Origin of the sequence: Archangium lipolyticum (assembly GCF_024623785.1) — a bacterium.
GTDB classification, from domain to species: domain Bacteria; phylum Myxococcota; class Myxococcia; order Myxococcales; family Myxococcaceae; genus Archangium; species Archangium lipolyticum.
The window spans coordinates 1-56,812 of record NZ_JANKBZ010000008.1; the positions used below are offsets into that span (position 1 = coordinate 1).

The window sequence follows — 56,812 nt, forward strand, 5'->3', positions numbered from 1 at the left end:
GTCTCTGGGCTTCGAGTCCGAGGGTCACCCCTCGTCCCCGCCAGATAGCTACCGAGGGGGTCGACTTCCTCCTCGGGCGGGACTTCCACCCGCTGGTCAAGTGCACCTTCACGGCGCACGCACACTGGGGGCACATCCGGCTCAACTGGGTGAAGCCACTCGCGGACGCGAACGGGCAGCACTCCTTCTGCCTCTCGGGGCTCATGAGACGCTCGTGGGCACCACAAACTGGTGGAGTTCTTCGTCCTAGTGTGCGTCTTCGCGAGCACGAGCAGTTGGGGCTCAAAATGAGCCAGTGCGGTGAGACCGTGGGCGGAGATGCCCGTGAGCCATGCCATGCCCGAGACTCTGAGGTGCACTAGCCAGCAGCCCTCACTCTCTGTTCCAGCTCGTTCCCCTCGACAAGGTCTCCATCCCACTGATTGAAACGATGCTCCGTTGTGATGGCCAACTGTGAATTGGCTCCTGGTAGCATGCTGTGCATGAACGACATGGAAGCTCTTTCCAGTTTGAGGCGGCGCGCAGTGGTCATAAGACTTGCCGGAAAGGGAATCGATAAGGTGATCGATTCGCAGCAGGCGCCAGCGGGACTCTTCCTACCGCCAGTCCAGTACCTTCGTAAGGAGACCATTATCCGGCTCAAATCCGGACGCTCTGATGCGGAGACACTCATGACGCTTTGCCATGAACTCGGGCACTTCTGGTCGTACGCAACAGGCCGCCTGACAGCGTCGTCGTATGAGCGGGCATTGAGAAAAACTGAATTCGTGGGAGTCCACCCTGGAATCAAAGATTTTCGATCACGATGCCGTAAGGCCGCTGAAGCTCAACAACTTACCAGTGCCTAACGATGTGCGCGCAACAGCGCACGCGGATTTAAAACGAGAACTACCGAACCCACTTACCGACGACGAGAGGAAGGACATAGTCGCGGAGGAGGTGCGCGCGTGGTGCTTCGGCTTCGAGGTCGCGAAGGCGCTGCGTCTTGACGAGGATCTAATTGTTGACGAGGCCAATGCAGCCCTTGGCGTTTACTTTGAGAGGTTGGAGTTGCCTTCGGTCGCGTGGAGACCGACAAGTTGCACCGACAGCTTTTCGGACGAGGACAGAAACTACATCGAAAAACTGACAGCCTGAGAGAGTACGCTCGGAGCATTCTCGCCGTCAGACGGTGCCGGCATCATCCCAACGCCCACGGGTCCACCCTTGACTGGCGGCCCCCCCCTTTCCGTAGGACGTCGCCATGCGTCTCCGAGCGTGCTTCGTACTTCTGCTCTTTCTTTCAGCCTGTACGACGACCCCCCCAAGCCCAAGAGAGCCAGCGGCCCGCGACCCGAGGCTCGCCAACCTCCAGCGCGCGGCGAAGCTGCCCTGGACGGATGGGGGGCGTTGCGCCGTCCGCGAAGCTTCTGAGCCCTGGCCCGAGCTGGCGGAGCGGTGCTTTCATGCCCTCGACCATGACCGGATCGAATTTCACGACACCACGGGGCGATGCGCGGTTGCCTCTGCCGGTGCCGCTGCCCTGGGGGTCGGGGTTTGCGTGCTGGCGGCACCGGAGATCGTCGTGGGAGCGATAGTTGTGGCGGGCGTGGTGGTGGTGGGCTTCGCCATCAAAGAGGCCCTGGATGCGTATCCGCTGGATATGGGGCCCCCCGAGGTCAGGCCCGCGCCTGAAACGCGGCCGGCGCCTGAAACAGCGCCTGCCCCGCAGAAACCGTCGCCGGAAAAAAGGCCCAAGCCGGAGCCCAAAGGGCCGGACTTCCCTCCCGTGGGGCCAACCGACATCTCTGAACGAGAGCGCCGTCGCAGGTGCGAGCCGATCCCGGAACCGCACGCGGGCGAGGATGACGCGCATAACAGGTGCGCCGACCAATTTCCGCCCAACCGTTATCCCGGAATGGATGTGTTCGTGGGCGGCGTGAGCTTCGATGCACTGCAAGTCGGCGTGCGTGTGCTGTGGGAGATCAAGACCCATCGATTTGATGCATACCCTGACTTCATTCAAGACAAGGAAATCAAGAAGGAAATGAAGCAATTGCGCAAGCAGCGCGACGCTGCGCGAGACTGCGGATACGACTTCGTTGTTGGGGTGAGCACCGAGGAGCATAAGGCCGCGCTGCTGCAAGAGGATCAGTTCCTTAAAATCGTCGTCACAGGATGCAAACGATGACTACACGAAAGAAACTCGGCATTATCGTCTATGCTCCTGCGCTGGTGGGCAACGACAGTCGCACGCTCGCTATTGTCCAGGGAATGGAACGAGCGCTCCCCGATTTACGCATGGAGTGGGAGGTTTCTGAAGATGGGCGCCTCATCGCGTTGCCGCAGCGCGATACATGGCTCATCGAGGGGACCAAGGACGGGGAATTCCCTCTGGTGTGCAACGGCGATGAGAGCTTTCCGGTGACGGTTTATGGGTTACAAACATCCGCCCGCCACGCCCCTGGCGGTCAACCGCTGCTCGATGTCCACGCAAAGCTGCCACTAGACGCAGCCGTTATCGCGGCAGCGGCGGAGATGCTGGAGGGCATAGCGGAGGGTGCTTGTGCATTCTGGGGGCGTGCGACGCCAGACGACGCTGCGGGGGACATCGCGTACCAGACAGCCCCCACGCTGGAAGGGCCGCCGTCCCCACGTCGGGGGCTTCCTGCCCTCAAGCTCCTAGAACAGATCCGCTCGCCCGAGATTCCCTATTACCTCGGGTGGCTGAACTACTGGTCGCCCGCTGCCGCAGAAGCCATCGGCTTCCCGGACCCGGCCCGCGACGCGGAGCTGTTGTCGCGCTCACGGCGCACGGCGTTGGGAGGGTGGGTTGTGCAGCTCACCGATGCGCCGCTCGACCTGGACAACCCCGCTCACCTGGACGCGCTCAAACGGGCCTACGAGCGTTTCCCAGAGATTGGCGGACGCTCCACCCATTGAGGCTCGGCACAGCTCGCGCTGGCCGTGCTCAGGGCCCCTTCGCTTTGCCCTCGGGGAACGTGACGGTCCCAAGGGTGACGGTGCGCGGCCCGGTTGCCTCCCACAGCTTGAGAGTGCAGGGGCAGCCGAGCTGCGCGCGCTCCCCCTCGATGCCCACCACGATGGCACCGGCCCCATTCGCGGGAATGGGCGCCTCTTGCCACCGGGCAAGCTCCACCTCTTCCCCCGCCTTGTCTACCAGCGCCGCCCCTGCGAGCGTCCAGGGCTCGGCACCGGGGTTCTTGAGGGCCAGTCGCGCAGCCACGCTCACCGGGCGGGTCTCGTCGCTGAGCGTGTAACTGAAGCTCTTCGTCACTTCCAACCCAAGCGCGTTTCCCGGCTGCTCCCTCACCGACCCGACGAGCGCCTGCGATGTGATGGTCCCGGCCCGCTCCAGCCACGCGGCCCCCATGAGCCCGCCCGGCTCTTGACGCTCGGCCAGAAGCCGCGCCTTGTCCTCCTGGCACTGGCGCGCTTCGGCCTGCGCCTCGTCCCTCTCTTTCTCGCACACGTCTGGCGGGCGCGGCTTGCGGAACACCTCCACCCGGCGCGTCCCTCTTGACGCATGACCCACAAGCCAAAAGCTCGCGCTCGCCGGTGCCGCGCCATCCGCGAAGCGCACCGTCACCTTTACCTGCGTGCACCGGACCATCGTGATCACCCAGATCGGTCGATCGTGATCACCTGGATCGGTCATCGTGCTCGGAGCGAAGCGACGCTGACCGGGGACCTACTTCTCCGCAGACTCCTCCTTCCTGCGGGAGGGGCCCTTTAGCATGACCCGATGGGAGTTATGTAGCACCCTGTCGCAAATAGCGTCGGCCACCGTCGGGTCGCCCAGATGGTCGTGCCACTTCGTGGTGGGCAGCTGGCTGGTCATGAGGGTGCTGCGGTTGCCGTACCTGTCCTCGAGAATCTCCAGCATGTCCCTGCGCTCCTGCTCCTCGAGCGGCGCCAGCCCCCAGTCGTCGATGACCAGCACGTCTACCTTGGCCAGACGCGCCAGCACTCGCGCGTACGAGCCGTCCGCGTGTGCCAACGTCAGCTCATCGAAGAGCCGGGGCGCCCTGCGGTAGAGCGCCTTGTAGCCCTTGCGGCACGCGGTCTGCGCCAGCGCGCACGCCAGGTACGTCTTGCCGGTGCCCGTGGCTCCCGTAATCACCACGTTCTGGTGTTCGGCCACCCAGCGGCACGAGCCCAGCTGGCGCACCAGGCTCTTGTCCAGCTCTCGCTTGGGCGCGTAGTCGAGGTCCTCCAGGCTCGCGCTGCTCAGCCGCAGCTTCGCCTCGCGCAGGCAGCGCGCCGTGCGCGCGTTCTCCCGGTGCAGCCACTCGGCGTCCACCAGCATCCCCAGCCGCTCGTCGAAGGACAGCTTCGCCAGCTCGGGGTCCTTCTGCTGCCGCTCCCACTCGGAGGCCAGGGCGGAGAGCTTCAGGGAGTGCAGCTTCTGCATCGTCGGTTCGTTCAGCATGTGCTTGTCCTCGGGTGTGCGGCACCTGCTCGGGTACCGCGGTGTTGGAGCGCCTCGTCGTCGCGCGCCGGCGCACGCAGTGCGACGGCGCGCCCCACACGCACGGGGGGGGGCCCGCCCGCGGCCCCCCCCGCCCCCCCCCCCGCCCCTCACGCACGAGGCTGGTGGGTAGCGTGAGGGTCAGTGGTAGTAGTCGCTGCCGCGCACGTTCTCGTGCGTCTGCGTGGCGGGCTCCGGCTGCACTTCGGCCTTTGGCGGGGCGAGCCGGTCCAGTCCGTTCTGGAGCTGCGCACGTGGCTCGCCACGCGCTCGCCGCGCTGGTACAGCTCCACCGTGGTGGCCGTCACCCGCGCCTCCAGCACCTGGTGCACCAGCGCGTACGGCACCGAGTAGAAGTGGTGGTGCACCTGCACGTGGTAGTCGATGTTGACTCTCACCTGCTTCCACTCGCCGTAGGTGAAGGCCTCGGCCGGTAGCGGCCGCAGCGCCGGCTTGTCCAACCGCTCGAAGAGCTCGCGCCGGCTCGCGTCGTACAGCCTCATCTTCCGGTTGTTGATGTCCTCCAGCAGCTCGCCAATCCGCTCGTTGAGCGCCTCCAGCGAGAAGAAGGTGTGGTGGCGCAGCCGCGCCAGCAGCCAGCGCTGCACCACCAGCACCCCCACCTCCACCTTCGCCTTGCGCGGGCGCGCTGGCAGCACCACCGTGCCGCAGTGCCGCGCGAATTCCTCGTACGTGCGCTGCACTCCCGGCTCGTAGCGGCACGCTCGCGTCACCCCGCTCTTGAGCTGGTCGGGCACCAGCGCTCCCGGCACGCCGCCGAGGTACACGAAACAGCGCTGGTGGCTGGCGATGAAGTCCGGCCCTCGCTGCGTGCGCGTGGCCTCCGCGTACGTGTAGTTGCTGGCCCCCAGCACCGCCACGAACAGCTCCACCTCCACGCGCTCACCCGTCGTCGCGTCCACCAGGTGCGGCTTGTTTCCCGAGTAGTCGACGAAGAGCTTCTCTCCCGCCCGGTGCTCCTGCCTCATGGTGAGCCGGTGTCTGGCCAGCCACTGCCGGTAGTACTCGCAGAACTGCATGTAGCGGTACCCGCCCGGATGCTTCTCCAGGTACTCCAGGTGCAACAGCTCCAGCGTGACGCCGGGCTTCTTTCTCTCCGTGTGGATGTACACCGGGTCGGGCAGGGGCCGCTGGGCCGCGGGCTTCGGCGCGGCCCCATACAGCCGCTCCTCCAACTCCTCCTCCCGCATTTGCTCCACCTGCTCCCAGCACAGCTTCGCCGCCGTGGCGCGTGCCAGCACGCTCCCCACCGCCCCCGCGCTGATTCCCAGGCTGCTGGCCACCTCCCGGTGGCTTCTCTTCTGCACCCACTTCTGCCGTAGCACTTCTCTTATGTGACGCATGGACAGTCGCTCCGTGGCCATCGGCCCTCCTCGCGAAGGGCCGTCGACGAATGCCGTCCAGCGTGCTCGCTCGGCTTGCCCGCCCTCCCGCGCCTGGTGCTACCAGCCGACGGGCCCAGTAGGGCGAACCACCTGACCTCCAACGTAGTCTTCGGGCCCATTGGCCCGCTGAGCACGATGGCCGATCCCGGTGATCACGATGCGCCGATCTCGCTGATTACGATGCTCCGATCCTGGTGATCACGATGGGCCGACGCGCGCACAGAAAGGGACCCAACAAGCGGAAGACCAGCTCCATAGCGGACCGCTCCCTGCTGCGAAGAGCCACCTCTCCCTCGTTCCAAGTAGGCAGAGGTGGCTTTTTCATATTCTGAGAGAGGAAAGTTGCGGCAATTTTGCTTGTTCCTTCATCGCCCGAGTTGTTATTTCGCCCTTCGCGTGAATTGCGCGGTAGGCCGGACTGACTGATTTCACCTGGGGTGGCGCATGAATCGAAGGACCAGCAGGGTCGGAAGCCTTCTGGGAGCGGTGGCGTTGCTGGCGGCGGCGGGGTGCGAGGGCTCGGTGGACAGCAGCACGGCAGTTGAGCGCGGTACCACGAGCCAGGCCGTCGTATCCGGTCCGGACTTCGTGGTGTCCTCGGTGACGGGGCCCGCCAGCGCCATGCCCGGGCAGCAGCTCACTGCCTCTGTGACGGTGTGCAACCAGGGTACGCAAGGGGGCAGCACCGGCGTGGAGGTGTACCTCTCGACGGACACCACCATCACTCCCATGGGTTCCACCGGGCCTTCGCCGGATTCCTACGTGGGCTCTGTCTCCTCCCAGTACTTCAACCCCGGCCAGTGCCAGACGCTGGCGGTGCAGGGCTCGGCGTACGTGCCCACCGAGGGTGGCTACTACCTGGGCGCGGTGGCGGATCCGCAGAACTCCGTGGTGGAGGTACTGGAGAACAACAACGCCAAGGCGGGCACCCGCATGGGCATCGGCAACAAGCCGGACTTCATCATCTCGGCGGTGACGGGGCCGGCCAGCTTCGTGTCGAGAAGCCCCGGGCAGCAGTTCACCGCCTCGGTGACGGTGTGCAACCAGGGCACTCAGGGTGGCAGCACCGGCGTGGAGGTGTACCTCTCGGCGGACACCACCATCACCCCCAACGGGCCGATGGGGCCTTCGCCGGACTCCTACGTGGGCTCTGTCTATTCGCAGTACCTCAACCCGAGCCAGTGTCAGACGCTGACGCTGCAGGGCTCGCCGTCCGTGCCCACCGAGGGCGCCTACTACCTGGGCGCCGTCGCGGACCCGTACAGCGACGTGGCCGAGCTGCTCGAGGACAACAACACCCGGGCAGGCACCCGCATGGGCATCGGCAGCAAGCCGGACTTCATCGTCTCGGCGGTGACGGGGCCGGCCAGCGCCCTGCCGGGCCAGCAGCTCACCGCCTCGGTGACGGTGTGCAACCAGGGTACCGTGGGGGGCAGCGCGCCGGTGGAGGTCTACCTCTCGGCGGACACCACCATCACTCCCAATGGGCCCACGGGGCCTTCGCCTGACTCCTTCGTGGGCTCCGTTCCCTCTCCGTACCTCAATGCCGGCCAATGCCAGACGCTGGCGGTGCAGGGCCCAGCGTACGTGCCCGCGGACGGCGCCTACTACCTGGGCGCGGTGGCGGATCCTCAGAGCTCCGTGGCCGAGCTGATCGAGGACAACAACACCAAGGCGGGCACCCGCCTGGGCATTGGCAACAAGCCGGACTTCATCGTCTCGGCGGTGACGGGGCCTGCCAGCGCCCCGTCCGGGCAGCAGTTCACTGCCTCTGTGACGGTGTGCAACCAGGGCACTCAGGGTGGCAGCACCAGCGTGGAGGTGTACCTCTCGGCGGACACCACCATCACGCCCAGCGGGCCCACGGGGCCTTCGCCGGACTCCTACGTGGGCTCTGTCTATTCGCAGTACCTCAACCCGAGCCAGTGTCAGACGCTGACGCTGCAGGGCTCGCCGTACGTGCCCACCGAGGGCGGCTTCTATCTGGGGGCGGTGGCGGATCCGCAGAACTCCGTGGCCGAGCTGATCGAGAGCAACAACACCAAGGCGGGCACCCGCATGGGCATTGGCAACAAGCCGGACTTCATCGTCTCGGCGGTGACGGGGCCGGCCAGCTTCGTGTCGAGAAGCCCCGGGCAGCAGTTCACCGCCTCGGTGACGGTGTGCAACCAGGGCACTCAGGGTGGCAGCACCGGCGTGGAGGTGTACCTCTCGGCGGACACCACCATCACCCCCAACGGGCCGATGGGGCCTTCGCCGGACTCCTACGTGGGCTCTGTCTATTCGCAGTACCTCAACCCGAGCCAGTGTCAGATGCTGACGCTGCAGGGCTCGCCGTCCGTGCCCACCGAGGGCGCCTACTACCTGGGCGCCGTCGCGGACCCGTACAGCGACGTGGCCGAGCTGCTCGAGGACAACAACACCCGGGCAGGCACCCGCATGGGCATCGGCAGCAAGCCGGACTTCATCGTCTCGGCGGTGACGGGGCCGGCCAGCGCCCTGCCGGGCCAGCAGCTCACCGCCTCGGTGACGGTGTGCAACCAGGGTACCGTGGGGGGCAGCGCGCCGGTGGAGGTCTACCTCTCGGCGGACACCACCATCACTCCCAATGGGCCGACCGGGCCTTCGCCTGACTCCTTCGTGGGCTCCGTTCCCTCTCCGTACCTCAATGCCGGCCAATGCCAGACACTGGCGGTGCAGGGCCCAGCGTACGTGCCCGCGGACGGCGCCTACTACCTGGGCGCGGTGGCGGATCCTCAGAGCTCCGTGGCCGAGCTGATCGAGGACAACAACACCAAGGCGGGCACCCGCCTGGGCATCGGTAACAAGCCGGACTTCGTGGTGTCAGCGGTGACGGGGCCGGCCAGCGCCCTGCCGGGCCAGCAGCTCACCGCCTCGGTGATGGTGTGCAACCAGGGCACTCAGGCGGGCACCACGTCGGTGGAAGTCTACCTCTCGGCGGATACCACCATCACGCCCAACGGGCCCACGGGGCCTTCGCCGGATGGCTTCCTGGGCAGTGCCGCTCCGCAGTACCTCACCGCGGGGCAGTGCAAGGCGCTGACGGTGCAGGGCTCGGCGTACGTGCCCGCGGACGGCACCTACTACCTGGGCGCGGTGGTGGATGGGCAGAACTCGCTGGCGGAGCTCATCGAGGACAACAACGCCAAGGCGGGCAACCGCATCGGCATTGGCAACAAGCCGGACTTCTTCGTCTCGGCGGTGTCGAGCGCGAGCACCGTGAAGCAGGGCCAGTCGCTCACGGCCTCGGTGACGGTGTGCAACCAGGGCACGCAGGCTGGGAGCACGGTGGTGGAAGTCTACCTGTCGGCGGACACCACCATCACTCCGAACGGCCCCATGGGCCCCTCGCCGGATGCCTTCCTGGGCTACAACTCCACGGCGACGCTGAGCGCGGGCCAGTGCCAGCTGCTGTCGGTGGTGGGCCCGGCGTACGTGCCCAACACGGGGGCGTACTACGTGGGGGCCGTGGTGGATCCGCAGAACGGCATGGTCGAGCTGTTCGAGGACAACAACGCCAGGGCGGGCACGCTCGTCACCGTCACTCCCTGAGACGAGCGCAGCCAGGGGCCGTGGCGCCTGGGTCTTCAGCCGGTAGCCCGGCTTGAAGATCCACGCCACGGCCGCCAGACACACCCTGGAGCTGAGATGGGAGTGATGCCCCTGGCGATCGTCACGGCCCTGCATTAGCAGGAGGGCGATGCTCGTCTCCGCCGTGCTGGCCTTGCGACTCGCCGTTTCCTCCTGCCCGTCCGGCAGCCTCACGCCGCTCCAGGCTCGCGAGGATCTGGAGCTCGCCATTTCCACGGTAGAGACCGCGATGCCGGACCTCTACTGGCGACAGACTCGCCAGGACTGGGAACGCCGCAAGGCCCAGGCGCGCGCCGAGGCCGCCCGCGCCCGTTCGGACGAGGAGCTGATTCGTGCGCTCCGCCCACTGCTCGGAGGCATCGGCGAGGGCCATCTGTCGGTCGCGCGCAGCGACGCGATGAATTGCCGCTACCGCGAGGACGCACGCCTCTTCCCGCTCGACCTGTTGTGGCGGGACGACGGCGTGTTCGTGGTCGCCGGCCATGGCGCCGCGGCCGACATCCCCGCTGGCACTCGCCTGCTCGCCATCAACGGAGAGGAGCAGCGCGCACTGCTCGACGAGATGATGCGGGCGAGCGCCCATGACGGAGACATCCGCACCGGCGTGATGCGCGATCGTGCTGGCCGCGGCTATGCCGTCACGCGCTGGTGGATGCGAGGCAACGAGCCGGCGTTCGACTTGCGGCTGCGGCTCCCGGACGGCAGGGCCGTGCGCCGTCCCCACTGTCCGCCAGGGCCCGGGGGGCGACCTGTTCCGGCTGAATGCCCCACCCGAGGGGCTCATGACCCATTGGCAACCGGTCGCGCCGGTCTTCACGGGGAGGCTGGTGGTGCTGGCCGGCGGCTATACCTTTTCGGGTGGCGCCGAGCTCGCCTCGATGCTGCGCGCGACCGACCGCGGACTCTTCGTCGGCGAGGAAGTGGGGGGTACGCATGGCGGCAACACCAGCGGCTACAAATGGGACCTGGCGCTGCCCCATTCGGGAATGGAGATCGGCATCCCGTTGCTCGCCTTCCGCTTCGTCTGGCCCGAGCCCCTCGCCCATCATGGCGCGATGCCACACTGCTTCGTGCAGCCTGCGGTGGGCGAACGCCGCGTCGAGCAGGACGCGGCCTACCGGCTCGCCGTCGCCGCGCTCGGCAGGGCTTGGACGACGCCCTCGGCAGCCGCCTGCCCGCGGCAGGATTGAGCGGGCAGCTCCGCAGCCAGGGGCGGCACACTCCCAGAGCGGGCTGGGCGGAGCTCCGTGGGAGCCCACCGGTCGTTCATAGGAAGCCGTCGAGCCAGGTCAACTGAGCGTCCAGGGTCTCCGCTATCACGCGCGGCTGGTCCGAGGAGGAGGGCTCCGTGTAGGGATTGCCAATCTCCTTGTGCTTCCACCGGACCCAGCTCTGCTTGTACCAGCCCCAGTCGAGCGCTGAAGAGCAGTCGATAGGTGCGGGGCTGGCCCCGGCGCGAGGGCCCCCACAAACCCCGTGGTGTTGAGGCTCGAGCCGCCCCAGCCAAGAGAGCCAGTCCCCTGCCGCGCTCCTCATGGGAAGGCGGCCTGGGCCGACGTGTATCCCAAGGGGCTGCGCGGCTTCTCCACCCGCCTGGCGTACTGCTCGGGCGGCCCCGTCAGCGGCCCTCCTCGGCTCCTGCTCTCCTGCCCTCTCCCTCTACATGGCCTCTCTCCCGCCTATACGCTCGGGAATGCGGGCGAGCCGATGATTGCCCCGGGGGCGCTGTCCCTGAGCGCGGGTCACCTGGACGTGTACGCTCGTGGCACCGACAATGCCCTGTGGCACAAGTGGTACACCTATGGCTGGTCCAACTGGGAGTGGCTGGGCGGCGAGATGACGTCCTCCCCGTCGGCGGAGAGCTGGGGGCCGGGGCGCATGGACATCTTCTATCGCGGCCCGGACAGCTCGCTCCGACACTCCTGGTGGAACAACGGCTGGTAAGCCAGGAGTCCCTGTGTGGAGTCTCACCGGGCCGGAAGCCGCTGGGGCTTCCGGCCCGTCTGGGCGCTCCACTTCCCTGGGTCTACGGGGTGGGGGACCTACCTCTTCGCTCCGGGGCAGGTCGCGGGCTCGAGGTAGAAGGCTTCCCACGATCCACCGTCGGTGGCATTGCAGACGCCCCCGTTGCCGCCACTTCCGCTCTGGATGGGAGCGCCGGGGGTGACCTCCTTCCAGTTGCGCGCGGTGCCCGTCGACGATTCGAAGCCATAGCGATTGCGGCCGCCGTAGACGCCGCAGGCGTGGCGCGTGAACGGCTCCGCCGTGCCAAGCGTGGCGTTCACGGTGAGCTGGTTCGCGACCACCGCCAGGTACGCGCCGCTCGCGCCTCGGAGCTTGTATTGCGTGCCGCTCGTGACGAGCTCGAAGACCTCGCCACCGGTCTGCGTCGTGCTGAGGGCGGCCACCTTGCCCGTGCCGTCGACGGTGAGCCAATTGTCGGTGCGCTCGCTCTGGATGCGGAAGCAGCCCGCGCTGCTGCCGGCCTCGATGGTGCACGTCGCATTGCAGCCATCGCCCGAGCTGGTGTTGCCGTCGTCGCACTGCTCGCTGCCCTCGACGGTGCCGTTGCCGCACACCGGGCCGGTGCTGCTCCCCGGGCAGGCCACCGGTTCGAGGTAGAAGCCCTCCCAAGCGCCGCCATCGGCCGCGTTGCAGGCGCCGCCATTGCCGCCGTCACCGCTCTGGATCGGCTCGCCCGGCGTGGCTTCCTTCCAGTGGGGCGCGCTTCCCGACGAGGCCTGGAAGCCGACACGCGTGCGCCCGCCATAGCCGCAGGGAAGCTGCGTGAACGACTCCGCGCTGGAGAAGTTTGCGCTCATCGTGAGCTGGTTTGACACCACCGCCAGGAACGCGCTGCCCGAGCCCTTGAGCTTGTACCGGGTGCCGGTCGGAACGAGCTGGAAGATCTGCCCCCCGGCTTGCGTCGTGCTGCCGGCGACGACCTTGCCCGCGGTGTTGACGGTGAGCCACTTGTCCGTGCGCTCGCTTTGAATCTGGTAGCAGCTCCCGCCCGAGGTCTCGACGAAGGTGGCCGTAAATGTGGCCGAGCTGCCAGGCGTGGTGAAGGTATGCGATTGCGCGCCGCCGTCCGACCACGACGAGAACGCCCAGAATTTTCCGTTCGCGTACTGCGGTGAGTCGACGCCCACCGAGCGGATGACGCCGACCACGCCGACCGTGTTATGCGGCGCCGTGAACGGCTGCCCGTCCATCAGCACCTGCAGCCCGAACGGCACGGTGTGCACCGTGATCGGCACCGTGACCGGATAGACGTCGCGATACGTCGTGTGGGTGAGGCCGATCGAGTCGCGCACCGTGAGCCACACGCGATACCAGACGTTGGACGAGCTCTCGCCGACGTTCGGGATCAGCCAGCTCCCGCTCGCGATGCCAGTGGTATCGGGCATGGCTGGGTGCGTGTGGGTATCGTGGTGGAAGACGATGCTCCAGGTCATCGCGCTCGGCGGCAGCGAGCCATCCTCCTGGTCGCTGGCCGAGCCGGAGAACGTCAGGTTGGTGGCCGCGGTGTAGGTCGCGCTCGCGCCCGGTGTCACGATCGTGGCCACCGGCGGCTTGTTGGACGTCACCGTCAGCACCGCCTCGGCGCTGGTGGTCGAGCCAAGCCCGTTGGTCACGACCACGCGGAAGCGCGCGCCACTGTCGGCGAGCTGCGCGGAGTTCAGCACGTAGCTCGGCGACGTCGCACCGGCGATGTTCACGCCGCCCCGCTGCCATTGATAGGTGAGCGGCGGCTCTCCGCTCGCCGAGACCGTGAAGGTCGCCGGATAGCCGACCGACACCAGCGCGTTCGCTGGCTGCTGAGCGATGCTCGGCGGCAGCGACGCCGTGTAGGCGATGCGACCCACCTGGCCCGAACCGCGCGCCAGATAGTAGAGCGCGCCGTCGGGCCCCACGTCGAGATCCACAGGCCCCGCGATGTCCGTCGCGAACAGCGAATTCGCGCCGGAGTTGGGGTCGATGCGCCTGATCCAGTTGTTGGTGTAATCCGCGAAGAAGTACTGGCCGTAGTATGCGCCGGGAAACGCCGAGGTCGGTGGGTTGTAGAAGGCACCGCCTGCAATGCAGTTACCGGCGGCCGTACCGGTGCCATGCGGGTACGCGAAGAACGGCTGCGTGAACTCCGGGCGATTCGTGAAATAACCTTCCGTGAACGGCCAGCCGTAGTTGGCACCGGCCTGGCCGCGGTTGATCTCCTCCCAGCCGCCTTCGCCCACGTCGTTGATGAACAGGGTCCCCGTGCCGGGCTGAACGGCGAAGGTGAAGGGATTGCGCAGACCCAGCGCCCAGGTCGCCTTGGCGAGCCCCGTGGCGGTCGCGTAGAACGGATTGTCGGTGGGGATGGTGCCGTCCGGGTTGAAGCGCAGCAGCTTGCCGAGCGGCGTGTTCAGGCTCTGCGAGTTGGAGGAGACCGCGTTTTCGCCGACCGAGACGTAGAGCTTGCCGTCGAGTCCGAAGTGAACCGCGCCGCCGTTGTGGTTGGCGGCGTCGAGCGTCGGAAAGTCGGCGAGCACCAGCTCGCTCCCGGGCACCGCCACATTGCCGTTGGCGGTGAAGCGGCTCAGGCGATTGTGAATGGTGCCGTCGTCTGCCGTGTAATAAACATACAGGTAATGGTTATGGGGGAAGTTGGGATCGAACGCGATGCCCATCAGCCCGCGCTCGTTGTCATCGTCCACGGTGAGCACCACGAACGGAGTCGGCAGAAGCTGGCCGTTCTCGACGATGCGCAGCGAGCCGTTCTTCTCCGAGACGAACAGGCGCCCGTCGGGCGCGAAGGTCATGGTGGTCGGCCCCTGGAGGCCGTTGACGAAGACGGAGTCGGCGAAATTGGCGTCTTGAATGACCGCGCCCGCGCGCACAACCTCGAGCTCCGGCGTCGACGGCGCCGACGATGTCGAGCAGCCTACGACAAGGGAGCAGACCGCGAACGCTGCGAAAAGTGGCATGGGAGACCATGCCCGTACACTCCTGCGCACCTGTGATTGCATTGCTACCTCTTCCGGTTGAACAGGCTCACGCAGCTCGTTGGCAGCGTGAAGGTGGGTGTGGCAATCCGGTACTATCTTGAAAGCGCGTTCACCGGGAACAACATTCGCTCGAGCGTCACCGAGATCGGCGCGCCGGCGCCATACTTGATCGCGTTGTCGACGAGGTTGGTGAACACCTGCTCGACACCCCGCGCGCTGCGCCTCCGGCTCGAAGCGCGTCACCACGTCCCGAGCGAGCACCGCCAGATCTGTCGGCTCCAGCTCCATCCGGAACCGCCCGGAGGAGATCCGCGACACGTCGAGCAAGTCGTTGACCAGCGCGGCGAGCTTGTCGATCTGCCGCTTCGCGCTTTCGGTGTACGCGCGCACTTGTTGCACGAAAGGTGAGTCGGCCTGTTTGTCGAGAGTGCGCGCGAGCCCTTGGAGGCGGATCGCCATGGGCGTGAGCGGCGTCTTGAGCTCGTGGCTCGCGACCGAGAGAAAGATGTCGCGCGCCTCGACGGCCTCCTTGAGCGCGGTGGCCTGGCGGCGCTGCTCATCCACGTTGGTGTTGGTGCCGAACCAGCGGACGATCTCTCCATGCGTGTCGCGCTCCCTCAAGCAGGTGAGGAGGAGGCAAGCGCGAGGCTTGAGGACGTTCGACTTCGACGTGTTCGTCTGCGTGAGGTGTGGAGGCAGGCGTCGGGTGCTGGCGTACGTGAAGGCAGGGGGTGGAGTGCGAGCGATTCTAGAGCACCTGGGCCTGGACGCGGCGGTGGCGTACTCGAAGGACCGTAAGGCCTTCGGTCAGTCCATCGGCGACTTCCAGGGCCCGCGCTTCATGATGGCGGACATGAAGACGCAGCTGGAGGCGGCGGAGCTGCTGACGCTGCGCGCGGCCTACATGAAGGAGCAGGGCCAGCCGTTCTCCCGCGAGGCCTCCATGGCGAAGCTGTTCGCCAGCGAGATGAGCAACAAGCTGGCGGACAAGGCCGTGCAGCTGCACGGCGGCTACGGCTACATCGACGAGTTCCCCGTCGAGCGGTACTTCCGCGACGCCCGCGTGCAGACCATCTACGAGGGCACCAGCGAGGTGCAGCGGCTGGTGATTGCTCGCGAGACGTTCAAGCTGCTGGGTTGATGCACGAGCCGCGGGGCTGGCTGGCCAGCCCCGCGCTCAGAGCCACGTCCTCAGTTGTAGCAGGCGCACACCCTGCCGGCCTGGCAGAAGCCATACGCGAAGCCGGCTTCCACGCACTGCGGCACGCAGTAGTCGTTGCAGCTGATATCGAGCGGCACCTGCTGCGCGCCCGGAACGGCCTGGGTGGCACCGAACGACACGACGAAGCCCGCGGCGACCGCGAGCAGGACCTGTGCTGCCTTCTTCGTGGAGCGAATCATGGTGACCTCGGTGAAGGGGAAGGGGACTATGCCACCGTTATCGCGGACCGAGGTCCAATTCCGTCGGCCGTGACGCAACGCTGGGTCACGAAGCGCCACGGCCCCCACTTACCGCGGTGCTTCAGCGCGCCGAGGCACTCGCGCGCCGACGGGACCGGGCCTATGGGGACGGCGGCACCTTCTGGACGCTGCCCCAGGTACGTCGCTTCCTCCCCCCTTCTCGAATTCGAGGAAGAGGGACCCCTCGAAGCCGGTGCCCCCCGCGAGCTTCTTGTCAGGCTCGACAACCTCATTGAGCGCTGCCAGGTAGCGCCTCGCCTCTTCTCTCCCTTTCTCGCGCGACTCCTCATTGTCCGGCTTGAGCTCGAACAGCACGAGGGCGCGGGTATCTCGGCTCAGAGCGGCGGGTTACATCCAGTGGAGGCGGCGGGAATCGAACCTGCCGCCGGAGGCTTCCGGCCAGAGCGCTCCAGTTTTCGCGGCTTCGACTCACTCCACGTTCGCTGGTGACGTGAAGGGGCTGGAGGCTCAGTCCCAGCTCGGACCGACTGGATGATGGAAAGGGGGCCCCGGTCGTGGTGCGCCCCATCACCCAGCAGGTTCGGACGAGACCTGGCTCGCGGAATATGCCTTGACGGGCATATGAATACCCGGCTATATGCCTCTCGTGGAATCATCGTTTGCCATCATCGCGGAGCCCAATCGGCGGGCCATCTTGAGCCTGCTGCTCTCGTCTGAGCGCTCCGTTGGCGAGATCGAGCGCGAGCTTCGGCTGTCGCAGCCGGCCGTCTCCAAGCACCTGCGAGTGCTGCGAGAGGCTGGGTTCGTGGAATCACGAATCGAAGCGCAGCGGCGCCTCTATCGACTGAGACCGGAGCCGCTCATGGAGCTCGACGCATGGCTCGTTCCCTTCCGGCGCTTCTGGTCAAAGCACGTTGATGCCCTGGAGCAACACCTGGAAAAGATGGAGATGGAGCCCTCTGTGAAAGGAAAGAAAAGAAATGAGCAGCCGTGAGCAATACGCGCCGGGTGCCGCTTCTGGCGCTGAGGTCCGAAGGGATGGAGAGAAGTGGACGCTCGTTCTCGTCCGCGACCTCTCTCATCCTCCTGCAAAGGTCTGGAAGGCGCTCACGGCCCCCGAGCATCTCCGCGAATGGGCTCCGTTCGACTCTGACCGGAACCTCGGTGCCGTTGGCACCGCGAAGCTCTCGACAGTGGGAGCGCCAAAGCCGCTCGTAACCGAGACCCACGTGAAGCGGGCTGACGCGCCCAAGGTGCTCGAATTCAGCTGGGGGGAACAGGACATCCGGTGGGAGCTGGAGCCGCTGGGAGGTGGCGGCACGCGGCTCACGCTTTGGCACAACATCGACCGTCGATTCATTTCCATGGGCGCTGCGGGCTGGCACATCTGCCTCGATGTGCTGGACCGGCTTCTCGCCGATCAGCCCATTGGACGCATCGTCGGCCCCGACGCCATGAAGTTCGGAGGCTGGCAGCGATTGAACGCCGAGTACGCAAAGCAGTTCGGCGTTGAGACCCCCGGTTGGCCGTCCAACGCCCCGAAGCCTTGAAGGAGGGAGGAAGAACCCCATGGAATCGACCCTGCAGAACCCGGCCCTCTCGCTGAAGGACCTGAACAGGCCCCGCCCCAAAGGAATGGTGATCGGCTTCTGGATCGTCACCGCGCTCTTCTGCCTGCAGATGGGCTTCACCGCCTACGCGCAACTGAGCCTGCCACAGGTGGCGGAGGCGTTCACCCACCTCGGCTTCCCCGCCTACTTCCGGGTGGAGCTCTCGTGGGCCAAGCTCCTCGGCGTGGTGCTGCTGCTTGCACCGGTGCCGGCGCGGCTCAAGGAGTGGGCTTACGCCGGCTTCGCCATCAACCTCGGCTCTGCGCTCATCGCCCACCTCTCGGTGGGCGATGGCCCGGAGGCGTGGGGCTTCGCGGCGGCCACCGGCGTGCTCTGGGGGCTCTCATACTTCTTCTGGCGCCGCTTGCAGGCCACGCCAGCGAGCGCCTGACCACGCGGTGAGGCGGGCGGGACCAACGAAAGAGACGACATGAACCCTTCTGAGCTCATCGACAAGGAAATCGCCGCTCACCCCGACTGGCGGGGACAGACGATGGCGGAAATCCGTCGCATCATCCGCGAGACCGTCCCCGACGTGACGGAGGAATGGAAGTGGATGGGCACGCCCACGTGGAGCCACAACGGCATCCTCTGCATCTGCAATGCCTTCAAGGACATGGTGAAGGTGACCTTCATCAACGGAGCGAAGCTGGAGGACGTGGACGGCGTCTTCAATGCCGAGCTCGGCGGCAACAAGTGGCGCGCCATCAAGATCTTCCAGGGCGACAAGGTGAACGCGAGCGGGCTGAAGAAGCTTCTCCTCGCCGCCGTCGCGTTCAATGCCGCCAAGGGAACGGGTAAGGCCAGACCAGCCACGGCCGGCGGGGCACGAACCGGGAAGACGGCCACGGCAAAGGAGAGGCCGGCCAAGGCAACAGGGAAGACGACGACGGGCGCCAGGACAGCGCCGAAGGCAAAACGCGCGGCCACCCGCGGAGCCAGGTCGAAGCGGTAGTGGACTTCCACTTCACAGTACCTGCAGAGTTCCACTGCCGTTGATGGAACGGTTCAATGGAGCCGTCGATTCGACCGTTGGACGAGGGCGCGCCTTGGGATACGTCTTCGTGGGGGAAGCCCATGACGATTCCACCTCGAGTGCGCGTACCCGCGTCGTCCGTCGAAGCGAGGCGATCGCGGATCAAACTTGTAACTGCCGTGACGATCGGCGTGCTCGCCGTTTGCTTGACCTGGCTCCTTTGGCCGGAGTCGACGGAGTTGGCGGAGTCGACGGAGTTGGCGGAGTCGCTGGACGGCGGAGCACGCCTCGAAGAAGCACGAAGGCCCGCTGCCGAGGTCGCGTCGACGCAGCGCGAGCCGACGTTCGGAGCGAGCCCCGGGCCGGCACGAAACGGAGCTCCGTCACGCGAGGTCGTGCCCAACGTGCCCGAGCCGGCCGCCGCTGAGATCACCGACCGCGCCGGCCGTCGCTTCCAGGTGCGGTGGGGCGAGAGCGGGCTGTGCGGCCTTGGAGACGCCCGGCGCGTTGCACAACGGCATGCGCTGCTCGGGACCTTCATCGCGCTCGACGCAGCCGGCACGACGGTGCGCCATGACCCGCATGTCGACCCGGTCGTGTTGAGGGAGGTGCTGTCTGTTCTCGGCACGGTGCAATCACCCTCTCAATCACCGATACGCCGAGTCTTCGGCCGGGAGCTCGACCGTCTCTCCCCTCCAGAGGTCTACGTCTACAGGGACGTGCAGCAGATGCTGGATGTCTCGTGCGTCAATCGCGCGGCCATCGGGTACTACGACGGCGCGATCCACTTGAGCGGCGACCCCCGGCACGGCATCGAGACCCTCAAGCAGACTGTCGTCCACGAGTACGTCCACCACGTCCTCATCGGGCTCGGGGTCAAGGTGCCCATGTGGTTGCACGAGGGGCTGGCGATGAAACTCGCCGGAGAGAACTGGTGGGTCGATCCTTCTCTCGGGCTCGTGGCATGGCTCCGGGACCAGCACTTGCCCTTCGAGGCGATGACGGGTGCCTTTCCCCACACCGCCGACGAGAAGTTTGCGTTGGCGGCTTACTACCAGAGCCTCGCCATGCTCGAGTTCCTATGGGAACGGCAAGGGGACGACGGTGTCGCCGCGCTCGTGCGGGCGCTCGCGCGAGGCGAGCTGGACGCGAAGGAGGCCTTCTCCTCGACGGGGGTCTCCGGCGACGCGCTCGAGCAGGCCTGGAGGGAGTTCCTGGCTCGCCGCTACCGAGAACGCGACGAGCCGATGCAGCGGCTCCATGAAGCCGCGGCGCGAAACCGGCAGTGAATCGCCTTCCCTGACCGGGGGCGCCCTACGGAGCGCAGCTCGCGTCGGTCTCCTCCCTGATTCACTACGCCGCCACCACCACGGCCTTCGGTTCCAGGTAGGCCTCCAGTCCATAGGGGCCGTTCTCGCGGCCGATGCCGGACTGCTTGAAGCCGCCGAACGGGGCCTTGGGCTCGTGGGTGAGGGTATTGACCAGGACGCGGCCGGCCTCGATCCGCGCGGCCACCCGCGCGCCGCGCTGAGGGTCACCAGAGACCACGTAGCCGTGCAGGCCGTAGAGCGTGTCGTTGGCGATGGCGACCGCCTCGTCCTCGTCGCGGTAGGTGATGAGCGACAACACCGGTCCGAAGATCTCCTCGCGCGCGATGGTCATGTCGTTGCGCACATCGGTGAACACGGTGGGCTTCACGCACCAGCCACGTTTCATGCCCTCGGGCCGGCCTTCGCCGCCGACCAGCAGGCGCGCGCCTTCGTTGATGCCGAGGCGGATGTAGCGTTGCACGCGCTCCCACTGTTTCGCGCTCACCATCGGGCCAATGGCGGTGTCGGCGTCGCGCGGGTCGCCGGACTTCGTCGCGCGCACTTCGCGGGCGATCAACGATTCGAGCTCGGCCCGCCGGGATGCCGGTACCAGGATGCGGGTGCCGGCGATGCAGGCCTGACCGTTGTTCATGAACCCGGCCTGCACCGCCAGTGACACCGCGGTGGCGAAGTCGGCATCGTCCAACACCACCATGGGTGACTTGCCGCCCAACTCCAGCGTCACCCGCTTCAGGGTTTCCGCGCTGGCGCGAAGGATGGTCTTGCCCACCACGGTCGAGCCGGTGAAAGAGATCTTGGCCACGTCCGGCGAGGCGCTGATCTCCGCGCCTACCACCTCACCGCGTCCGGTGACGATGTTGAACACACCGGGCGGCAGGCCAGCCTCGTGCAGCGCCCGGGTGACGATGCGCGTCTGGATCGCGCTCATCTCACTGGGCTTGATCACCGCGGTGCAGCCAGCGGCCAGCGCGGTGGCCAGTTTGCCGCAGATGAAGCCGGCGTCGTTGTTCCAGGGAGTGATCATGCCGGCCACGCCCAGCGGCTGCATCACCACCCGTGCGGCACCAGCCTGGCGCTCGAAATCGTACCGCTCCAGGACCTCGATCATCTCGCCAATCACCTGGTGGGAATAGCTGGCCATCCAGCGAGCGCGCGACACCGGCGCGCCGTACTCGCTGACGAGGGCCTCGAACAGCTCGTCCTCGCACGCGGCCACCGCCGCCCGCATGCGCTCGAGCATCGCGATGCGCTCGGCCCGGGTCGTGCGCGAGAACGCCGGGAAGGCACGTCTGGCCGCGGCGATGGCACGACGTGCGTCCTCGGCATCGGCCAGTCGCACCTGGCCGATCACCTCTTCGGTGGCGGGGTTGAACAGGTTGAACCACTCGTCGCCATGCGGGGTGACGAAGGCGCCGTCGATGTAGATCTGGTCGATGCGTTCCATGAAAGGACTCCGGTGAAGGTCGGGCTGCTTGCCCGTCGAAATCCAGTCTGGGTGTGGCGGACCATCCCGACAAGCGGGTGTATCCTGCAAGGGCCATCCCGAAAATCAGGACAATCCCATGCACCGCACAGGACTGATCGAACTGGAAACCGTGCTGGCCGTTGCCCGTCACGGCAGCTTCCGCGCCGCCGCCAGGCAACTGGGCATGTCCACCTCGGCGGTCAGCAGCGCGGTCGCTGGGCTGGAGGCGCGGCTGCATGCGCGCCTGTTCCACCGTACCACCCGCAGCGTGGCGTTGACCGAGGCCGGCCGACGCTACGTGCAGCGCATCGCTCCGGCGGTGGCCGAGATCCGCGGCGCCAACGAGGAAATCAACAGCCAGCCCGAGGCCCCGTCCGGCACGCTGCGAATCAACACGCCGAGGGACGCGGTGCAGATGATCTTCGAGCCACTGCTGCTCGAATACCTGCGGCGCCATCCGCGGATGAATCTGGACATCGTCAGCGAGTCGCGGATGATCGACATCGTCGCCGACGGATTCGACGCCGGCATCCGCCTGGCCGAAGCGGTGCCGAAGGACATGGTCTCCGTGCCGCTCGGCGCGGACCTGCGCATGGTTGTCGTCGGCTCACCCGCTTATTTCGCGGAACACGGCAAGCCGCGGACGCCGGACGAGCTGACCGGCCACGCGGCCATCCGCCTACGTCTGTCGCATGGAGGTCTGTATCGCTGGGAACTGGAGCACCGCGGCGAGGCACTGGAGATCGACCTACCGCCGCGACTGAGCCTCAACGATCCGCAGGCCGCACGCCTGGCCGCCCGTGCGGGTATCGGCCTGGCGTTCCTGTCCGAGTGGCACATCGCCGATGACCTGGCCAATGGCAGCCTGGTGACCGTGCTGGACGACTGGTGCCCCCCGTTTCCAGGCCTTCGCCTGTATTACCCCAGGCACCGGTACGTACCGGCGGGATTGAAGGCGCTGGTGGAGCTGATCCGCGAGAAGAACATCGGCCGCCGCGCCGCGCGCTGACCCGCCTCATCCCGCGAGCGAGGCGACCACGTGCCGGAGTCGGAGCGTGCGGAATTCCACGGTGGGCCGAGCGCCGTGGCGACAATGTGATTGCCGGGACTTCCGGCCACGGTGACACTGCCGTCACCATGCGCAAACTCCCTCTGCTCCTGCTCCTCGCCTCGGTTCCGCTCTGTTTCACCGCGTGCGGTGATGACGAGCCGCCCTGCGACTCCGCGGCCGACCCCGGCTGCGCCGACGCGGGCGTGCCCATCAGCGCGGCCCCGGAGGTCTGGACCTGGGTCGACGTCGCCGGCACGGCGTGTGGCAACGGCGCGCAGACCGGGATTGGCATCAATCCCACCAACGCGAGCCAGGATCTCTACCTCTACATGCAGGGGGGTGGCGCCTGCTGGAATGAGCAGACGTGCTTCATCCAACCCAGTGCGAGCAACCTGAGCACGGGGTACCAGGCCGCCCAGTTCCAGGCCGACAACACCAGGAATGCCCCCATGTTCAACCGGGGCAAGGCGACGAACCCCTTCCGGAGCATGTCCTTCGTCTTCGTTCCGTATTGCACGGGCGACGTCCACGCGGGCAACGCCGTGCAGACCTACGGGTCCAACCAGGTGCACCACAAGGGCGCCGCCAACGTGGAAGCCTGGCTCCCGCGCCTGGCGGCGACCTTCCCGAACGCGCGGCGCGTGTTCCTCGCGGGAAGCAGCGCGGGCGGATTCGGCGCACAGCTCAATTACGAGCGCGTCGCGGCCAGCTTCCCCAGGGCCGAGGTCCACGTCCTCGCGGACTCGGGGCAGCTGGTGACTCCCGCCGGGACGCTCCAGAGCACCTGGTTCACCAACTGGGGCGTGACCATCCCGGCCGCCTGCACCCAGTGCACGACGGACTTCACGCGGCTCCCCGCGTACCTGGCGGACACGTATCCGGCCTCGCGGTTCGGGCTGCTCGCCTGGGACCGGGACGCCGTGCTCCGCACCTTCTTCGCGTATCCCGCCGATACCTACTCAGCGCTGACGCTCCAGCTGCTCTCGTCGTCCTACGACGGGCGCGCCAACGCGCGGTACTTCCTGAAGCGGGGGACGCAACACACCTTCCTGGGCGGACTCGAGACCCACACCAGCACCACCGGTGTGGCGCTCAATGATTGGGTCACACGGTGGGTCGAGGGGGATGCGGCCTGGAACAACGTGCAGGAACCGTGAGCGCCACTCCTGTCGAGGCCCGCCGCATCTTCTCGTGCGGCCGGGCCTCGAGCTCGAAGAGAGCCCTCTGCGGCTCAGCGAATCTGGACGGCGAAGGTCTCCCACGGGCCGACCGAGGCCTGGTTGGCGATGAGCGAGCCGCTCCCGGAGTTACTGGCGGAGACATACAGCCCGTTGTTCTGGGCGCGTAGGGCGATGTTCCCGTTGCCAGCGTCGACCTCGGTGAAGGTCTCCCACGGACCGACCGCTGTGCGGTTGGCGATGAGCGGGCTGTTCCCAGAATCCTCGGCGCAGACGTACTGCCCGTTGACCTGGGCGAGGAGGGCGATGTTCCCGTTGCCAGCATCGACCACGGTGAAGGTCTCCCACGGACCGGCCGCTGTGCGGTTGGCGACGAGCGGGCTGTTCCCAGAATCCTCGGCGCAGACGTACTGCCCGTTGCCCACGGCCTGGAGGGAAACATTCGTACCGGGGATCAGCTTGCGGGAGCCACCATCTGGCCAGCTGTTTCCGGTGACGGTGGCCACGAAACCGTTCGAGTAATTGATGAACGGATATCTTCCGGACTTCAAGCCACTCACGGTATTGCCACGAATCGTCGCGGACCCGGTGGGAGCTGGATAGAACGGTGGTGAAATGACAACCCCGTCCAGTCCCGGAGAAACGATCGTATTGTTCTCGAAGAGGATGTTGGAGCTCGTCGAGAAGCCAACCCCGTTATACAGGGAGTCGATCACGGTATTCCCACTGACAGTGACGTTCGCGACCGTGCCCACGTTCTGACCATCGCCGCCGTTGCCGATGTGGAGGGCGGGCTGCTGTTGGACGAAGCCATTGCCGCCGCTGCGTACGACGGTGTTCCCCGTCACCGTCCCGGAGAGCAGATCCGACCCGTTCACGCCAAACTTCATCACGCCCAGGCCGACATACCTCGCCGTATCACTGATGTAGTTGTCCTTCACCAGGTGACCGCTGCCACCGTAGATGCCAATCCCCTTCCCTCCCCATGGAGCGATCGAGGTGTTGTTGAGCAGGGTGGCGTTGGACATCGGCGTGTAGTGCTGATTCCCGTTGTAGTCCACCGAGTTGATGGCGATCGCGTCATCGCCCGTGCCTCGGACGAAGTTGTTCCTACCGGTCAGGTTGTTGCCGACGGTTCCCGTGAGGCTGACGTTGTTGAGGTTGAACCCATCGGCCCAGATGCTCGTGAGGCGGCAATTCTGGATGGTTCCGCCGGTACCCGAGGCCCAGAACCCGGACATCGTATGTTGAGTCCAGATACCGTCCGCCAGCCAGTTGGCGCCCGTTGTATCCATGCCACCGCCGCAGCCATCAACGACGGCCCTGCTGGGGGCGTTCGAATCGAGGGCGAAGTTTCGCACCGTGCAGGACGTGAGATTGAAGATGGCGCCCAACGGGTTCGCGTTGGGAAGCGGCATGTTGCGGTAGATCGTGCTGTACCACATCCCCGCGCCCTGGATGGTGATTCCCGTCGCGTTGATCCCTCCCGTTGTCCTGACATAGAAGGTGCCCACGGGAATCCACACGCTCTTCCCCTGGGATTGGGCGGCGTTGATGCAATTCTGGATGGCGCTTGAATTATCCACGCTGCTGTCGTTGGCCACGGCTCCGCAGCTGGTAATGGAGAGGGAGTTGGCCGGCTGGGTGAGCGGCGGGGGAGGCTCTTCCAGATCGACGACGTCGATGTAGTAGAACGATGCCGTATTCGCTGGATCCTTCTGGAGGCTGATCGTGGCTCCTGGAGGGACGGGCGCACCCGTGATGAAGGTGTGCATGTCGTCGAAGAAGACGCGTGGAGCGCCGTCCGCGGGGTTCTGATTGTTGCCTTGATAGTTGTTGTTGCCTTCATAGAGCCAGGTTTGTTTCGAGCTCAGGGTGAGGGCCTGCCGGAACACCCCATTGACGTAAAGATTCAGCGTCGCGGTGATTCCGCCACCGTTCGGTGCATCCGGAATGCACGCGCGGACGTTGATCGCGGTGATGTTCCTGCCCGTATTGTTCACCCACTGGACGTAGTGTCCGTTCCCCGTGAGCCGGACATAGGCATGGCCCGAGGCCTCCAACTCTGGACTCGAGTACTGCGACGTCGGCGGGGACGTCAGGGATGAGACAGAAGCACCGCCCCCCACCCTTCCAGCCTCGGCCTCATAGCTCACGAAGGGCGTGGTCGCTCCAACGGCGGCATGGGCGCTGTTGCCAACGCACAAAAGCGCGCTCGCGATCATCAGGACACAACGAATCCGATTCAGTATTTTCATCGACACCTTCCTTCATTCACCGAATTCCTCGGTAGGAGCCTTGTGCTTATTCAGAAGAGAGCTTGTCCACGCAAGAGAAAACCAGGGCACGAATGATGTATGTATGCCCTCCCTCGAAAGGGGGATTTTCCCAGGAATCGAATCTGGTACCTGAATCAGGATGGGCGGATGAGTGCACTGGCCACGAAGAGCCGGGTGACACTTCCCGCGACCTGAGGTGTTCCATTGGCCGCAATAGCTGCAAGGGACCCTCCAGGGAGTGATTCATCCATGTCTCGGTATCCTGTACGTCACCTCTTCCTCGCCCTGGCGCTCGCCGCCTGGGGCCTCGGTTGCGAAGATGATCCGACCGTGGTCGACGCGGACTACGCCTTGACCCATGTCACGGTCATCGACGCCGCCGGAACCCCTCCGCAGTCCGACATGACGGTGCTCATCAAGGGCAAGCAAATCGTGGCGCTGCGCAAATCCGACGATATCGAGCTACCCGACGGGCTGAAGACCGTGGATCTCCAGGGCAGGTATCTGATGCCGGGATTGGCCGACATGCACGTCCACACCCAGGAGATGGAGCAGGTCTTCCCCCTGCTCCACGTGGTGAATGGAGTCACCACCGTCCGGGACATGGATGGCTCGCCCTTCCTGCTGGAGTGGCGACGCAGAATCGAGGAGGGGCGCATGCTCGGGCCCCGGATGATCCTCGGCAGCACCATCATCGACGGCACTCCGTCGCTCTGGCAGAACTCGCCGGTCGCCCATGTCTCGGTCGGCAACGAGGCCGAGGGCCGGGAGGCGGTTCGCCAGGCCAGGGCCCAGGGCTATGACTTCATCAAGGTCTACTCCCGGTTGTCGCGCGAGGCCTACTTCGGAATCGCCGACGAGGCCCGGCTGCAACAGATGCCCTTCGCCGGACACTGCCCGGATCTGGTCACCAACGCCGAGGCCAGCGAGGCGGGCCAGGCGAGCTTCGAGCACCTGTACGGAGTGATGTACGCGACGTCCTCCAAGGAGGAAGAACTTCGCGAGCAGGTCGGGCAGATCACGCTCAGGCCCGATACCATCACCGGCTACAACACCTGGTTCCAGCAGACCCACGCGGTGGAGTGGGAGGCGGCTCGCACCTACTCCTCCGCCAAGGGCATGCAGCTCTTCGGTCAGCTCGCGAAGAACGGGTCCGCCCAGGTTCCGACGCTGATCCTGCACGACGTCCTCGACCGGATGGACCTCGACATGGACGACGCACGGCTGAAGTACCTGCCGGCTTCGGTGGTGGCCGGCTGGAGGTGGCAGTTGGCGGAAATCTACCTGCGGGGCCGCGGCGAAGAAGAGAGCGCGCAGCGCCGCGACCTGTTCAATCGCAGGCTCGCCCTGGTGGGCGAGATGCACCGCGCCGGTGTGCGGGTGATGGCGGGAACCGACAGCACTACCCCCTGGGTGTTTCCGGGCTTCAGCCTTCACGACGAGTTGGAGCTCCTGGTCCAGGCCGGGCTCACGCCGCTGCAGGCGATTCAGGCCGCCACCCTCGAGCCCGCGCGGTATCTCGGCATGCAGGACTCACTGGGGACGGTGGAACAGGGAAAGGTCGCCGATCTCCTGGTGCTCGATGCCAACCCGCTGGAGGACATCCGCAACACCACGCGCATTCATTCCGTGGTGGTCCGGGGCCGGTACATCTCCGCCGAGGAGCGGCGGGAGCTCCTGAGCGACCTGGAGACGCTCGCCGGGAGCATGTAACGCGGAGCCCCCTCGCGGCGGCGGCCGGAGTGGCAGCACCCCGGACTGCGTGAACGTCCATGCACTTTTCATGGGAGTATGGGCGCATGTCCGGAGAGACTCGGTTGGAGACGCTGCTGAGGTCGATGAAGCCGGTGCTGCGCGAGGGCGAGTTCGTCTTCTGCACCACCGCCGGGCCCCCGCCCGACCTGGCGGCGCTCGAGCCCGTGGGGCTCTTCCACGAGGACGAGGGGCTGACACTCATCCTCCGCCGCGAGCGGGCCGAGGCCGCCGGGCTCGCGTGCTCGGCCGTCTTCCGGATGGTGACTCTCTCGGTGCACTCGAGCCTGGAGGCGGTGGGCTTCCTCGCCGCCATCACTGGCCGTCTGGCCGCCCACGGCATCAGCGTCAACCCCGTGTCCGCCTACTATCATGACCACCTCTTCGTGCCCGCTGCCCGGGCCACCGAATGTCTGTCATTGCTCGCGGAGCTGTCGCGAGGGACCTGAGACAGCGGGCGGTCGGCGATGGTAGTTTGCGGCCCCTCTGACTCCCGGGAGGCACCATGAATCACACCCACGCTCGACTTCTCTGCGGCCTGCTGATGCTCCTGCCGCCCCTGACGGCCTCCGCCGAGACCCCGGCCTGGGTGCTCATCGGCGGCGGCGGTGCGACCCAGGAAGACGCCCAGCAATGGCTCGACCAGAAGAAAGCCAGCGTGGGTCTCGAGCGCATGTTTGGTTTCTCCAGCGGCTTCCCCAAGGTGGTGCGGAGTGACGACTACCCCGGGCTCAAGCCGGGCCTCTTCATCGCCCTGCTCGGCATCTGCTCCGCGCATGACAAGGACGCGCTCCTTCCGTTGATGAAGACCGTGGACGCCGGCATCTATGCGCGCGAAGTGAAGGTGGCCGACGGGCCCATGAGCTGTCCCGCGGAGGCCGCTCCCGAAGCGCAGCTCGTGACGGCTTCGGGGTTGACGATCCGGGCCTACAAGTTCAGGGCGCCGTTCATCGGGTTGGACCTCGAGCATGCCCGGGTCGCACTGGAAGACGCGTCTGGCAAGGTCCTGGATGCGTGGACTCCGCCGAAGGGCGCGCTCGACCTGGGGGAGGAGACGCCGCTCGAGCGGTTCAGCAAGACAGACCTCGCCACCGGCTGCGGCTACGAGTTCAAGCCCGCCGAGGGCAAGCTCCTCATCGAGCAACACTGCATGTATGGCCACCATGCCGCGGGCTTCGCGGAGCGGCAGTCCGCGTCTTATGAAGCCACCCCGAACAACGGCAAGCTCGTGGTCACGCGGGTGAGCAAGAGCAGGAAGAAGCGCCAGACGTGGGAGTAGCCCAGGGAATCGAAAGGCCGTGTTCCAGCGGCTCTACCGCGAAATCCGAGCGCGGCCTGACGAGGCGAGGTACTCGTCCACCTGGGATTCCAGCTCGCGGGCAACGGAGGGGGATACCCGCGAGAGGATCTGCCATTCCAGTTCCAGGTCCCGGACGAGCACCGGAGAGGCATGAGAGAGAGGGTCGCCCTTGGCCATCCTCTTGTAGCTGCCCGTTGATTCATCCTTCTCGGGGGTGATCGGGTGAGGCTCGGTCCGGCCGATGGTGGTGTAGGAGAAACGGTACGCGTTCAGCACGAAGCGACCATCGTCGAGTTGCTTCCCCATGATGAACTGCCGCTCCCGGAGCGCCCCGATATCGAGGCTATCGTCGAACTTCACCCGCCAGGCGGTACGCACATAGAGGGGGTCCGTGCTCTCGATGATGACATACCCCCGCTCCTTGAGGATCTCGCGGGCCACATCCAGGACCTGCTCGGCGGGGAGCCGGTAGGCGACGTAGGTGGCGCTGCGCTCGAGCAGGTGCTGGCGCTCGGAGGCACAGCCAGTCACCCCCAGCAGCAATAGACCGAGAAAGACCACCGGGAGCAGAGCCGGGACTCGTGGTCCCTCCGACAGCGGGGGCGGGGCGTGCATGCATCTCTCCTGACGTGGATGGGACGGGATGCAGCTAGAACGCACTGGCGAGCCCGGCATATCGCCGCCCTTCTCGGCGCCCCAGGTGCCCGTAGCCCTCCTGCCCCGTCGGTGGAGACGGCTGACATTGAGAATGTGAGTTTCATTTCTCAATTCATGGAAAACGCGACTTCACTCCGGGTTCATGACGCGATGTGGCATCATCGGGCGCACCATGAACACGCATTCCCCCTTCAAGCACCTCCTGGCGCTCGGCCGAGTCAAGTTCCTGCTGTACAGCCCCATTCTCTACACGGTGGGCGCCATCATCCCCACCGTGTCGGGTGGCTCCATCGATGCCTCCCGCTTCACTCACGGTGTGCTCTTCACGTGGATCACCCACCTGATGACGCACTACTGCAATGAGTACTACGACCTGGAGCCTGACCGGGCCAACACCTCTCCCTCGCCATGGACAGGCGGCAGCCGGATCCTCGTGAAAGGGCTCATGGAGCCGAGACTCTCCCTGCACATCGCGTATGTGCTGGCCGGGGTGTCCATCGTGCTCGCACTGCTCATGCCGACCCTCAGCGCCCGCCTCCTGTGCCTGGGCGCCATCTTCTTCTCCTGGCAGTACAGTGCACCGCCGCTCAAGCTGGAGGCCCTGGGCCTGGGCGAGTTCACCGTCACCCTGGTCCTCAACACCCTCGTTCCGCTGCTCGGCTATTGCCTCCAGAGCGGCGGACTGCAACCGCACACACTGCTGCTGGTCCTCATCCCGCTCGGCATCATCGAGTACATCCGGATGATGGTCATGAACATGGCGGATTGGGAGAGCGACGCGACGACCTGGAAGAAGACCCTGGTGGTGCGCATCGGAATCGAGCGCGCCGTGAGGCTCCACGGTGTTGGAATGGTCGTGGCGTACCTCTCGCTGATTCCGCTCTACCTGGCGGGTGTCCCAGGCGTCGTCCTCCTCGCCGTGGCCACCACGGCATTCATGGGGTTGCGTTATGCCTGGCAGCTCCAGCGGGGGGCCTGGAAGAAGAAGGAGACGATGTGGATCATTCCCTACGTGGCTTCCACCCATAATGGGTTGGGAGGCTCCGCCGCGCTGATTGGGATGATCCTCCTCAAGCCCGGCTTCTCGTTCTTCGCCCTCGAACTCTTCCCTCTCTACCTCTATCTGGGAGGCTTCATCCTCCTGAGCACGCTGGCCCGCCGGAAGCGGAAGCATGCCAGCGCCGCGCCTCTCGATATGACGACTGGATGAGCATCGGCCCTCTTCAGGTGGGCTCGTACAAGCTTGTCAGGAAGCATTTCCGGCTGCGTCTTTTCTCACTGAAAGGAGCGGTGACCATGGCAACGGTGACGGTGCAGCGCGCGATGAACCCCCAGCACACTGAGAGCTTCGCCGGTTGTTTCGCTTCGCTCCCGCGCCCCCACGCGGTCGCCGCTCCGGTTTTCTCTGCCCGGTTCTGGCGGTATCTCGGTAGTCCACCCGGTTTCTGACCGTCGACGCCTCCCTCCTGAGGTGCTGTCGACCAGAGGCCGGGCTCCCGAAGGGGAACCTGGCCTCTCGTGTTTTCAGGCTTTCAATACCGGGATCGTCCAATTGGCAGGATGGCGGGCTCTGACCCCGCAGATGCAGGTTCGAGACCTGCTCCCGGTTTACACAGCATCACTGTCTATAGGCCGCGCTCCGGGAGCAGCTTGGAATCCAAATCCGAGCGTGCAGGGTTCAACTCCTTGGCGGCCTGTCATGTTCTTGGGCTCGTAGTTCAGCGGGAGAATTCTCGGTTTGCACCCGAGAGACCCGGGTTCGAATCCCGGCGGGTCCACTCCATTGGCTTTCTGGCGACCTCCGCCCGCGGATGCAGGAGCACGAGCCGCGTGGCTTCCCGGGCCCTCACCCGCAGCGGCCGGCCGACCTCCAGGAGCGTGGAGTCCCGCTGGGTCACCACCAGCCCCGCGTGCTCGAAGTCCACCGCGCCCGACAGCACGAACAGGTGGGTACCCGCCTCGACCGTCTGCCACTCCTGCGGCCTCAGCTCGCGGTGCTCTCCGGAGCGCAGCAGGGACAGCCGGCGCGCACGCTCCAGGTGTCCGTAGCCCTCCAGCCCCCGCACCACATCGTCGAAGCGCCGCTCGGCGAGCGTCTTCCACATCCGCTCGCGCAGGCGCTCATTCTCCTCGAGCAGCGGCAGGAGCGCCGAGCGGGCAATGCGGATGAACGTCGAGGCCGTCGCCGTGCGCACCGTCGCCGAGCGGCGCTCGCGGGTGAGCAGGGCCAGCTCCCCGAATACGGCGCCGCTGCCCAGCTCGTCCATGAGCTTGCCTCCCTGGGCCAGCACATGGACCACGCCGCTCTCCAGCAGGTACAGCTCGTCACTGGCACTTCCCGCCTGGAAGACCTCCCTGCCCGCGGGCAGCACGAGGAGCTCCGCGCGCCCGGCCAGGCCGTGCAGGGTGGCCTCGTCGAGCTGGGCGAAGAGCGGCACGTGGCGCAACGTGTGGGCCACCAGTGAGCGGCCCAGACGCGCCCCCAGCCGAGTGCCCAGCACCCGGGCCGCCAGCCTCGCCATGGACTGGCGCAGCCTCCGCTTCAGCAGGGAGCGTGCCATGCTCAGCACCGTCTCCAGGGTGATGGGCGCCACCGTCAACAGCCCGTGCCCTTCGGCATGGGCCGTAGCGGTCTCGAGGAAGTAGAGCGCCTCGGGCCTGTCGCAGGGGGCCCACGCCTCGCGCTCCTCCTCCGACTCGAAGAGCCGCGCGTGGACGGCGTAGAGGCTGTCGGTGAGCTGGTGCCGCGCCTCGGCGGACAGGGAGGACGGCAGGATGACCTCGGTGCTCATGATGCGGGACATGGCGGCCTCGCTGCCAGGGCGTCGCGTGTGGGGTTCGTGCCCTGACACGAAGCACTCTGCCCTGGTGGCCGCCGGGGGGCTGTGACGGCGCCAACTCCCAGCGAGTGAGCGCCATCACAGAGGGCCGCTTGTACGAGGCGAACCCTGGCAGGACCAGGTCTACGAGGCGGCCAACAATCGGAGGCTCACCCGCATCACGCCCTCCCCCAGGTCCCTCCGGGGCTGGGCTGGGTCCTCACCTCACCTCTTCGGCTCGCGCATCATCCCGCGCAGGGAAGGACGCGGAGGATCTTGATCCTGGTCGCGCTGCTGCCCGGTGCGGCGAAGGCCACGCTGCCATCCGGGAAGGCCACGAAGTCCTGATAGCGGTTGCCCTTCACATCCACCTGCAGCGCCGGGCCGTTCGCGGCACCGGTCGCGCGATCCAGCGCCTGGACGTAGAGCTTGCGGCTGGTGTCGCTCCGGAGCAGTTCTCCCGTCCGCGTCGAGGTCTCCCAGGCAGCCAGGAGCTGGTTCTGGCCATAGGCGGCCAGGTAGGGCGCCCGGTTGTTGAGGCCCGCATCGCTCGCCAGGACGATATCCTTGTCGGCGGCACCGTCCACGAAGTGCAGGAGGTGCACGTCCGCGAGCCCGTTGGCGTTGGGGGTCTGCCCCGGGCGGATGTTGCTCGTCGTGAGCCAGTACCCCCCGCCCGTGGCCGTCACCAGGTTGCCCAGGTTCGAGTAGGAGAGGTCGACGGGCTGGATGGTCTTGTAGGTGGGGGCGAACGCGATCCGGTTGTTGTTGTCGGTTTTGCAGATGGAGACGAACTTGCGGGCCGTCGGATCCCAGATGAGCCGCTCATAACCGCTGTGGCTGCAACCCCAATCGAAGCCGCCAGCCTGGAGCTTTCCGTCGGTGCCGACGACCTTCATCCGGTCGCCCTGGTGGATGTTGATGCAGCCGTTCTGCGAGACGCTGATCGCGGCGCCGAAGTAGCCCGCGTAGCGCGTGCCGTCGAACGCGATGCGCCCGTGGTGGGCGTACCACCAGATCATGTAGACGCTGGGGCCCATGGGTCCGGTGGAATAGGGCGGCAGGGTCTCGCTGGAGCTCGTCAGGACGGTGGCCCACGTCTCGGTGCTGCCGTCGAAGCGCACCATGTACATGTCGTAACAGGGCACGGGCGGATTGGGGGGGCTCCCGCAGAGGTTGGTCGGTGCGCCGCAGTTGAGCGTGCCCCCACCCTTCGCATTCCGTGTCAACAACAGCGTGCCCCCAGTGTTGTCGGCGTACAGGTCGGCGAAATCACTCGCCGGCAAGCCGAAGGACGTCTCCACCGGGAGATCGCTCGCATCGAGCTGGGTGATGTGCACCTTGCCGTCATTACCCATCCAGGCCAGGCGCGAGCCTCCGGACGGAATGGGGGAGATGACAAGGGGCTTGAGCGCCACTTCGTCCTCGTTGGCCACGACCGTCGCGCCGACATCGATTCATGACCACATTGGGTTTCGGGTCGCCGGCTCTTTCATTCTCGGATCGCCCGTCACCACACCTTCCACCATGGCTTCTTCGCCGGGGCCGGAGCCGAGGGCTCGTCCGCCAGGCTGGCTTCCTCGTCCCGTCCGGCCCCGGCCTCCCGGTTGGACAGCGCCATCGTTCCCCCACAGGCCGAGCAGAAGGCGGTGAACATCTCGGGCACCGCATCTGGAGGAGTGCCGGGGAAGCGGGTTCGGTACAGCACCGACGGTGGGTCGAAGCACTCGCTGCCGCCGCACTGGTTGCACGGCAGGATGTCCCACTGGGGACGCTCGCGCAGGTATTCGCGGGTGACGTGCAGCGGGAGCGGGAGTCCCGGCACCACCAGGAAGCGGATCTCGTCTCCCTGCTTCACGTTCTTCAGGTGATGGGGCTGGTTGATCAGCGCTCCCACGAAGACCGGCGAGGGGGCGCGATAGCGTGCGTCGAAGACCTCGCGCGAGAGCGGGTTCTCCTCCGGCTCGTAGATGACCGGACGGAGGATGGCCGGCTCCATGCCCGTGACGCGGACCCAGCAGGACTCCGGCGCTCGCTGCGTCCGTCGAGGCTCTCCGTCATGCACGATGACCTGCAGGTCATCCGGGTACTCAGGGTGGAAGTGTCCGACGAGGCCGGGGTCGTTTCGCCAGGGAGCGTGGGGAGCGGACATGATGGAAGGCATGCTACCAGCCCGGTGTTCGACGGGCCTGATCAGTAGGTAGGACGCGTCTCCGAGGCGAGCTGCTGGAGCGCCTTCTCCCAGGTCGCCCCTCGCTCGTCGTCCTGCCAGCTCGTCACGCTGGTGCCGCCGCGGCTCACCAGGCTCACGCGAGCGATGGCCTGCGTGTGCGCGGGGCTGCCGACGAACTGGTACATCGATTCTTCGTCCTTCCAGATGGTGAACGTGCGTTTCGTGTTGCAGCGCGTGGAGCTACCGAACTGGATCGCCACGAGTCCCGGTTGCTCCTCGAGGGTCTGGTTGATGGGGCCCATGAGCTGCTGGAACTCCTCTTGGGCTTCCTGTGTGTTCCTCATGCGCAGGTAGGTGCTGCTCATGATGTAGGTACCGGGCACGAGCTTGCCCTGGGCGTCGACCGCTGGGCCCTGGAGGGGACTGGATTGGAAGTCGGGCTCCAGCGTGTCGCGCGTGCAGCCGTCGTCACTGGGGAGCTCGGAAGGTGCCGGCCGCGGCGGGGGCACCGAGCCGCCACACGCGGCGACGGAGAAGGAGAGCAGAGCTGCTGCGAGGCTGCGCTTCATGATGTGACTCCTTGGAGTGGAAGGAGACTGCGGGAAGTCAGCGAGTGGCGGGCACCGCGGACCGGACGGTGCCGAACAGGAGTGAGGAGAAGTCGCGGCCCAGGCGCTTGGAGTGGAAGTCCTCGGAGCGCGCGAAGATCCGCACCTGGACCTCCTCCGCCGCCGAGGCGGTGGAGGTCAGCGTGGCGACCCAGTGCCGCGCACCGGCCGGGTCCCGTACGCGGAGATAGAGATAGGAGCCGGCCGGCAGGCGCTCCTCGACGCGACCGGTGAAGGCGAACCTCGCCGACGGCTCGAGCGCGTATTGCACCAGGGGATTGCCGGAAGGCGCCTCGGGCCAGACCGTGTGGGCCGCCGCGAGTCCCGTGGTGAGCAGGACCCCGCAGACAATGACCGTTCGTCGCGAGAGCCCAAGCTTCTGTCGTGCGTTCATGGTTTCGCCCCCAGGTGTCCTGCTTCAACACCACGAGCTCGCGAAACTGTTACCTGACAGCTCTCCCTGGTGATTGCCTACCGCATGTCGAAGAGGCAGCGCGTGATGGGGACGATGTTGTCCCCGGGTTCACTGGAAGCGCCAGACGTGGACCTGGGTCTCGCCCAATTCCACCGGACCCACCTTCCCAGGCGAGAACGGGTTGCGGGAGTACTCGACCCAGGCCACCACGGGCAGCCCCCGCGGGTCCACGGCGAGCGCCCACTCGCCCAGCTTCGTCTCGCCCGGCAGAGCCTGAAGGGGCCCGCCGACCGGCTGCCATGCCTGTCCATCCCAGGTGTGAATCTCGAGCCGGTCCTCCCGCGCGAAGAGCAGGAAGACGCGCGACCCGAGCGCCGCGAGCACCGGCTCGCTCCTGGGTCCAGGCTCGAGGATACCCTCCCACTGCTCCCCCGAGGGGCGCCGGACCTGATTCAACACCCGGGCGCTCTTCCCCTCGTGCTGGGTCCACGTGAGGTAGGGGACATCCGCGCCATCGAGCACGAGCGAGGGCGAATAGGAGTCGCCCTTCGAGAGCGTGTCCTCGCTGGCGACTCCTCCGCCCACCGGGAGCCATCGGGCGCCATCCCACTGCCGGACGTGGATGCGGCTGATGAACTCCCGCATGGCCGATTCCTCCCAGGCCACGACGGGCAAGCCCCGCGAGTCCACGGCGAGGCTGGGACGCTCTCCATTGGAGCCATCCCCGCGCACACCATCCGGGTACGCGCTCAACCGCTCCCCCACCCTCTGCCAGGACTGTCCATCCCACTGGCTCACGTGGATGCCAATGGAGGGCTCGCCCGGGCCGATCTCGCCCCACGCCACCACGGGCTCTCCGGAACAATTGAAGGCGAGGGCCGCGCTGCTGACCTCCGTCAGCCGATTGTTGGCCGCCTGGAGTCCGAGCCCCAGAACCGACCAGAATCGACCCTCCCAACGGTGGATCCGCACCGTGCCCGTCGAGTGCCCGGTCGCCTCGAGCAGGGCCATCACCGGACGGCCCCGTGGATCGACAGCGAAGGCGGGGCGGGCAGGAGGGTTGTAGGTCGTCGCGGGCAGGGGGAACACGGAAGCCGCCACCTGCGACCACACATGTCCCTCCGCACGCCGGAAGAAGTAGCCCCACACCGAGCCATTGTTCTCGCCCCACGAGACGATGGGCGCTCCCGATGGATCCACCGCCAGCCCCAGCCGGGTCTGCGGCGTATTGCGCTCGGGGTTGGCCTCCAGCGCTGGGCCCACGGGCACCCAGGAGCGCGGTTGCCCCTGCTCGTTGGTGAACAGGGGCGCGGGCTGTCCCGGCCGTGGCATGCAGTGAGCCACGGGGAGCGGCGGAGTGATGACGGGAGGACTCTCTGGCTGTGGCGGTGGGGTTTCAGCCTGTGAAGAGGGCGGCGTCGCCTCCAACCCCGTGGGAGGTACCTCCGTCCCACCGCATGCCGCCAGAATGAAAAAAGCCGCCCACTTCCCCCGCCCGCCACCGAACTTCATCCCGCCCCCTCAGGTCCTGATGCGCCAAAGGTAGAGCTGAAAACGCCACGAGCAAGGAACGTCTCGGTCCGAGCCGCCCCATTCCGGCTTCGAGCCTCCAAGCGCACCACGAATGGCCATGGGCTCAGCGACGACGGTCGACACCATGCCAGAGTGCTCCGCCACCAGCCCGGGGACCGATGTTCTTTTCCGAGCGGAATTCCCGTGGCCAACTTTGTGTCAGAGGCAGCACAGCCGACCCCTGCAGGCAGTGACTGCCCTACAGGTCCGCAGCCGGGACGCCAGGTCGGCAGGTCAACATGCCGACATCCTCTCGACCCCGCACTCCCCTGGCTCGGTCCACGCTCATCAAGATGGGCGTGCGCATCGCCATCGTCATCGCGATAAGCACCCTCTTCAGCTACCTCCACATGCTCCAAACCCTGCGCTCCGAGGCCCTCGCGCAGTTGGAGCAGCATGTGGCGGAGCGCGGCCAGCGTGAGCAAGCCATCTTCCTGCTGGCCGAGGACAACCATGTCATCCTCAAGAAGGCCCTGGAGGAGAAGCTCCGCGCCTACCAGAACGAGGATGTGAGTGCTCGCTTCGACAGCCTGTTCGCGCTGATGCCCGATGGGGCGATCCGTAACCGTCCCGAGCACTTCGACGGAACGCGGATGCCCTGTGTCTACGTCCCCAAGGGCGTGCCCGTCGACATGGACATGCGCCGCCGGCTGCTGGCCGGGTACGAAGTGCTCCTCCAGTACGGGCCCGCATTTCATACGCGCTTCACGGACACCTTCATCACGCTGCCCGAGGACGCGCTCGTGATGTACTGGCCCGAGCGCCCCAACTGGATCTTCGAGAGCGACCCCACCACCTCGATCATCATCCAGGACTTCTTCCCCGGCAGCCTGCCCGAGAACAACCCGAAGCGGGAGACGACCTGGTCTCCCATCTACAAGGAGCCGGTCTCGCAACAGGCGATGTCCACGGTCACCACCCCCCTGGACATGGATGGCCGCCACGTCGCGTCGATCAGCCATGACGTCCTGATCGAACAGTTGATGGCTCGCACCATCAACGACCACCTGCCGGGCTCCTACAACATCATCTTCCGGGGGGACGGCAAGCTCATCGTCCATCCCACATTGAATGAGGAGAGCATCGCCAGCCAGGCCACCGAGCAACAGCGGGCCCACCTGCGGAGCATCGTCGAGCAGGTGAGGACGCGCCCACCCGGCCAGGCCGTGATGAAGCACCCGGAGCACGGTGAATACCTCGCCGTGACACGGCTGAGAGGCCCTGGCTGGCATTTCGTCACCGTATTGTCCGAAAGCGCGGTGTCCCGTCCCGCCTTCCAGGCAGCACGCATCATCCTGCTGCTCGGCATGGTGTCGCTGCTCCTCGAGCTGGCCATCGTGTCCTGGGTCCTCCAGCAGCAGATCACCCACCCGCTGGTCGCCTTCACCCATGCCACCGATCGCGTGGCGGCCGGGGACTTCAAGGTCGAGCTGGACACCACGCGCGAGGACGAGCTGGGGCAGCTGGCTCGCTCCTTCCGGCTCATGGCAGATCAGGTCCAGCGCCGCGAGGAGGAACTGCGCCAGGCCAACGAGGGGCTGGAGCATCGCGTCGAGGAGCGCACCCGGGAGCTCAAGGAGGTGCATCAGCAACTGGTGCAGACGGCTCGCCGCGCCGGTATGGCGGAGATCGCCACCAATGTGTTGCACAACGTCGGCAACGTGTTGAACAGCGTCTACACCTCGGCCCAGGTCGCCAGGGAGCGGATGACCGAGATGAAGCTCGAGCATGTGAGCCGCGTCGCCAACATGCTCGAGAGGCGCCAGACCGACCTGGAGTCCTTCCTCACCCAGGACGAGCGTGGGCGTCACCTCATGCCCTTCCTCAACAAGCTGGGACAGAGCCTGTTGGACGATCGCCAGGAGATCGTCACCCTGCTCGATGATGTGGGCCGGTACACCGAGCACATCGGTGACATCGTCAAGGTGCAGCAGAACTACGCGCGGACTCCTCGCGTGCATGAGCCGGTCCAGCTGGCGGAGTTGGTGGAGGATGCCTTGCGTATCAACTCGGCCGGGCTCGTCCGCCACCAGGTGAAGGTGGAGCGGCACCTGGCATCCCTTCCGTCGCTGCTCACCGACAAGCACAAGACCCTGATGATCCTGGTCAACCTGATCAGCAATGCCAAGTACGCCATGGACTGCGTGCCCGCGAGCGAGCGGCGACTCATCATCAAGATGGAGCACACCCCCGACAACCACGTCCGGATCGCGATCCACGACAATGGCCAGGGCATCGCGCCGGAGATGTTCACGCGCATCTTCCAGTATGGCTTTACCACCCGTGAGGAGGGACACGGGTTCGGGCTACACTCGAGCGCCCTGGCGGCCCAGGAGCTGGGAGGCTCACTCGCCGTCCACAGCGAGGGTCAGGGTCTCGGGGCCACCTTCACGCTGCAGATGCCCTATCTCCCGGCGTGTTGAGGGTGGAGGGCTGGAGCAGAGGGGGGCCCGCGCATCAAGCGCTGCGCCAGCCCTCCAGGACGGTCAGAACAGCGGCGAACAGCAGAAGACCGCCGACGAGCCGAGCGGCGGCGACACTGGCTGCGGGATTGGACTCGAGCCAACCGCGAGCCCCATCCGCGACCAGCGCGATGGCGCCATACACGGCGGCCTGGTTGAACGCGATGATGGCGCCGAGCACGAGTGCCTGGATCCAGAGGGGCCCATACTCCGGCCGCACGAACTGGGGGAACACGGCGAGCATGAAGAGGTAGGCCTTCGGATTGAGGAGGCAGGTCAGCACGCCGCGGCGGAACGTGACCGCGGGCGGGTGCTTTTCCCCGAGGGGAGCCGCGGAGAAGGCGGCGCCGCTCCTGAACAGGGAGATGCCGATCCACGCCACATACAGGGCGCCGATCCACAGCAACACGTTGAATGCGGAAGGAACGACCTTCAGCAACACGGCGACGCCCGTGGCACCGGCGGCCACGTGACAGACGCCACCGGCGATGATTCCCGCCACGGCCGACAGACCCGCTTTGCGGCCGCCCGTCAGGGAACTGGCGAGGACGAACGCCATGTCGAGGCCAGGAAGGACGATGATCCCGAACACCAGGACGAAGAACAGCCACAGATGAGCGGTCTGCTGCATGAAGAAGAGCTCCCGACAATGAGGTGACCCGTACGAGGAGGTGGCGGGCCAGGTGACGGAAGCACGTTTTAGGGGGAATATAGGGCGGAATCGGCCCTCATTCGAACCAGCCCCCTCCCATGTCCCGTCCCACGACACGCGTGCTCACCGTGCTCGAGCTGCTGCAGACCCATGGCCGGATGAGCGGCGCGGAGCTGGCGAGGCGGATGGAGGTCGATCGCCGGACGGTACGCCGCTACATCGCCATGCTGGAGGAGCTGGGCATCCCCATCACCGCCGAGCGCGGACGCGATGGCGCGTACATGCTCGTGGCCGGCTTCAAGCTGCCGCCGATGATGTTCACCGAGGATGAGGCCCTGGCCCTGTCGGTCGGACTGCTCGCGGCGAGAGGACTGGGGCTCGCGGAAGCGGCGCCCGCCGTGGCCAGTGCTCAAGCCAAGCTCGAGCGGGTGATGCCGGCCAGTCTGAAACGGCGCGTGCGCGCGGTGGACGAGACGGTGACGCTCGACCTTGCCCGCTCCACGGCGCCTGGAGACAACGCCGCACTGGTCGCGCTGAGCGCCGCGTCCCAGGCCCAGCGGCGCGTACGCCTGCTCTATCGCGCGGCGGAGCACGAGGAGACCGAGCGTGACTTCGACCCTTATGGGCTCGCCTGGCGGGCAGGGCGCTGGTACGCGGTGGGTATCTGCCATCTGCGCAACGGGCTGCGCTCGTTCCGGCTGGACCGGGTGCGGTCCGTGCAACCGTTGGAGGTGAGCTTCTCCCGCCCGGAGGGATTCGACGCGCTCGAGCACCTGACGCGCGCGGTGGCGACGCTGCCTCGCGCGTACGCCATCGAGGTGCTGCTCGAAACGGACCTCGAGACGGCGCGGCGTGGAGTGTTTCCCGCGTTCGGCGTGCTGGAACAGGTGGAGGGGGGCGTGCTGCTACGAGGCCAGAGTGATGACCTCGGCTGGTTCGCGCGAGAGCTGGCGCGGCTGCCCTTCGCCTTCGAGATCCAACGGCCGGATGCCTTGCGCGAGGAGCTCGCGTCGTGCGCCCGGCGATTGCTCCAGCAGGCCAGGGGCCAGCGCCACTGAGCACACCAGCCGTGCTAGCATCCGTGCCGCGCGGGGCCGGCCACGAGTTGTTACGAGGAGACCCCATGCGTCTTTATCGAACCTGCCGAGCAGGCTTGCTTGGACTGTTGCTCTCTCTATCCGGTGGCTGGGTCGCGCCGGCTCCCTTGAACGACACGACCCAGGCACTCGGCGAGAGTGCTCGGTCTGGCACTCCCGTCCGGCTGGGCCCAGGTCAATCAGGCTCGAATCCCCGGGAGCTCACCGCCGTGGGGGGGAAGCTGTTCTTCGCCGCCACGACAGATGGGGACCGGGAGCTGTGGGTGACGAACGGCACTCCCGAGGGGACGCGGCGCGTGAGCGACGTCTTTCCGGGCCCGGAGTCCTCCAATCCTCAACAAATGGCCGCGCTGGATGGCGTGCTCCTCTTCAGCGCCCGGACCCGGGGCCTGGCGTCCGATGGAAACATCCACGTCCTCGGCCAGGAGCTGTGGCGCTCGGACGGCACCTCCGAGGGCACCTGTCTCGTCAAGGACATCAACCCCGGCCGGCCCGGCACGTCCGAGAGCGTCCCGAGCTATCCATACTCGGACTCGTCTCCCACCGGCCTGAAGGCCGTCGGGGATGCCATCTACTTCCGCGCCAGGGGCGGCGATCCCTGGACCGCCCCGGAGGGGCTGTGGCGCACGGATGGCACCCCCGAGGGCACCTCGCTCGTCCGAAATCTGCGTATCGGCTCCCCCACCCCGGCTTCCTCCACGTTCGTGGTCATGGACGGAGTGGTCTACTTCGCCGCGAATGGCAGCTTCGGGCAGAATGAGCTGTGGCGCTCGGATGGCACTGCCGAGGGCACCCGGCTCGTCGCGGGCCCCACCTTCCAATGGCGGGACGTCTCCCAGCTCACAGTGTTGGACGGGGTGCTCTATTTCACGGCCTACCAGGAAAGCACGGGCACCGAGCTGTGGCGCTCGGACGGCAGCCTCGAGGGCACCCGGCGGGTGACGGACATCAACCCCGGCCCCGGGCACTCGGTCATCTCGTGCGTCACGTCCATGGGCGGGGCGCTCTATTTCTCCGCCTACCAGGAGGGCACGGGCACCGAGCTGTGGCGCTCGGATGGCACGCTTGAGGGCACCCGGCTCGTCAAGGACATCAACCCCGGGATGGAGGACTCGGGCATGAACTGCCCGGTCGTTCTCAATGGCGCGCTGTATTTCACCGCCCTCCAGAAGAGCACGGGCATGGAGCTGTGGCGGAGCGAGGGCACCGCGGAGACCACCCGGCTCTTCAAGGAGCTGGTGCCGGGGACGGGCTGGGGCGTGCCCTGGCAGCGTCTCCATCCCTTGGAGTCGGGAGGATTCCTGTTCAGCGCCACGGCCCCCGACACGGGCACCGAGCTGTGGATGTCCGACGGGACCGTCGAGGGCACCGAGTTGGTGGCCGATGTGCTCCCGGGTGCCGAGTCCTCCAATCCCGGTGACTTCGTGCTCGCCGGCAACACCCTCTACTTCACCACCGGCGATGCGTTGACCCGCGAGCTCTGGGCGCTCCCCTTGCCGGGCTCGACTCCCCCGAACGAGGCCGATGCCTCGCTCCCGGTGGGGCGCCATCCATGCCGGCAGTCGCCGGACACGGGGGAGCAGCCGGACACGGGGGGTTCACCAGACGAGGGCAGCGACCCTGACGGCCAGGGCTCCGGCGACAACGAGCAGCCTCCGAAGGAACTCCACCAGCGTCCTCTCCTGGGAGGCTGCGGGGTGCTACCGTCGGGCGCGTTCCCCCTGGCGGGATTGCTGGTGATGGCAGTGCTCGCGCGGCGGGGCCGCGGCACCCGGGCGCTCCCGGCGAAAGCCAGCAAGGACGAGTCCCTTCACGAATGAGCACCAGGTGATGAACCTGCCCGTCCGCCCGGCTCGAAGCGGATGGGCAGGCGTCAACCCCTTGATTCCCGCCTGACCGCTCGCATTCTACAGGAAGGCCTGACGGCAGAGGTAGTGTGCCGTTGGCTCGGCGCCCTGGCCTCACCGGGCGTGAGCTTCGAGTTCCGTGGGACCCTCTTTTATACTCGCGGCTGAATGCACTTCCTCCATGTCCGCCGTCTTCTCCTCGTGCTCGCCATCGCGGGAGCCAGCATCGCGGTCGCCCAGCCGAGCACGGAGGGCAACGTGCTCAGGGTCGCGCTCTCGGGCGAGTACATGCCGTTGCACGGCTTCAAGGACGGGGTCGCCACCGGCTTCGAGGCGGAGCTGGCCCAGCGGTTGGCCCAACGCCTCGGTGCCACCGCCGTGTTCGTGGATACCCGGCGCGAGTTCGGCAAGGGCTCCGTCGAGGCGGTGGCGAGCGGCGAGGTGGACATCGCCCTCAACTCCATCACCCCGACTCCGGAGCGTGAGAAGCTCGTGGCCTTCACGTCTCCGTACCTGCTCATGCGCTACCGGCTCGCGGCCAGGTCCGAGACGGTCGTGGGGAGCCTGGGCCAGGTTCGCGGCCGTGTCGCTGGCACGGCCCTCGCGCTTCGAGCCGTGGAGACGGCCCTCCCCTCGGCCCGGCGCCTTCCGGCCCCGAGCACCGCCGCCGCGCTCAAGATGCTCCTGGCGGGCAAGGCGGACTTCGTCGCCGATGAAGAGGTCGGGCTGGCCATCGCCATCCAGCAGACACCATTGAAGCTCGTGGGCGCGCCCTTTGGCGAGTCTCCCCTGGCCATCGCGGTCCCCAAAGGGGAGGCACGGAGATACGAGAGGGCGCTCGAGCCGCTCTGGCCGGAGCTCGAGCGGCTCAAGAAGGAGTCGGGCCTCTCCTCCACGTATGAGCTGTCCGTCTTCGTCAAGCAGGACAAGCACGCACGGGTCGAGGCGCTGCTCTCCGCGGGGGTCGACCCGAACACCCCGGATGAGGACGGCAGGTCACTGCTGCGGGGGGTGTTGGGCGCGAACAGAATCGCCATGGCCCTGCTGCTCATGAAGGGGGGCGCCTCGCCGCCATCACCCGGCGAGGTGAATGAAGGCGAGCGGAAGGGGCTCTACACGCTGTTCGTCGCCGCGGCTGGCGAAGGCAATCTTCCCGCCGTGCGTCAGCTGCTCGCCGCGGGCGTCAAGGCCAACGTCAAGGCCGATACGGGGTCGAACCACACCGCGCTCATGCTGGCGAGCGCCCATGACCATCGGGAGATGGTCCAGCTGCTCCTCGGCAACGGACCCGGTATCGAGATCCGTGATTTCGAGGGCAAGACGGCCCTGGCGCACGCCGTCCGAGGCGGACGAGCAGCCATCGTCGACGCACTGCTGAAGGCCGGTGCCAATGCGCGGACCCTGGACACGGCGGGGCGCTCGCCCCTGCATGGTGCCGTCGAACCGGACAGCGTGGAGCTGCTCCTCTCCGCGGGGGCGGAGCTGGACGCTCGGGACAAATCCTCTTCGACACCGCTCCTCTCCGCGCTCCAACGAAAGAAGCCCGAGGTCGCGAAGGTCCTCCTGAGGCACAAGGCGGACGTGCGGACCGCCAGCAGCGACGGCACCACGGCACTGCATGCGGCCGCCCGGTTCAGTACCGAGCTCTCCTCCCTGCTCCTCGAGGCGGGCGCTCCGCTCGACGCGAGCGACTCCTGGGGCAAGACTCCTCTGACCGAGGCCCTGGAGGCCGGGAACCTGGAGGTGGTCGAGCTCCTGCTCGCCAGGGGCTCCCAACCCAACATCCAGACCCTGTGGCAGGCGGTCAACTGCCAGCACGAGAAGTGCAAACCGCTTCCAGCGCTCTTCGTGAAGTCCGGCGTCGACATCAACGCGGTGCTGGAGGTGTCGAGGGGCAACACCGCGCTCCACCTCGCGAGCGGGCGCATGCCCCCGGCGGTGACGGAGACCCTGCTCGCGCTGGGAGCGGACCCCAACCGGAAGAACACCGCCGGAATCATGCCGCTGCAGATCGCGGTGAAGGAGAATCCGCGGGCCGCGTGGCTCCTCGTCGACCGCGGTGCCCAGCTCGACGTCCTGGACACGTACGGGTGGACGCCCCTGATGGTGGCCTTGTGGGCCGAGGAATTCGGACTGGCCCGGCGGATGGTCGAAGCCGGTGCGGATCTCTCGCTCCGCTATCCGAGCAACGGGGAGAACCATCCCCTGCCGTTCGTGACGCTGCTCGCCCGGCGGTTCCCCCAGCCTGGAGCCCTCGGGGACCTGAGCTCCCTCCTGTGTACCTGGACCAATCGGACGCAGGGCGTGCCCCTGCTGGAGGAGCCCTCGGCGGACGCCCGGGTGGTCGCGACCCTTCCCTTCATGACCGAGCTCACACCCCAGCGGAAGCGAGGCGCGCCCGTCGAGGTGGAGGGCGCCCGGGGACGCTGGACGCAGGTGACCTGGGAGGGGAAGACGGGCTGGATCCTCGATGCCTTCCTCTCCGCGCGCAAGGACCTGCCCACGAGAGGGCTCGAGTACCTGGCGGGCTTCCCGACCACGTGGAACCTGCTCCGCAAGAGCGGACGGAGCTACACCTATCTGCATGGGTGCACGGGCGAGGCGTTCTTCGGTATCGAGCTCTCGCTCGCCAGCGATGAGAGCCGTGGCGTGAGGCCCCAGCTGATCATCTTCGGTGGACCGGACAGCAGCTTCTACCGCATCACCGATGTTCGGAGACCCTCGAAGAACACCCTGGAGCTCACCCTCTCCATGGGCTCGGATGTCTTCACCATCGACTACCAGCGCATCAACGATGCGGTGGGCTTCTGGAGTGGGCGGATCTTCGAAGGACCCTGGGTGCAGGAGGGTGGCATGTACCTCGCGGACCACGCACGCCTGTCTCGATTCGATGAAGTCTGTGAACAGGTGGAGGACTGAGCCCCCTGAACATCACCTCCTGAGGTGCGCCTCCTCCGGCGGCGCGACTCATGATGAAGCTCCAACGGGGTTGCCCGCCGCGACGAGGGCGATGTCTCCGGGCCAGATCGCGGCGAGGCGTTCCGCCGCCCTCCAGGCGCGGAGGCCGGAGCGGCAGACGAGCACCGCGCGCTGGCCGGGTTCGGGCAGGTCCATGCCGGGGCCGACCTCGGCCACGCTCATGCGCCGCGCTCCGGGGTGGATCAGCGGGGCCTCATCTACCCCGCGCAGATCGATGGTCAGGTCTCCTCGCGTAATCTCGGAAGGGGAGACGAAGCGCGGCGCACGCGCGGGCTCCTCTGCCCCATCGAAGCGGAAGCCGCCAGCGCGGAAGGTCGCGCCGTCGAAGGTGACGAGGCGCCCGAGTACACCTGCCTCCCCCGAGAGCAGCGCCAGCGCCATCTGCGCCTGCAGCGCACCGATCACGCCCACGACAGGGCCGAGCACGCCAGTTTCGGCACAGCTGCCCATCCGCTGCGGCAGGTCGGGGAAGACCGCACGCAGGCTCGGTGCGCCGCCGCAGAAACCGCCCGCGTAGCCCTCGCGCCCCGTGACGGAGGCGGAGAGGAACGGGAGGCCCCGCGCCAGGCACAGGTCCGAGAGGATGTAGCTGACCGCGAAACTGTCGGCGCAGTCGAGGATCAGCTCGCAGCCCTCGATGAGCTTCGGGGCGTTGGCGGGCTCCAGCGCGGCCACCACGGGCTCCACCACGCTCTCCGGATTGAGCCCGGCGAGGTGGCGGGCGCAGGCTTCGGCCTTGGGCTGGCCGAGGTCGCCCATGCGGAAGAGCGTCTGGCGGTGCAGGTTGCTCTCCTCCACCCGGTCGTGCTCGACGAGGCGGATGTGCCCTACCCCAGCCCCGACGAGATATTGCAGCACCGGCGCGCCGAGGCCCCCCGCCCCCACGACGAGGAGCCGCGCCGCCCGGAGCCGCTCCTGAGCGCCCTCCCCCAGCACGGCGGTCTGACGGGCATAGCGGCTCACCGCGTCACCTCCATCCATTCGGCGATCCGCGCCTCCGGGTTCGGGTTGAGCGTGATGTCGGTCACGACCGAGACGATGTCGGCCCCCGCCGCGAAGACGCCCGGGGCACGGGCGGTGCTCATGCCGCCGATGGCGACGAGGGGGAGGTCGCCAATCAGACGTTTCCATTCCGTCACCCGCTCCAGTCCCTGCTGGTGCCATCTCATCTGCTTGAGGCGGGTGGGATAGACCGGCCCCAGCGCGACGTAGTCGGGCTTCAGCGAGAGGGCGCGGTCGAGCTCGGCAGGGTCATGGGTGCTGATGCCGAGGCGCAGCCCCGCGCGGCGGATGGCGGGGAGGTCGGCACCGTCCAGATCCTCCTGCCCCAGATGCACCCAGTCGCAGCCCTCCTCGATGGCGATCCGCCAGTGATCGTTGACCACCAGCACGGCGCCGGCCTCGCGGCAGAGGTCTCGGGCGGAGGCGATCTGTCGGCGCAGGTCGTCCGGTGCGCGGTCCTTGAGACGGAGCTGGACGAGCTTCACGCCCAGGGGGAGCGCCCGGGGCAGCCAGGCCACGTCGTCGAAGATCGGGTAGAAACGGTCGAGCGTCACAGGAAGGCCTTTCCGAGCACCGGAGTGGAGGGCGCGGCCATGTCGCGCGGCGGCATCGGGCCGGCGCCGTGCGCGAGGCGCCCGGCCTCCAGCGCCTTCGAGAAGCCCTCGGCCATCGCCACGGGATCGCCCGCCTTGGCGACGGCGGTGTTCAGGAGCACCGCGTCGAAGCCCATCTCCATCGCCGCGGCCGCCTGGCTCGGCAGGCCCAGCCCCGCGTCGATCACCATCGGCACGTCGGGGAAGTGCGCGCGCAGGCTGCGCAGGGCATAGGGATTGAGAAGTCCCAGCCCCGTCCCGATCGGCGCGCCCCACGGCATCAGCACCTCGCAGCCCGCCTGCAAGAGGCGGTCGGCGAGCACCAGATCCTCGGTCATGTAGGGGAAGACCTTGAAGCCCTCGGCCACGAGGATCCGCGCGGCCTCGACCAGGCCGAAGGGATCGGGCTGGAGCGTGTCGGCATTGCCTATCACCTCGAGCTTGATCCAATCGGTCTCGAAGAGCTCGCGCGCCATCCGGGCGGTGGTGACCGCCTCGCGGGCGCTGTGGCAGCCGGCGGTGTTGGGGAGCACCCGCACGCCGAGCCCCGAGATCAGGCGCCAGAAATCCTGCCCCGCCCGCTCGCCCCCCGCCTCGCGGCGGACCGAGACGGTGGCGACGCCCGCGCCCGAGCGGCGGAAGGCCTCGGCCAGCACAGCGGGCGAGGGATATTGCGCGGTGCCCAGCATCAGGGGCGAGGCGACTTCGGTTCCGTAGAAGACCGGCATCGGCTCAGCCCCCCTGCCGGGGAGTGACGATCTCCACCCGGTCGCCTGCGGCGAGACGCAGCCCGTCGCGCGCGGCGGCGGGCACGAAGGCCTCGTTCACAGCCGTCGCGACCCTGGCCTCGCCATGGCCCAGTTCGAGGAGGAGCGCGCCGAGCGTCTCGCTCACCGTCTCGCGTGTTTCGCCATTCACGGTGATCTTCATTGCAGGAGCTCCACGTGTTCGCCGGACAGAAGGTGGTCAGCCGCCATCCGCGCCAGAACCGGCGCCATCAGGTAGCCGTGGCGGTAGAGGCCGTTGAGGAAGAGCGTGCCGTCACGCCGGATGAGGCGCGGGACGTTGTCGGGGAAGGCGGGCCGCGCATCGGCACCAATCTCGAGGATCTCCGCCTCGCCGAAGGCCGGATGCAGCGCATAGGCGGCGCTGAGCAGCTCCAGGACCGAGCGGACGCTCGCGCGCCCGCGCTCGGCGCTTTCGATCATCGTGGCGCCGAGCATGTAGATGCCGTCGCCTCTGGGGACGAGATAGATGGGGATCCGCGGGTGGAGGAGCCGGATCGGGCGCGAGAGGGCGAGGTCGGGGAGGCGCAGCACCAGCATCTCGCCCTTCACGCCGCGGAGCTCGGGGAGCGCGTCGCGAGCGGCAAGGCCCCGGCAGTCGATGCGCTGGCCCTCGGGCGCGGTCCGCGCGAAGGCGACGCCGAGCGCCGCGGCTCGGGCGCGCAGGGTGGAGAGGGCCACGCGCGGCGTCAGATGCGCCTCGGTCGGGAAGAAGAGCCCGCGGTGGAAGCGGCCGTCGAGCTCGGGTTCGAGCGCGGAGATCTCCTCGCCGCCCATCCACTGGTGCTCCCGCGTCCGGGCGGCGAAGCGGTCGAGCTCGGCCCGGTCACGGCCCAGGGCGAGGACCAGCGTGCCGCGGCGGATGACCTCCACCCCCTGCGCCGCCCACCAGTCGGCGGCGCTCTGGCCGAGCCGGATCACCGGCTCCTCGGCCGTCTCTCCCTCGCAAAAGGGAGCGAGCATCCCGCCCGCCCACCAGGAACAGGCCTGGGGACCCGGTTCGGGCTGGAGATCGACCAGCGTCACCCGCCCGCCGCGGCTCGCGAGCTCGACGGCGGTGCAGAGGCCCATGACCCCGGCGCCGAGAACGGAGAAGGTTGTGGACGTCCGCATCGCGCTTCCTCTCGTCGGAACCGGCGGGGGGTTCAGAGGAAGCTCCGGGGCCACGACCAGGAGATCGCGCGCGCCCTTGCTGCTCTCCGTTCCCTACGCCGGTCCTAGCCGGATCAGGTTCGATGGGTTGGCACCTGGCCTCTCAGCCCCCGGGAAGGGGCACCCCAACGGAATGACGCATGGCTAGCAGCCGGGCAAAGCGACGGCAAGTCTGGCGCATGGGCCATCGCTTCATTTCCGACTGCTGCGAGAAGGCGGTCTGCCTGAGAGGGCCGGAGGCGGTGCGCTTCGTCGGGGCGATGCCACCCGTCCTCCGCTCCAGCCCTCCCTCCAGGGGCCTCCTATACGCGAAGGCTAATAGCATCCGCCGCGAAGCGCGGCAGTGAACCCACTCTCGATAAAAAGAGACAGGCCGCGGCCGGGTTATGCATTTCGCACTTTTCCCAATCACCTCCGACTCCAAGCATGCTCCCTCGGACAGCAAGAGGGCATGCTGTCATGACTCGCCGGTGCGAACCTGGACCAGTGACTGTCTTCATCGGGCCGAACAACTCGGCCAAAAGACGGCTGCTCCGGAAGTTCGCTCATTAGAAAGCGCACCTGGTTGGGGACACCCGCCGTTGCTCGCTGCTTCCTGCTACGTGCCCACTCCTCGGGCAGGTACAGCCGCATGGCGATGCAACTGCGGCCTTTCTCTCCCGCCAGGTGCAGGCTGACCGCTACCTGGCAGTTTTCGGTACGGCCCAACGTTCCTGCGTACTGCCGGGCCACTCCCACCGAGTGTATGCCCTTCTTGGCAAAGCCCGTGTCGTCCAGCACGAAGGCTTACAGTCCGGGCAACTCTTCCTCCATCTTCATGGCCAGGCGCCGCCGGACCTCGTCGTCGCTCCAGTTGGAAGCCGAGACGCACTGCTGCAGCCGCTGACGCATGGCATCCACCTGCGCCTCATCCTCCACCAGCCGGGCGGCCATCGGCTCGATGCTTTTGCGCTCTCCGTCCAGAATGTTCATTGTCTCGAGCGAGACCATCGAGCAGGAAGTCAAGGCCTTTCCTGAAAGTGCCGTCCCAGTCGTCATCCAACAGCAGACGAGAGCGTTCGATTGTCGGATAGCGTTCGCTGAGACGTGTAAGGCGCTGCTGCGCGGCGACCCTGTCGTCGTCAGAAAGGTCGACGCTCCCCCGGGTGATGGTGGCGCCCATCACATAGTTCCAGAGCGACCATATCGCGACGTTCAGATCCGCGTCCGCCACACCGGCTCTGGACAAAGTCTTGCTCAGCAGCTCCAGGCGACTGAGGATGTTCGGGCCGAGCGCCCGGCGCGGCAACAGCGATGCCGACCATGGATGGCGCAGCATGCTGGCGCGCCAGTCTTCGAGCATATGAACGACATCCCCACGCCAGTCTCGAGACTCAGCCATTTGCGGCGGTCCGGGATATTCGAGCACCGAGTCGAGCGCCAAATCAAAGACCTCCTCTTTGTTGTCGACGTGCCAATATAGGCTCATCGCGCTCGAGCCGAGGCGTTCGGCCAGCCGACGCATCGTCAATCCGTCGACTCCTTGGGCGTCCAGCAGCTCTACCGCAGTCGCCACGATACGTTCCAGAGAGAGAGGCGGTTCACTGCGCGGTTCCTGCGCGGGCTGGGGTGACACATTTATCCGTTCAGACTGTTTGCCCCGGGCGCCGCTCCGTTTGGATGCCATCTGTCTTCCTCAGCGATTGACTCGTACAACGTACGGTGCTATCAATCGTACGCCGTACGACTCTATCGCATGGGCGAGTTGAAGTTCAATCCTGTAGGCCGCGAGGTACGTTGCTCGCGGTCCTCAGAGCCAAGAGAAAATCATGTCACGTGCAATCAAGCACGTGTTTATCGGAGGGCTAATCATCATGACCATGGGCGTTCCCACTGCGACGACAGCTAACGAGAACGAGCTCAAGCTGACCATCGTCAATCCCCAAAACCTCTACGACCCGACGCCGAATGGTTACAGCACAGCGGTGATCATGCCCCGCGACGCCCGGGTAGCCTACATCTCCGGACAGGGCGGCCAAGACAGCACGGGAGCCCTGTCGGCTGACTTCGCCGTCCAGGTTGAGCAGGCCTACGCAAATTTGCGCACCGCCCTCGATGCTCTCGGTGCCAGGCCGGATCAGGTCGCCAAGCTCACGGTCTTCGTGGTCGATCACGACATGTCCAAGCTCGAGGTGTTGACCAAGAACGTCAAGAAAATGTTCGGCAAGGCACTGCCGGCGCAGACGCTGATTCCCGTCCCCAAGCTTGCAATTGACCCCATGCTGTTCGAGGTCGAAGCGGTCGTCATTCTAAAATAGTGGCGCCGACGGCTCAGGCACGATTGTCACTGCAGTCGAGGAGAGGGGGATGCTCGGGTGGCCGGCGTCGACACTCTCCCTGCGCAGGGGGGCGGGCCACCGCGCCGTTGGAGGAGCTCACCCGGCGTGGGCTGCCCTACGTGGTGGGAGTGCAGGGCACGCACAAGGTGTGGCCGCCGGGTGTGGCCCCTCATCATGGAAGTTGATGTTTGACTGCCCTAGGCTTCACGCCATGAATGTCTCCGCGTTCGACCTGAACCACGCCCGCGCGCTCCACTTCCTGCTCGAGGAGGCCCATGTCGCTCGTGCCGCGCGGAGACTCGGAATCACGCCCGCGGCGGCGAGCAATGCATTGCGACGGCTGCGGAGCGACTTCGATGACCCGCTCCTGGTCCGGGCGGGGCGAACACTGGTGAGGACCCCGCTCGGGGAGCAACTGAGGGCCCCCGCGAGAGAGGTCCTGGCCGCGGCGGAGCGCCTCTTCGAGGTGAGCGCTCCGTTCGAGCCCGACAGCTACGACGGCGAGCTCGTCCTCACCACGTCAGACCGGGTGGCTGAAGCCCTCCTGCCGACGCTCGATGACTTGCTGACCGCGCGGGCCCCGCGCGCGAGCCTGGCGGTACGAACGGTGCTGGTCGACCTCGCGAGCATCCTGAGAGACCGGGGTGGCCTTGCCGTCACACCCGCCACCGCTCGAGAGCGAGGCCTTTCGACAGAGAAGCTGTTCCTGGAGGATTTCGTCTGCGTGCTCCGCGAGGGTCATCCCCTGCTGAAGGGCCCATGGACGGTCCGGCGCTTCGCCGCCGCTGAGCACATCCTCGTCGCGCCCCAGGCCCAGTCGCGCCGGGGTGCCGTGGACGACGTGCTCGAAGCGCAGGGGCTGACCCGGCGGATAACGCGGGTCGTGACCTCGTTCGCGTTGGCGGCGCCCCTGCTCGTCTCCTCGGACCGCATCACGGTGCTTCCGCGCAGCTTCGCTCTGGCTCGAACCCGGGAACTGGGGGTCGTCATGCGAGCGCCCCCCTTCGAGCTGCCCTCCATCGAGATGGAGATGGTGTGGCACCCCGGGCACGAGCGAGACCCGAAGCACCTCTGGTTTCGACAACTCCTGCGGGATGCCGTGCGCGTCGCGGGGCTCCAGCCCCCACAGGGGTCGTGAAGCCGGGTCAGAGCCGGCCTTCCTGGGCGAGCAACCGGGTTCGCGCCAGGGTCGAGAGCAGGGCCCGCTTGTAGCCGCGCTCCTCGCTGTCCATCGTGGCCTGCTCCTTCCGCTCCTGCTCGCCTCCCGGTTCCGCGTTCCGCAAGCCCAGCAGGCAGTAGAACCTCAGGTGCAGCGAACCATCATCGCCCTCGAGTACCTCGTTGACGATGACGCCTTCGCGCGGCCCCTTGTTCTGGTGGAAGGACACCTTCGTCCTGGGCTCGAAGGTGATGATCTCCGACACGTCGTCGCCCATGATGGTGGCCTCGCGGATGATGTATTCCTCGCCGTCGACGACCACGTCGCACTTCGTGCAAGCGCCGGGCGGCAGGAACAGCCTCGCATCACGCGCCTTGAGGACGAGGCCCCGCCAGAGCTGGTCGCGTGTCAGCGGAAGCTCGCCCTCGGGGTTCACGGGTACGGTCGCGGTTGAATAGATCATGGCCGATGCTCCTGTCTCGGGTTCAGGTTGGATGGGTCATGAATAGGCCGGCCTCGTCATTCGTGGAAGTTGATGTGTGACAGCTCTGTCCTTCACGCCGTGAAGGTCTCGCGACCTGCCCGGGCACGCGGCGCCGGCTGGGCGTCGAGGAAGGAGCGCAAGGCGACCGCGAAAGGCTCCGGCCGCTCGAAGAACGGGAAGTGTGCGCCCCCCTCCTCGGCGGTGAAGGTGCGCAGCTGGGCTCCGGGGATTTGCTCGGCGCTCCACTTCTGCGATGCCGGGTTGACGTGGCTGACCTCGCCAGCGAGCACCAGCGTCGGCACGTCAATGCGTGGCAACACGTCGCGCCAGTCCTGCATGATGTGGTCCAGCAACAGCCGTGCGCCGAAGCCGCCGTCGAGCTTGAGGTTCTCCTGGTAGAGCCACTCCAGGTCCTCGCCGGGGATCTGCCTGGTGAGCATGGAGACGAGGAACTTGCGCCGCACGCTCGCCGCGTCGGGACCGTTGAAGCCCTTGCAGAAGGCCTCGGCGCCGGGAAAGTCCATGATGGCACCCACCCTGACCGCATCGGCCTGCTCGAGCCAGGGCAGGATCGTACAGGCGCTGGGCTGGTCGATGATGATGAGCGAGCTCACCTTCGCGGAGCCGAACAGGTCGAGGTAGCTCCACAGCACCGACGCCCCCATGGAGTGGCCCGCGAGGTCCGCCTGCTCGATGTGGAGGTGCGTCAGGAGTTCGTCGAGGTCGCGCGCGAGCCGGGCGATGCGAGCGCCGTGCGGGGGGTGGCCGGATTCCCCGTGGCCACGCTGGTCGTAGCTGACGACACGGTATTGCCTGGCGAGCATGGGAATCACCCGATCGAACATCGCGCGCGACTGCGACCAGCCGTGCAGCAGTACCAGGGTACGCTCGCTCGAGCTCGAGCCCGCGATGTGGTAGTCCAGTTCGCATCCGTCGGCGGTGGTGAAGGTGCTCATGGTGTTTTCCTTGGGCTGCGCTCGGTTCAAGGCCAGAGACGAGAGGTCCACTCACGCCACTTCTGGATGCGCTGCGCATCGGCACCCAGCTGCGTGGCCTTCCAGATTCCATACTGCTGCGACTGCTCGGCCGTGACCCTTCCGTTCACCGCGTTCATCACGAAGTTGCCCGGTTCAGGCTGTGCCAGGGGCTTCCGGGTCTGATCCACACAAAACGCGAACCCGGCATACGGCTCGCTCTCTCCCAGCTCCGTGTTGGCCGGATCGCAACGCCGCCATTTCGCGGGCTCGGTGTCGGTGTACAGGACATTGAACTGGTTCATCGCCCCGTTGAGCACCTTCAAGTACAGGCCCGGTTGGAGTTGATCGAGCTTGCTGAAGGGCGTCTTGCCGAAGCCTTGTGTCGTCGCCTGGTCCATGAAGTTGGTAGGCGTCAGGTGTTTCAGGGTCTGCGCCCGGCCAAAGCGTCCGCGGTTGTCTCCGAGGCTGCCGGTCTGGGTTGGCACGTAGAGCGGGATGTCGTTGTTGACGTATTGGGCCGACTTGATGCGGGCCTGCAACAGCCGGAGGTCGCTCAGGAAGGCCGCGTTCGCGTGAGCGGGTGTCGAGGTGCCCACGGTCGTCGCCAGGAGTTCGTCGAAGCCGGTCAGGTAGGGCCAGTCCACCGAGAAGTTCACCCAATCGCCTTGAGCCCCCGGGTTGATGGAGACCTGCATCTGGTACCAGGCGTTGGTCCGGTAGTACGAGCCCACGATGTTGGAGCGTTCCCACGCCAGGTACCACTCCCGCGTGACCTTCCCCGCGGAGGTCTCGTCGGACTGGTAGAGCATGTGCGGAGCCAGGAAGAACACGCTCACCGTGTTGAAGGGCCAGCCTCGCACCTCACCCCGGCCTCTCCAGGTCTGGGTGGCGGCGGTGAAGTCACCAATGAACCACTGCTGGTTGCCTTCGAGCCCATAGGTATGGGCCCACTCCCACTGCTTGATGACATTCCAGTGGAGCATGCTCATGACGGCGCGCTCGATGAAGGCGTTGGTGGTGAAGGACGCCGGATCGCTGTTCGTCGTGGAGCTGGCGGCGCGCGCGGCCAGGAGGCGGGCACCGACCTGCGCGCCGTACTCGCCGGAGCTGGCGATGTGATTGCCGCGGCCCCCGCCCAGGAAGCGGTAGGCCTCCCAGCCAAAGGCGCTGAAGTAGCCCTGGATCTCGTTGCGCTCGCTCGGGGTCAGATGGCTCCAGTCGCCATACTGCCCGTTGGGATTCCGGTGGGCCTCGAGCCATGCCTCGATCTGGTCCGCGCTGGCCTTGGGATGGGTGCGGCTGCTTTGTGACCACTGGGCTCCGTTCTCGAAGGAACCGGCGCCGCTGGCGCCCGCGGGCCACACATCGAGCGGATGGATCGTGGGCAACCATGCATTCCAGTCGGGGTACTGCAAGGGCATGGCGACTTCCCGCGCGTTCAGGGTGGCGTTGGCGTTCATGACGGCATCAACGTCGGCCTGGCTCAGGTTGAGTGGCTGGGGTCCCAGTGGCTTGCCGAAGAGGGCCTGGACGGCCTGGGTGGGAGTCTCGAGCACGGCGCTCAGGCCTGCTCCGGCGGCCCATTCGATGATGGGTCTGGCGTCCAGCCCCGGGCCGGGCTGATACGGCGGGTTCCACGGCGCCGCCTGGGGCACGTGGGGCACGTTCCGCTGGCTGTAGCGAAGGTAGGCGACGATCTGTCTGCCTTGTGCATCGCTCAGGCCATGGAAGCGCGAGCGCTGCACGATGGCGTTGTTGGAGTAATTGAAGTACTGCAGATCCCGCCCATCGGCCGCGTGGCAGGAGGCGCAGGCGGCCTTGATGCCGCGTCTGACGATGCTGCTCTTGAGGAGCGTGCCCTGGCCATGCCAGAGCGCTTCGCCCGCCGGGACATCGGCACTCCAGGTCTGGCCGGCCACCTTCTCGACCTGGATGTCGGCGAACCGCACGGGGTTGCTGGCCAGGCTGGTGCCCTGGGCGTCTCGCAGCTGGAGGTCGAGGACGCGGTATCCATTGGACTCGCCATCGGTCCCGTTGAACCGGAACTGGATGCGGTTGGCGCCAGGCGCGGCCACGAGCCTCGCCTTGGTGGTGGCATCGAGCACGAGGCTCATGCGCGTGGTGTAGAACCCGCCTCGCGTCAGACCGCCCTGGACACGTTCCACATCGGCCAGTTTCACGGTGGCGTCCGTGATGTCGATCCAGGGAATGCCGTCG

The 56,812-nt window shown here is 66.8% G+C and carries 47 protein-coding genes, 2 tRNA genes, 3 pseudogenes and 1 riboswitch (1 of these 53 cut by a window edge); of the genes and pseudogenes, 25 read left to right on the top strand and 27 right to left on the bottom strand.

Annotated elements, in window-relative coordinates; all coding sequences use genetic code 11:
- Positions 1–205 (bottom strand): hypothetical protein (locus NR810_RS18595; RefSeq protein ID WP_257454148.1); only part of this gene is annotated, 205 nt, incomplete at its 3' end.
- Between the two features lie 1,038 nt (positions 206–1,243).
- Here NR810_RS18595 and NR810_RS18600 point away from each other — a divergent pair.
- Positions 1,244–2,170 carry a DUF6310 domain-containing protein gene (locus NR810_RS18600; protein WP_257454149.1) on the top strand — a complete coding sequence of 309 codons (927 nt, stop codon included), beginning with the start codon at positions 1,244–1,246 and terminating at the stop codon, positions 2,168–2,170.
- On the top strand, positions 2,167–2,922 hold the full coding sequence (locus tag NR810_RS18605; protein WP_257454150.1) for a DUF5953 family protein: 756 nt from the start codon (positions 2,167–2,169) through the stop codon (positions 2,920–2,922). Before NR810_RS18600 ends, NR810_RS18605 begins: the two co-directional genes overlap by 4 nt.
- A gap of 28 nt (positions 2,923–2,950) precedes the next feature.
- Here the strand turns inward: NR810_RS18605 and NR810_RS18610 are convergent, their stop codons facing one another.
- The 3 genes from NR810_RS18610 to istA form a co-directional block, all read right to left on the bottom strand.
- Complete coding sequence (locus tag NR810_RS18610; RefSeq protein WP_257454151.1) at positions 2,951–3,658, bottom strand: DUF2381 family protein; 708 nt, start codon at positions 3,656–3,658, stop codon at positions 2,951–2,953.
- Between the two features lie 33 nt (positions 3,659–3,691).
- A complete protein-coding gene (gene istB, locus NR810_RS18615) occupies positions 3,692–4,432 on the bottom strand; it encodes an IS21-like element helper ATPase IstB (RefSeq protein ID WP_257454152.1) in 741 nt (246 codons plus the stop codon).
- A gap of 149 nt (positions 4,433–4,581) precedes the next feature.
- Positions 4,582–5,856, bottom strand: a complete 1,275-nt coding sequence (gene istA / locus NR810_RS18620; protein WP_257454153.1) for an IS21 family transposase — start codon at positions 5,854–5,856, stop codon at positions 4,582–4,584.
- A 465-nt stretch (positions 5,857–6,321) separates the two neighbouring features.
- Between istA and NR810_RS18625 the strand changes: the two genes are divergently transcribed.
- Positions 6,322–9,450: a CARDB domain-containing protein gene (locus NR810_RS18625; protein WP_257454155.1), complete on the top strand. Its 3,129-nt coding sequence runs from the start codon at positions 6,322–6,324 to the stop codon at positions 9,448–9,450.
- A gap of 121 nt (positions 9,451–9,571) precedes the next feature.
- Here NR810_RS18625 and NR810_RS18630 read toward each other — a convergent pair whose 3' ends face one another.
- Positions 9,572–10,072 (bottom strand): hypothetical protein, encoded by a 501-nt coding sequence (locus tag NR810_RS18630; protein ID WP_257454157.1) that lies wholly within the window; start codon positions 10,070–10,072, stop codon positions 9,572–9,574.
- 199 nt (positions 10,073–10,271) lie between these two features.
- Here NR810_RS18630 and NR810_RS18635 point away from each other — a divergent pair, with 199 nt between their 5' ends.
- Positions 10,272–10,679, top strand: coding sequence for a S41 family peptidase (locus NR810_RS18635; RefSeq protein ID WP_257454159.1), 408 nt, complete (start codon positions 10,272–10,274; stop codon positions 10,677–10,679).
- A gap of 367 nt (positions 10,680–11,046) precedes the next feature.
- A complete protein-coding gene (locus tag NR810_RS52600; protein WP_257454160.1) occupies positions 11,047–11,433 on the top strand; it encodes a hypothetical protein in 387 nt (128 codons plus the stop codon).
- A 98-nt stretch (positions 11,434–11,531) separates the two neighbouring features.
- Here the strand turns inward: NR810_RS52600 and NR810_RS18645 are convergent, their stop codons facing one another.
- A complete protein-coding gene (locus NR810_RS18645; protein ID WP_257454162.1) occupies positions 11,532–15,101 on the bottom strand; it encodes a PQQ-dependent sugar dehydrogenase in 3,570 nt (1,189 codons plus the stop codon).
- A gap of 109 nt (positions 15,102–15,210) precedes the next feature.
- On the opposite strand from NR810_RS18645, the pseudogene NR810_RS18650 reads away from it, so the two are divergent.
- Positions 15,211–15,621: pseudogene (locus NR810_RS18650) on the top strand (acyl-CoA dehydrogenase family protein); the annotation flags it as partial.
- Positions 15,622–15,671: 50 nt separating this feature from the next.
- Here NR810_RS18650 and NR810_RS18655 read toward each other — a convergent pair.
- Positions 15,672–15,881: a hypothetical protein gene (locus NR810_RS18655; RefSeq protein WP_204226344.1), complete on the bottom strand. Its 210-nt coding sequence runs from the start codon at positions 15,879–15,881 to the stop codon at positions 15,672–15,674.
- Between the two features lie 658 nt (positions 15,882–16,539).
- On the opposite strand from NR810_RS18655, the gene NR810_RS18660 reads away from it, so the two are divergent.
- The 5 genes from NR810_RS18660 (at position 16,540) to NR810_RS18680 (ending at position 19,777) form a co-directional block, all read left to right on the top strand.
- Positions 16,540–16,896 carry an ArsR/SmtB family transcription factor gene (locus NR810_RS18660; RefSeq protein WP_257454166.1) on the top strand — a complete coding sequence of 119 codons (357 nt, stop codon included), beginning with the start codon at positions 16,540–16,542 and terminating at the stop codon, positions 16,894–16,896.
- Positions 16,883–17,452: an SRPBCC family protein gene (locus NR810_RS18665; protein WP_257454167.1), complete on the top strand. Its 570-nt coding sequence runs from the start codon at positions 16,883–16,885 to the stop codon at positions 17,450–17,452. Before NR810_RS18660 ends, NR810_RS18665 begins: the two co-directional genes overlap by 14 nt.
- 19 nt (positions 17,453–17,471) lie before the next feature.
- Positions 17,472–17,903, top strand: a complete 432-nt coding sequence (locus NR810_RS18670; protein WP_257454169.1) for a DoxX family protein — start codon at positions 17,472–17,474, stop codon at positions 17,901–17,903.
- Between the two features lie 39 nt (positions 17,904–17,942).
- On the top strand, positions 17,943–18,467 hold the full coding sequence (locus NR810_RS18675; RefSeq protein ID WP_257454172.1) for a DUF1801 domain-containing protein: 525 nt from the start codon (positions 17,943–17,945) through the stop codon (positions 18,465–18,467).
- 200 nt (positions 18,468–18,667) lie between these two features.
- On the top strand, positions 18,668–19,777 hold the full coding sequence (locus tag NR810_RS18680) for a peptidase MA family metallohydrolase (protein WP_257454173.1): 1,110 nt from the start codon (positions 18,668–18,670) through the stop codon (positions 19,775–19,777).
- Positions 19,778–19,841: 64 nt separating this feature from the next.
- Here the strand turns inward: NR810_RS18680 and NR810_RS18685 are convergent, their stop codons facing one another.
- The gene (locus NR810_RS18685; RefSeq protein ID WP_257454175.1) at positions 19,842–21,263 is read right to left on the bottom strand and encodes an aldehyde dehydrogenase family protein; all 1,422 of its coding nucleotides are present in this window, start codon (positions 21,261–21,263) and stop codon (positions 19,842–19,844) included.
- A gap of 118 nt (positions 21,264–21,381) precedes the next feature.
- Between NR810_RS18685 and NR810_RS18690 the strand changes: the two genes are divergently transcribed.
- Entirely contained in the window at positions 21,382–22,293 is a 912-nt protein-coding gene (locus NR810_RS18690) for a LysR family transcriptional regulator (protein ID WP_257454177.1), read from the top strand.
- Positions 22,294–22,421: 128 nt separating this feature from the next.
- The gene (locus NR810_RS18695; RefSeq protein ID WP_257454178.1) at positions 22,422–23,492 is read left to right on the top strand and encodes a pectinacetylesterase family protein; all 1,071 of its coding nucleotides are present in this window, start codon (positions 22,422–22,424) and stop codon (positions 23,490–23,492) included.
- 74 nt (positions 23,493–23,566) lie between these two features.
- Here the strand turns inward: NR810_RS18695 and NR810_RS18700 are convergent, their stop codons facing one another.
- Complete coding sequence (locus NR810_RS18700; RefSeq protein WP_257454179.1) at positions 23,567–25,771, bottom strand: right-handed parallel beta-helix repeat-containing protein; 2,205 nt, start codon at positions 25,769–25,771, stop codon at positions 23,567–23,569.
- Positions 25,772–26,041: 270 nt separating this feature from the next.
- Here NR810_RS18700 and NR810_RS18705 point away from each other — a divergent pair, with 270 nt between their 5' ends.
- The 3 genes from NR810_RS18705 (at position 26,042) to NR810_RS18715 (ending at position 28,823) form a co-directional block, all read left to right on the top strand.
- Positions 26,042–27,505, top strand: a complete 1,464-nt coding sequence (locus NR810_RS18705) for an amidohydrolase family protein (RefSeq protein WP_257454181.1) — start codon at positions 26,042–26,044, stop codon at positions 27,503–27,505.
- Positions 27,506–27,591: 86 nt separating this feature from the next.
- Entirely contained in the window at positions 27,592–27,993 is a 402-nt protein-coding gene (locus NR810_RS18710; protein ID WP_257454183.1) for an ACT domain-containing protein, read from the top strand.
- 56 nt (positions 27,994–28,049) lie between these two features.
- Positions 28,050–28,823 carry a hypothetical protein gene (locus tag NR810_RS18715; RefSeq protein WP_257454185.1) on the top strand — a complete coding sequence of 258 codons (774 nt, stop codon included), beginning with the start codon at positions 28,050–28,052 and terminating at the stop codon, positions 28,821–28,823.
- A gap of 33 nt (positions 28,824–28,856) precedes the next feature.
- Here NR810_RS18715 and NR810_RS18720 read toward each other — a convergent pair whose 3' ends face one another.
- Positions 28,857–29,459, bottom strand: a complete 603-nt coding sequence (locus tag NR810_RS18720; protein ID WP_257454187.1) for a hypothetical protein — start codon at positions 29,457–29,459, stop codon at positions 28,857–28,859.
- Between the two features lie 214 nt (positions 29,460–29,673).
- Here NR810_RS18720 and NR810_RS18725 point away from each other — a divergent pair, with 214 nt between their 5' ends.
- From NR810_RS18725 to NR810_RS18735, 3 genes are all read left to right on the top strand, one after another.
- Entirely contained in the window at positions 29,674–30,711 is a 1,038-nt protein-coding gene (locus NR810_RS18725; RefSeq protein ID WP_257454189.1) for a prenyltransferase, read from the top strand.
- Positions 30,712–31,038: 327 nt separating this feature from the next.
- Positions 31,039–31,110 (top strand) — tRNA-Gln (locus NR810_RS18730).
- Positions 31,111–31,208: 98 nt separating this feature from the next.
- A tRNA-Ala gene (locus NR810_RS18735) sits at positions 31,209–31,279 on the top strand.
- A 405-nt stretch (positions 31,280–31,684) separates the two neighbouring features.
- Here NR810_RS18735 and NR810_RS52150 read toward each other — a convergent pair.
- The 6 genes and pseudogenes from NR810_RS52150 to NR810_RS18765 all read right to left on the bottom strand — a co-directional run.
- Positions 31,685–32,305: pseudogene (locus tag NR810_RS52150) on the bottom strand (cyclic nucleotide-binding domain-containing protein); the annotation flags it as partial.
- Between the two features lie 260 nt (positions 32,306–32,565).
- Positions 32,566–33,756 (bottom strand): hypothetical protein, encoded by a 1,191-nt coding sequence (locus tag NR810_RS18745; RefSeq protein WP_257454190.1) that lies wholly within the window; start codon positions 33,754–33,756, stop codon positions 32,566–32,568.
- A gap of 74 nt (positions 33,757–33,830) precedes the next feature.
- Positions 33,831–34,472, bottom strand: a complete 642-nt coding sequence (locus NR810_RS18750; RefSeq protein ID WP_257454192.1) for a hypothetical protein — start codon at positions 34,470–34,472, stop codon at positions 33,831–33,833.
- A 41-nt stretch (positions 34,473–34,513) separates the two neighbouring features.
- On the bottom strand, positions 34,514–35,062 hold the full coding sequence (locus NR810_RS18755; protein ID WP_257454193.1) for an antibiotic biosynthesis monooxygenase: 549 nt from the start codon (positions 35,060–35,062) through the stop codon (positions 34,514–34,516).
- Positions 35,063–35,099: 37 nt separating this feature from the next.
- Positions 35,100–35,495: a hypothetical protein gene (locus NR810_RS18760; protein WP_257454195.1), complete on the bottom strand. Its 396-nt coding sequence runs from the start codon at positions 35,493–35,495 to the stop codon at positions 35,100–35,102.
- Positions 35,496–35,624: 129 nt separating this feature from the next.
- Positions 35,625–36,848, bottom strand: a complete 1,224-nt coding sequence (locus NR810_RS18765; RefSeq protein ID WP_257454197.1) for a hypothetical protein — start codon at positions 36,846–36,848, stop codon at positions 35,625–35,627.
- A gap of 479 nt (positions 36,849–37,327) precedes the next feature.
- Between NR810_RS18765 and NR810_RS18770 the strand changes: the two genes are divergently transcribed.
- Complete coding sequence (locus NR810_RS18770) at positions 37,328–39,511, top strand: sensor histidine kinase (RefSeq protein WP_257454198.1); 2,184 nt, start codon at positions 37,328–37,330, stop codon at positions 39,509–39,511.
- Positions 39,512–39,545: 34 nt separating this feature from the next.
- Here the strand turns inward: NR810_RS18770 and NR810_RS18775 are convergent, their stop codons facing one another.
- On the bottom strand, positions 39,546–40,181 hold the full coding sequence (locus tag NR810_RS18775; protein ID WP_257454200.1) for a LysE family translocator: 636 nt from the start codon (positions 40,179–40,181) through the stop codon (positions 39,546–39,548).
- 119 nt (positions 40,182–40,300) lie between these two features.
- Between NR810_RS18775 and NR810_RS18780 the strand changes: the two genes are divergently transcribed.
- From NR810_RS18780 to NR810_RS18790, 3 genes are all read left to right on the top strand, one after another.
- Positions 40,301–41,260, top strand: coding sequence for a helix-turn-helix transcriptional regulator (locus NR810_RS18780; RefSeq protein WP_257454202.1), 960 nt, complete (start codon positions 40,301–40,303; stop codon positions 41,258–41,260).
- 248 nt (positions 41,261–41,508) lie between these two features.
- Complete coding sequence (locus tag NR810_RS18785) at positions 41,509–43,119, top strand: hypothetical protein (protein WP_257454204.1); 1,611 nt, start codon at positions 41,509–41,511, stop codon at positions 43,117–43,119.
- A gap of 195 nt (positions 43,120–43,314) precedes the next feature.
- Entirely contained in the window at positions 43,315–46,065 is a 2,751-nt protein-coding gene (locus tag NR810_RS18790) for an ankyrin repeat domain-containing protein (RefSeq protein ID WP_257454206.1), read from the top strand.
- 48 nt (positions 46,066–46,113) lie between these two features.
- Here NR810_RS18790 and NR810_RS18795 read toward each other — a convergent pair whose 3' ends face one another.
- The 7 genes and pseudogenes from NR810_RS18795 to NR810_RS18825 form a co-directional block, all read right to left on the bottom strand.
- A complete protein-coding gene (locus NR810_RS18795) occupies positions 46,114–47,106 on the bottom strand; it encodes a HesA/MoeB/ThiF family protein (protein WP_257454207.1) in 993 nt (330 codons plus the stop codon).
- The gene (locus NR810_RS18800; protein ID WP_257454209.1) at positions 47,085–47,681 is read right to left on the bottom strand and encodes a thiamine phosphate synthase; all 597 of its coding nucleotides are present in this window, start codon (positions 47,679–47,681) and stop codon (positions 47,085–47,087) included. The genes NR810_RS18795 and NR810_RS18800 overlap by 22 nt, the downstream gene beginning before the upstream one ends.
- The gene (locus NR810_RS18805) at positions 47,678–48,448 is read right to left on the bottom strand and encodes a thiazole synthase (protein WP_257454211.1); all 771 of its coding nucleotides are present in this window, start codon (positions 48,446–48,448) and stop codon (positions 47,678–47,680) included. The genes NR810_RS18800 and NR810_RS18805 overlap by 4 nt, the downstream gene beginning before the upstream one ends.
- Before the next feature lie 4 nt (positions 48,449–48,452).
- On the bottom strand, positions 48,453–48,650 hold the full coding sequence (gene thiS / locus NR810_RS18810) for a sulfur carrier protein ThiS (protein ID WP_257454212.1): 198 nt from the start codon (positions 48,648–48,650) through the stop codon (positions 48,453–48,455).
- On the bottom strand, positions 48,647–49,618 hold the full coding sequence (locus NR810_RS18815) for an FAD-dependent oxidoreductase (RefSeq protein ID WP_257454214.1): 972 nt from the start codon (positions 49,616–49,618) through the stop codon (positions 48,647–48,649). The genes thiS and NR810_RS18815 overlap by 4 nt, the downstream gene beginning before the upstream one ends.
- A gap of 73 nt (positions 49,619–49,691) precedes the next feature.
- Positions 49,692–49,795, bottom strand: a riboswitch (TPP riboswitch).
- 414 nt (positions 49,796–50,209) lie between these two features.
- Positions 50,210–50,623: pseudogene (locus NR810_RS18820) on the bottom strand (IS701 family transposase); the annotation flags it as partial.
- Positions 50,565–51,323: a TetR/AcrR family transcriptional regulator C-terminal domain-containing protein gene (locus NR810_RS18825; RefSeq protein ID WP_306818310.1), complete on the bottom strand. Its 759-nt coding sequence runs from the start codon at positions 51,321–51,323 to the stop codon at positions 50,565–50,567. The pseudogene NR810_RS18820 and the gene NR810_RS18825, both read right to left, overlap by 59 nt.
- A 142-nt stretch (positions 51,324–51,465) precedes the next feature.
- On the opposite strand from NR810_RS18825, the gene NR810_RS18830 reads away from it, so the two are divergent.
- Positions 51,466–51,954 (top strand): RidA family protein, encoded by a 489-nt coding sequence (locus tag NR810_RS18830; RefSeq protein ID WP_257454218.1) that lies wholly within the window; start codon positions 51,466–51,468, stop codon positions 51,952–51,954.
- Between the two features lie 232 nt (positions 51,955–52,186).
- Positions 52,187–53,113, top strand: coding sequence for a LysR family transcriptional regulator (locus NR810_RS18835; RefSeq protein WP_257454219.1), 927 nt, complete (start codon positions 52,187–52,189; stop codon positions 53,111–53,113).
- Between the two features lie 7 nt (positions 53,114–53,120).
- On the opposite strand, the gene NR810_RS18840 is transcribed toward NR810_RS18835, so the two are convergent.
- The 3 genes from NR810_RS18840 to NR810_RS18850 form a co-directional block, all read right to left on the bottom strand.
- Positions 53,121–53,597, bottom strand: coding sequence for an SRPBCC family protein (locus NR810_RS18840; RefSeq protein ID WP_257454221.1), 477 nt, complete (start codon positions 53,595–53,597; stop codon positions 53,121–53,123).
- A gap of 92 nt (positions 53,598–53,689) precedes the next feature.
- On the bottom strand, positions 53,690–54,574 hold the full coding sequence (locus NR810_RS18845) for an alpha/beta fold hydrolase (RefSeq protein ID WP_257454223.1): 885 nt from the start codon (positions 54,572–54,574) through the stop codon (positions 53,690–53,692).
- 26 nt (positions 54,575–54,600) lie between these two features.
- Positions 54,601–56,812, bottom strand: partial view of an RICIN domain-containing protein gene (locus NR810_RS18850; RefSeq protein WP_257454225.1) — the 3' portion only. 1,301 nt of this gene lie beyond the right edge of the window; only the last 2,212 of its 3,513 coding nucleotides appear in the window; the start codon falls outside the window, past its right edge — the gene reads right to left on this strand; its stop codon occupies positions 54,601–54,603.

Bases quoted from the DNA above. Each gene is read 5' to 3' on its own strand.
- NR810_RS18665 (WP_257454167.1), top strand. From the start codon at position 16,883: ATGAGCAGCCGTGAGCAATACGCGCCGGGTGCCGCTTCTGGCGCTGAG.
- NR810_RS18835 (WP_257454219.1), top strand. From the start codon at position 52,187: ATGAATGTCTCCGCGTTCGACCTGAACCACGCCCGCGCGCTCCACTTC.
- NR810_RS18630 (WP_257454157.1), bottom strand. From the start codon at position 10,072: ATGGGCGCTCGCCCGCATCATCTCGTCGAGCAGTGCGCGCTGCTCCTC.
- NR810_RS18675 (WP_257454172.1), top strand. From the start codon at position 17,943: ATGAACCCTTCTGAGCTCATCGACAAGGAAATCGCCGCTCACCCCGAC.
- NR810_RS18710 (WP_257454183.1), top strand. From the start codon at position 27,592: ATGTCCGGAGAGACTCGGTTGGAGACGCTGCTGAGGTCGATGAAGCCG.
- NR810_RS18660 (WP_257454166.1), top strand. From the start codon at position 16,540: ATGCCTCTCGTGGAATCATCGTTTGCCATCATCGCGGAGCCCAATCGG.
- NR810_RS18610 (WP_257454151.1), bottom strand. From the start codon at position 3,658: ATGACCGATCCAGGTGATCACGATCGACCGATCTGGGTGATCACGATG.
- NR810_RS18725 (WP_257454189.1), top strand. From the start codon at position 29,674: ATGAACACGCATTCCCCCTTCAAGCACCTCCTGGCGCTCGGCCGAGTC.
- NR810_RS18795 (WP_257454207.1), bottom strand. From the start codon at position 47,106: ATGGATGGAGGTGACGCGGTGAGCCGCTATGCCCGTCAGACCGCCGTG.
- istA (WP_257454153.1), bottom strand. From the start codon at position 5,856: ATGGCCACGGAGCGACTGTCCATGCGTCACATAAGAGAAGTGCTACGG.
- NR810_RS18705 (WP_257454181.1), top strand. From the start codon at position 26,042: ATGTCTCGGTATCCTGTACGTCACCTCTTCCTCGCCCTGGCGCTCGCC.
- NR810_RS18625 (WP_257454155.1), top strand. From the start codon at position 6,322: ATGAATCGAAGGACCAGCAGGGTCGGAAGCCTTCTGGGAGCGGTGGCG.
- NR810_RS18655 (WP_204226344.1), bottom strand. From the start codon at position 15,881: ATGATTCGCTCCACGAAGAAGGCAGCACAGGTCCTGCTCGCGGTCGCC.
- NR810_RS18685 (WP_257454175.1), bottom strand. From the start codon at position 21,263: ATGGAACGCATCGACCAGATCTACATCGACGGCGCCTTCGTCACCCCG.
- NR810_RS18670 (WP_257454169.1), top strand. From the start codon at position 17,472: ATGGAATCGACCCTGCAGAACCCGGCCCTCTCGCTGAAGGACCTGAAC.
- NR810_RS18840 (WP_257454221.1), bottom strand. From the start codon at position 53,597: ATGATCTATTCAACCGCGACCGTACCCGTGAACCCCGAGGGCGAGCTT.
- NR810_RS18790 (WP_257454206.1), top strand. From the start codon at position 43,315: ATGCACTTCCTCCATGTCCGCCGTCTTCTCCTCGTGCTCGCCATCGCG.
- NR810_RS18765 (WP_257454197.1), bottom strand. From the start codon at position 36,848: ATGCCACGGCCGGGACAGCCCGCGCCCCTGTTCACCAACGAGCAGGGG.
- NR810_RS18700 (WP_257454179.1), bottom strand. From the start codon at position 25,771: ATGAAAATACTGAATCGGATTCGTTGTGTCCTGATGATCGCGAGCGCG.
- NR810_RS18760 (WP_257454195.1), bottom strand. From the start codon at position 35,495: ATGAACGCACGACAGAAGCTTGGGCTCTCGCGACGAACGGTCATTGTC.
- NR810_RS18825 (WP_306818310.1), bottom strand. From the start codon at position 51,323: ATGGCATCCAAACGGAGCGGCGCCCGGGGCAAACAGTCTGAACGGATA.
- NR810_RS18750 (WP_257454192.1), bottom strand. From the start codon at position 34,472: ATGTCCGCTCCCCACGCTCCCTGGCGAAACGACCCCGGCCTCGTCGGA.
- NR810_RS18720 (WP_257454187.1), bottom strand. From the start codon at position 29,459: ATGCACGCCCCGCCCCCGCTGTCGGAGGGACCACGAGTCCCGGCTCTG.
- NR810_RS18755 (WP_257454193.1), bottom strand. From the start codon at position 35,062: ATGAAGCGCAGCCTCGCAGCAGCTCTGCTCTCCTTCTCCGTCGCCGCG.
- NR810_RS18775 (WP_257454200.1), bottom strand. From the start codon at position 40,181: ATGCAGCAGACCGCTCATCTGTGGCTGTTCTTCGTCCTGGTGTTCGGG.
- NR810_RS18605 (WP_257454150.1), top strand. From the start codon at position 2,167: ATGACTACACGAAAGAAACTCGGCATTATCGTCTATGCTCCTGCGCTG.
- NR810_RS18695 (WP_257454178.1), top strand. From the start codon at position 22,422: ATGCGCAAACTCCCTCTGCTCCTGCTCCTCGCCTCGGTTCCGCTCTGT.
- NR810_RS18815 (WP_257454214.1), bottom strand. From the start codon at position 49,618: ATGCGGACGTCCACAACCTTCTCCGTTCTCGGCGCCGGGGTCATGGGC.
- NR810_RS18830 (WP_257454218.1), top strand. From the start codon at position 51,466: ATGTCACGTGCAATCAAGCACGTGTTTATCGGAGGGCTAATCATCATG.
- NR810_RS18770 (WP_257454198.1), top strand. From the start codon at position 37,328: ATGCCGACATCCTCTCGACCCCGCACTCCCCTGGCTCGGTCCACGCTC.
- NR810_RS18690 (WP_257454177.1), top strand. From the start codon at position 21,382: ATGCACCGCACAGGACTGATCGAACTGGAAACCGTGCTGGCCGTTGCC.
- thiS (WP_257454212.1), bottom strand. From the start codon at position 48,650: ATGAAGATCACCGTGAATGGCGAAACACGCGAGACGGTGAGCGAGACG.
- NR810_RS18845 (WP_257454223.1), bottom strand. From the start codon at position 54,574: ATGAGCACCTTCACCACCGCCGACGGATGCGAACTGGACTACCACATC.
- NR810_RS18805 (WP_257454211.1), bottom strand. From the start codon at position 48,448: ATGCCGGTCTTCTACGGAACCGAAGTCGCCTCGCCCCTGATGCTGGGC.
- NR810_RS18600 (WP_257454149.1), top strand. From the start codon at position 1,244: ATGCGTCTCCGAGCGTGCTTCGTACTTCTGCTCTTTCTTTCAGCCTGT.
- istB (WP_257454152.1), bottom strand. From the start codon at position 4,432: ATGCTGAACGAACCGACGATGCAGAAGCTGCACTCCCTGAAGCTCTCC.
- NR810_RS18635 (WP_257454159.1), top strand. From the start codon at position 10,272: ATGACCCATTGGCAACCGGTCGCGCCGGTCTTCACGGGGAGGCTGGTG.
- NR810_RS18715 (WP_257454185.1), top strand. From the start codon at position 28,050: ATGAATCACACCCACGCTCGACTTCTCTGCGGCCTGCTGATGCTCCTG.
- NR810_RS18780 (WP_257454202.1), top strand. From the start codon at position 40,301: ATGTCCCGTCCCACGACACGCGTGCTCACCGTGCTCGAGCTGCTGCAG.